This is a genomic window from Amycolatopsis ponsaeliensis (assembly GCF_030182635.1).
Lineage (GTDB): Bacteria > Actinomycetota > Actinomycetes > Mycobacteriales > Pseudonocardiaceae > Amycolatopsis > Amycolatopsis ponsaeliensis.
In genome coordinates this window covers 54,181-108,702 of the sequence record NZ_JAPZLD010000006.1, presented here as the reverse complement: position 1 = coordinate 108,702, position 54,522 = coordinate 54,181, and the positions used below count along the sequence as shown (strand labels likewise).

The 54,522-nt window shown below is 71.0% G+C and carries 60 protein-coding genes and 2 pseudogenes (2 of these 62 cut by a window edge); 32 read left to right on the top strand and 30 right to left on the bottom strand.

Annotation, left to right across the window (positions count from 1 at the left end):
• Both QQ657_RS11330 and QQ657_RS11325 read right to left on the bottom strand, forming a co-directional pair.
• Positions 1-450 carry the 5' portion of a PH domain-containing protein gene (locus QQ657_RS11330; RefSeq protein WP_284742030.1) on the bottom strand. The gene continues 126 nt to the left of window position 1, outside the view, so only the first 450 of its 576 coding nucleotides appear in the window; its start codon is at positions 448-450; the stop codon falls past the left edge of the window.
• A 26-nt stretch (positions 451-476) separates the two neighbouring features.
• Positions 477-923: a pyridoxamine 5'-phosphate oxidase family protein gene (locus QQ657_RS11325; RefSeq protein WP_284742029.1), complete on the bottom strand. Its 447-nt coding sequence runs from the start codon at positions 921-923 to the stop codon at positions 477-479.
• A gap of 127 nt (positions 924-1,050) precedes the next feature.
• Here QQ657_RS11325 and QQ657_RS11320 point away from each other — a divergent pair, with 127 nt between their 5' ends.
• Positions 1,051-1,821 carry a maleylpyruvate isomerase family mycothiol-dependent enzyme gene (locus QQ657_RS11320; RefSeq protein ID WP_284742028.1) on the top strand — a complete coding sequence of 257 codons (771 nt, stop codon included), beginning with the start codon at positions 1,051-1,053 and terminating at the stop codon, positions 1,819-1,821.
• A gap of 1 nt (position 1,822) precedes the next feature.
• On the opposite strand, the gene QQ657_RS11315 is transcribed toward QQ657_RS11320, so the two are convergent.
• The gene (locus QQ657_RS11315) at positions 1,823-3,595 is read right to left on the bottom strand and encodes a beta-N-acetylhexosaminidase (protein WP_284742027.1); all 1,773 of its coding nucleotides are present in this window, start codon (positions 3,593-3,595) and stop codon (positions 1,823-1,825) included.
• A gap of 107 nt (positions 3,596-3,702) precedes the next feature.
• Here QQ657_RS11315 and QQ657_RS11310 point away from each other — a divergent pair, with 107 nt between their 5' ends.
• From QQ657_RS11310 to QQ657_RS11300, 3 genes are all read left to right on the top strand, one after another.
• Positions 3,703-4,212, top strand: a complete 510-nt coding sequence (locus QQ657_RS11310; protein ID WP_284742026.1) for a MarR family winged helix-turn-helix transcriptional regulator — start codon at positions 3,703-3,705, stop codon at positions 4,210-4,212.
• Between the two features lie 62 nt (positions 4,213-4,274).
• A complete protein-coding gene (locus QQ657_RS11305) occupies positions 4,275-4,631 on the top strand; it encodes a nuclear transport factor 2 family protein (RefSeq protein ID WP_284742025.1) in 357 nt (118 codons plus the stop codon).
• Between the two features lie 19 nt (positions 4,632-4,650).
• Positions 4,651-5,700, top strand: a complete 1,050-nt coding sequence (locus QQ657_RS11300) for an NAD(P)H-dependent flavin oxidoreductase (protein ID WP_284742024.1) — start codon at positions 4,651-4,653, stop codon at positions 5,698-5,700.
• Here the strand turns inward: QQ657_RS11300 and QQ657_RS11295 are convergent.
• From QQ657_RS11295 to QQ657_RS11285, 3 genes are all read right to left on the bottom strand, one after another.
• On the bottom strand, positions 5,697-7,163 hold the full coding sequence (locus QQ657_RS11295) for an amino acid permease (RefSeq protein ID WP_284742023.1): 1,467 nt from the start codon (positions 7,161-7,163) through the stop codon (positions 5,697-5,699). The genes QQ657_RS11300 and QQ657_RS11295 overlap by 4 nt on opposite strands.
• 92 nt (positions 7,164-7,255) lie before the next feature.
• Entirely contained in the window at positions 7,256-8,299 is a 1,044-nt protein-coding gene (locus QQ657_RS11290) for an alpha/beta fold hydrolase (RefSeq protein WP_284742022.1), read from the bottom strand.
• A 137-nt stretch (positions 8,300-8,436) separates the two neighbouring features.
• A complete protein-coding gene (locus QQ657_RS11285; protein ID WP_284742021.1) occupies positions 8,437-9,402 on the bottom strand; it encodes a quinone oxidoreductase family protein in 966 nt (321 codons plus the stop codon).
• Between the two features lie 59 nt (positions 9,403-9,461).
• Between QQ657_RS11285 and QQ657_RS11280 the strand changes: the two genes are divergently transcribed.
• Genes QQ657_RS11280 through QQ657_RS11270 form a run of 3 tightly spaced genes read left to right on the top strand, consistent with a single transcriptional unit; the run spans position 9,462 to position 10,500 of the window.
• Entirely contained in the window at positions 9,462-9,665 is a 204-nt protein-coding gene (locus QQ657_RS11280; RefSeq protein WP_284742020.1) for a hypothetical protein, read from the top strand.
• 11 nt (positions 9,666-9,676) lie between these two features.
• Positions 9,677-10,135: a guanyl-specific ribonuclease gene (locus tag QQ657_RS11275; RefSeq protein ID WP_284742019.1), complete on the top strand. Its 459-nt coding sequence runs from the start codon at positions 9,677-9,679 to the stop codon at positions 10,133-10,135.
• Entirely contained in the window at positions 10,132-10,500 is a 369-nt protein-coding gene (locus QQ657_RS11270) for a barstar family protein (protein ID WP_284742018.1), read from the top strand. Before QQ657_RS11275 ends, QQ657_RS11270 begins: the two co-directional genes overlap by 4 nt.
• Positions 10,501-10,523: 23 nt before the next feature.
• Here QQ657_RS11270 and QQ657_RS11265 read toward each other — a convergent pair whose 3' ends face one another.
• The 11 genes from QQ657_RS11265 to QQ657_RS11220 form a co-directional block, all read right to left on the bottom strand.
• On the bottom strand, positions 10,524-11,297 hold the full coding sequence (locus QQ657_RS11265) for an enoyl-CoA hydratase family protein (protein ID WP_284742017.1): 774 nt from the start codon (positions 11,295-11,297) through the stop codon (positions 10,524-10,526).
• A 38-nt stretch (positions 11,298-11,335) separates the two neighbouring features.
• A complete protein-coding gene (locus QQ657_RS11260; protein WP_284742016.1) occupies positions 11,336-11,848 on the bottom strand; it encodes a DUF3291 domain-containing protein in 513 nt (170 codons plus the stop codon).
• Positions 11,849-11,893: 45 nt separating this feature from the next.
• Positions 11,894-12,523, bottom strand: a complete 630-nt coding sequence (locus tag QQ657_RS11255) for a cyclase (RefSeq protein WP_284742015.1) — start codon at positions 12,521-12,523, stop codon at positions 11,894-11,896.
• A 559-nt stretch (positions 12,524-13,082) separates the two neighbouring features.
• Positions 13,083-13,820, bottom strand: coding sequence for a sirohydrochlorin chelatase (locus tag QQ657_RS11250; RefSeq protein WP_284742014.1), 738 nt, complete (start codon positions 13,818-13,820; stop codon positions 13,083-13,085).
• Positions 13,817-15,079, bottom strand: a complete 1,263-nt coding sequence (locus QQ657_RS11245) for a sulfate adenylyltransferase subunit 1 (RefSeq protein WP_284742013.1) — start codon at positions 15,077-15,079, stop codon at positions 13,817-13,819. Before QQ657_RS11245 ends, QQ657_RS11250 begins: the two co-directional genes overlap by 4 nt.
• Entirely contained in the window at positions 15,079-15,999 is a 921-nt protein-coding gene (cysD, locus tag QQ657_RS11240; RefSeq protein WP_284742012.1) for a sulfate adenylyltransferase subunit CysD, read from the bottom strand. Before cysD ends, QQ657_RS11245 begins: the two co-directional genes overlap by 1 nt.
• An 11-nt stretch (positions 16,000-16,010) precedes the next feature.
• Positions 16,011-16,706, bottom strand: a complete 696-nt coding sequence (locus QQ657_RS11235) for a phosphoadenylyl-sulfate reductase (RefSeq protein WP_284742011.1) — start codon at positions 16,704-16,706, stop codon at positions 16,011-16,013.
• Positions 16,703-16,915, bottom strand: coding sequence for an Insertion element protein (locus tag QQ657_RS11230; protein ID WP_284742010.1), 213 nt, complete (start codon positions 16,913-16,915; stop codon positions 16,703-16,705). Before QQ657_RS11230 ends, QQ657_RS11235 begins: the two co-directional genes overlap by 4 nt.
• A complete protein-coding gene (locus QQ657_RS11225; protein ID WP_284742009.1) occupies positions 16,912-18,600 on the bottom strand; it encodes a nitrite/sulfite reductase in 1,689 nt (562 codons plus the stop codon). Before QQ657_RS11225 ends, QQ657_RS11230 begins: the two co-directional genes overlap by 4 nt.
• Before the next feature lie 108 nt (positions 18,601-18,708).
• On the bottom strand, positions 18,709-18,795 hold the full coding sequence (locus tag QQ657_RS56670) for a putative leader peptide (RefSeq protein WP_350310667.1): 87 nt from the start codon (positions 18,793-18,795) through the stop codon (positions 18,709-18,711).
• A 61-nt stretch (positions 18,796-18,856) separates the two neighbouring features.
• Positions 18,857-19,432, bottom strand: a complete 576-nt coding sequence (locus QQ657_RS11220) for a TetR/AcrR family transcriptional regulator (protein WP_284742008.1) — start codon at positions 19,430-19,432, stop codon at positions 18,857-18,859.
• 76 nt (positions 19,433-19,508) lie between these two features.
• On the opposite strand from QQ657_RS11220, the gene QQ657_RS11215 reads away from it, so the two are divergent.
• The 3 genes from QQ657_RS11215 to QQ657_RS11205 all read left to right on the top strand — a co-directional run bounded on the left by QQ657_RS11215 (position 19,509) and on the right by QQ657_RS11205 (position 22,154).
• A complete protein-coding gene (locus QQ657_RS11215) occupies positions 19,509-19,925 on the top strand; it encodes a VOC family protein (protein ID WP_284742007.1) in 417 nt (138 codons plus the stop codon).
• A gap of 14 nt (positions 19,926-19,939) precedes the next feature.
• On the top strand, positions 19,940-21,157 hold the full coding sequence (gene hemW / locus QQ657_RS11210; protein ID WP_284742006.1) for a radical SAM family heme chaperone HemW: 1,218 nt from the start codon (positions 19,940-19,942) through the stop codon (positions 21,155-21,157).
• 76 nt (positions 21,158-21,233) lie between these two features.
• Positions 21,234-22,154 carry an NADP-dependent oxidoreductase gene (locus tag QQ657_RS11205; protein ID WP_284742005.1) on the top strand — a complete coding sequence of 307 codons (921 nt, stop codon included), beginning with the start codon at positions 21,234-21,236 and terminating at the stop codon, positions 22,152-22,154.
• Here QQ657_RS11205 and QQ657_RS11200 read toward each other — a convergent pair.
• On the bottom strand, positions 22,151-22,855 hold the full coding sequence (locus tag QQ657_RS11200) for a TetR/AcrR family transcriptional regulator (RefSeq protein ID WP_284742004.1): 705 nt from the start codon (positions 22,853-22,855) through the stop codon (positions 22,151-22,153). The two genes, QQ657_RS11205 and QQ657_RS11200, sit on opposite strands and share 4 nt — an antisense overlap.
• Positions 22,856-22,935: 80 nt before the next feature.
• On the opposite strand from QQ657_RS11200, the gene QQ657_RS11195 reads away from it, so the two are divergent.
• From QQ657_RS11195 to QQ657_RS11180, 4 genes are all read left to right on the top strand, one after another.
• Positions 22,936-23,352: an SgcJ/EcaC family oxidoreductase gene (locus tag QQ657_RS11195; protein ID WP_284742003.1), complete on the top strand. Its 417-nt coding sequence runs from the start codon at positions 22,936-22,938 to the stop codon at positions 23,350-23,352.
• Positions 23,349-23,684: a hypothetical protein gene (locus QQ657_RS11190; RefSeq protein WP_284742002.1), complete on the top strand. Its 336-nt coding sequence runs from the start codon at positions 23,349-23,351 to the stop codon at positions 23,682-23,684. The genes QQ657_RS11195 and QQ657_RS11190 overlap by 4 nt, the downstream gene beginning before the upstream one ends.
• Before the next feature lie 72 nt (positions 23,685-23,756).
• On the top strand, positions 23,757-24,569 hold the full coding sequence (locus QQ657_RS11185) for a siderophore-interacting protein (RefSeq protein ID WP_284742001.1): 813 nt from the start codon (positions 23,757-23,759) through the stop codon (positions 24,567-24,569).
• A gap of 109 nt (positions 24,570-24,678) precedes the next feature.
• Positions 24,679-25,908, top strand: a complete 1,230-nt coding sequence (locus QQ657_RS11180) for a serine hydrolase domain-containing protein (protein ID WP_284742000.1) — start codon at positions 24,679-24,681, stop codon at positions 25,906-25,908.
• 5 nt (positions 25,909-25,913) lie between these two features.
• Here QQ657_RS11180 and QQ657_RS11175 read toward each other — a convergent pair whose 3' ends face one another.
• Positions 25,914-26,507 (bottom strand): GNAT family N-acetyltransferase, encoded by a 594-nt coding sequence (locus tag QQ657_RS11175; protein ID WP_284741999.1) that lies wholly within the window; start codon positions 26,505-26,507, stop codon positions 25,914-25,916.
• A 93-nt stretch (positions 26,508-26,600) separates the two neighbouring features.
• Between QQ657_RS11175 and QQ657_RS11170 the strand changes: the two genes are divergently transcribed.
• Positions 26,601-27,800, top strand: coding sequence for a styrene monooxygenase/indole monooxygenase family protein (locus QQ657_RS11170; protein ID WP_284741998.1), 1,200 nt, complete (start codon positions 26,601-26,603; stop codon positions 27,798-27,800).
• A gap of 94 nt (positions 27,801-27,894) precedes the next feature.
• Entirely contained in the window at positions 27,895-28,200 is a 306-nt protein-coding gene (locus tag QQ657_RS11165; protein ID WP_284741997.1) for a DUF4342 domain-containing protein, read from the top strand.
• A 41-nt stretch (positions 28,201-28,241) separates the two neighbouring features.
• Here the strand turns inward: QQ657_RS11165 and QQ657_RS11160 are convergent, their stop codons facing one another.
• The 5 genes from QQ657_RS11160 to QQ657_RS11140 all read right to left on the bottom strand — a co-directional run bounded on the left by QQ657_RS11160 (position 28,242) and on the right by QQ657_RS11140 (position 34,509).
• Positions 28,242-29,687, bottom strand: a complete 1,446-nt coding sequence (locus tag QQ657_RS11160) for an alpha/beta fold hydrolase (RefSeq protein WP_284741996.1) — start codon at positions 29,685-29,687, stop codon at positions 28,242-28,244.
• A 72-nt stretch (positions 29,688-29,759) separates the two neighbouring features.
• Positions 29,760-30,758 carry a TIGR03842 family LLM class F420-dependent oxidoreductase gene (locus QQ657_RS11155; protein WP_284741995.1) on the bottom strand — a complete coding sequence of 333 codons (999 nt, stop codon included), beginning with the start codon at positions 30,756-30,758 and terminating at the stop codon, positions 29,760-29,762.
• Between the two features lie 10 nt (positions 30,759-30,768).
• Positions 30,769-32,151 (bottom strand): dihydropyrimidinase, encoded by a 1,383-nt coding sequence (gene hydA / locus QQ657_RS11150; protein ID WP_284741994.1) that lies wholly within the window; start codon positions 32,149-32,151, stop codon positions 30,769-30,771.
• Complete coding sequence (locus QQ657_RS11145; protein WP_284742203.1) at positions 32,151-32,933, bottom strand: nitrilase-related carbon-nitrogen hydrolase; 783 nt, start codon at positions 32,931-32,933, stop codon at positions 32,151-32,153. Before QQ657_RS11145 ends, hydA begins: the two co-directional genes overlap by 1 nt.
• Before the next feature lie 10 nt (positions 32,934-32,943).
• Positions 32,944-34,509, bottom strand: a complete 1,566-nt coding sequence (locus tag QQ657_RS11140) for an NCS1 family nucleobase:cation symporter-1 (RefSeq protein WP_284741993.1) — start codon at positions 34,507-34,509, stop codon at positions 32,944-32,946.
• Between the two features lie 219 nt (positions 34,510-34,728).
• Here QQ657_RS11140 and QQ657_RS11135 point away from each other — a divergent pair, with 219 nt between their 5' ends.
• The 3 genes from QQ657_RS11135 to QQ657_RS11125 all read left to right on the top strand — a co-directional run bounded on the left by QQ657_RS11135 (position 34,729) and on the right by QQ657_RS11125 (position 38,420).
• On the top strand, positions 34,729-35,424 hold the full coding sequence (locus QQ657_RS11135; protein ID WP_284741992.1) for a response regulator transcription factor: 696 nt from the start codon (positions 34,729-34,731) through the stop codon (positions 35,422-35,424).
• A complete protein-coding gene (locus tag QQ657_RS11130; protein WP_284741991.1) occupies positions 35,421-36,437 on the top strand; it encodes a HAMP domain-containing sensor histidine kinase in 1,017 nt (338 codons plus the stop codon). Before QQ657_RS11135 ends, QQ657_RS11130 begins: the two co-directional genes overlap by 4 nt.
• Before the next feature lie 534 nt (positions 36,438-36,971).
• Positions 36,972-38,420, top strand: a complete 1,449-nt coding sequence (locus QQ657_RS11125) for a DUF4153 domain-containing protein (protein WP_284741990.1) — start codon at positions 36,972-36,974, stop codon at positions 38,418-38,420.
• Between the two features lie 93 nt (positions 38,421-38,513).
• On the opposite strand, the gene QQ657_RS11120 is transcribed toward QQ657_RS11125, so the two are convergent.
• Together QQ657_RS11120 and QQ657_RS11115 are read right to left on the bottom strand one after the other, a co-directional pair.
• On the bottom strand, positions 38,514-38,876 hold the full coding sequence (locus QQ657_RS11120; RefSeq protein ID WP_284741989.1) for an SSI family serine proteinase inhibitor: 363 nt from the start codon (positions 38,874-38,876) through the stop codon (positions 38,514-38,516).
• A 28-nt stretch (positions 38,877-38,904) separates the two neighbouring features.
• The gene (locus tag QQ657_RS11115) at positions 38,905-40,539 is read right to left on the bottom strand and encodes a PucR family transcriptional regulator (RefSeq protein ID WP_284741988.1); all 1,635 of its coding nucleotides are present in this window, start codon (positions 40,537-40,539) and stop codon (positions 38,905-38,907) included.
• 134 nt (positions 40,540-40,673) lie between these two features.
• Between QQ657_RS11115 and QQ657_RS11110 the strand changes: the two genes are divergently transcribed.
• Positions 40,674-42,170 carry a CoA-acylating methylmalonate-semialdehyde dehydrogenase gene (locus QQ657_RS11110; protein ID WP_284741987.1) on the top strand — a complete coding sequence of 499 codons (1,497 nt, stop codon included), beginning with the start codon at positions 40,674-40,676 and terminating at the stop codon, positions 42,168-42,170.
• 69 nt (positions 42,171-42,239) lie between these two features.
• The gene (locus tag QQ657_RS11105; protein WP_284741986.1) at positions 42,240-43,100 is read left to right on the top strand and encodes an aldo/keto reductase; all 861 of its coding nucleotides are present in this window, start codon (positions 42,240-42,242) and stop codon (positions 43,098-43,100) included.
• On the opposite strand, the gene QQ657_RS11100 is transcribed toward QQ657_RS11105, so the two are convergent.
• The 4 genes from QQ657_RS11100 to QQ657_RS11085 are packed head-to-tail and all read right to left on the bottom strand — an operon-like array spanning position 43,081 to position 45,492.
• Positions 43,081-43,572: a hypothetical protein gene (locus QQ657_RS11100; RefSeq protein ID WP_284741985.1), complete on the bottom strand. Its 492-nt coding sequence runs from the start codon at positions 43,570-43,572 to the stop codon at positions 43,081-43,083. The two genes, QQ657_RS11105 and QQ657_RS11100, sit on opposite strands and share 20 nt — an antisense overlap.
• A complete protein-coding gene (locus QQ657_RS11095; RefSeq protein WP_284741984.1) occupies positions 43,569-44,765 on the bottom strand; it encodes a hypothetical protein in 1,197 nt (398 codons plus the stop codon). The genes QQ657_RS11100 and QQ657_RS11095 overlap by 4 nt, the downstream gene beginning before the upstream one ends.
• On the bottom strand, positions 44,762-45,088 hold the full coding sequence (locus QQ657_RS11090; RefSeq protein ID WP_284741983.1) for a type VII secretion target: 327 nt from the start codon (positions 45,086-45,088) through the stop codon (positions 44,762-44,764). The genes QQ657_RS11095 and QQ657_RS11090 overlap by 4 nt, the downstream gene beginning before the upstream one ends.
• Positions 45,088-45,492: a YbaB/EbfC family nucleoid-associated protein gene (locus QQ657_RS11085; protein ID WP_284741982.1), complete on the bottom strand. Its 405-nt coding sequence runs from the start codon at positions 45,490-45,492 to the stop codon at positions 45,088-45,090. Before QQ657_RS11085 ends, QQ657_RS11090 begins: the two co-directional genes overlap by 1 nt.
• A gap of 445 nt (positions 45,493-45,937) precedes the next feature.
• Here QQ657_RS11085 and hrcA point away from each other — a divergent pair, with 445 nt between their 5' ends.
• The 11 genes and pseudogenes from hrcA to era form a co-directional block, all read left to right on the top strand.
• Entirely contained in the window at positions 45,938-46,960 is a 1,023-nt protein-coding gene (gene hrcA, locus QQ657_RS11080; RefSeq protein ID WP_284741981.1) for a heat-inducible transcriptional repressor HrcA, read from the top strand.
• A 31-nt stretch (positions 46,961-46,991) separates the two neighbouring features.
• Positions 46,992-48,161 (top strand): molecular chaperone DnaJ, encoded by a 1,170-nt coding sequence (dnaJ, locus tag QQ657_RS11075; RefSeq protein ID WP_284741980.1) that lies wholly within the window; start codon positions 46,992-46,994, stop codon positions 48,159-48,161.
• 3 nt (positions 48,162-48,164) lie between these two features.
• Positions 48,165-48,917, top strand: a complete 753-nt coding sequence (locus QQ657_RS11070) for a 16S rRNA (uracil(1498)-N(3))-methyltransferase (RefSeq protein WP_284741979.1) — start codon at positions 48,165-48,167, stop codon at positions 48,915-48,917.
• Positions 48,918-49,290: 373 nt separating this feature from the next.
• A complete protein-coding gene (locus tag QQ657_RS11065) occupies positions 49,291-49,653 on the top strand; it encodes a histidine triad nucleotide-binding protein (protein ID WP_284741978.1) in 363 nt (120 codons plus the stop codon).
• 87 nt (positions 49,654-49,740) lie between these two features.
• Positions 49,741-50,481: pseudogene (locus QQ657_RS56665) on the top strand (PhoH family protein); the annotation flags it as partial.
• Positions 50,470-51,294, top strand: a pseudogene (locus tag QQ657_RS11060) (LAGLIDADG family homing endonuclease); the annotation flags it as partial. The pseudogenes QQ657_RS56665 and QQ657_RS11060, both read left to right, overlap by 12 nt.
• Positions 51,295-51,450: 156 nt before the next feature.
• A complete protein-coding gene (locus QQ657_RS11055; protein ID WP_350310665.1) occupies positions 51,451-51,897 on the top strand; it encodes a PhoH family protein in 447 nt (148 codons plus the stop codon).
• Complete coding sequence (gene ybeY / locus QQ657_RS11050; RefSeq protein ID WP_284741977.1) at positions 51,894-52,466, top strand: rRNA maturation RNase YbeY; 573 nt, start codon at positions 51,894-51,896, stop codon at positions 52,464-52,466. The genes QQ657_RS11055 and ybeY overlap by 4 nt, the downstream gene beginning before the upstream one ends.
• Before the next feature lie 9 nt (positions 52,467-52,475).
• Positions 52,476-53,822, top strand: a complete 1,347-nt coding sequence (locus QQ657_RS11045) for a hemolysin family protein (RefSeq protein WP_284741976.1) — start codon at positions 52,476-52,478, stop codon at positions 53,820-53,822.
• Positions 53,815-54,153, top strand: coding sequence for a cytidine deaminase (locus tag QQ657_RS11040; RefSeq protein ID WP_284741975.1), 339 nt, complete (start codon positions 53,815-53,817; stop codon positions 54,151-54,153). The genes QQ657_RS11045 and QQ657_RS11040 overlap by 8 nt, the downstream gene beginning before the upstream one ends.
• Positions 54,150-54,522, top strand: the 5' portion of a protein-coding gene (gene era / locus QQ657_RS11035; protein ID WP_284741974.1) for a GTPase Era. Its footprint extends 524 nt past the window's final position; the window shows 373 of its 897 coding nt (coding positions 1-373); it begins with the start codon at positions 54,150-54,152; its stop codon lies off the right edge, out of view. Before QQ657_RS11040 ends, era begins: the two co-directional genes overlap by 4 nt.

Below are 54,522 nucleotides of genomic sequence, written 5' to 3'. Positions count from 1 at the left end.
TCGCTGCGGTGGTGCCGGTGCGAGACGGCCGCGGGGTGCATAGCGCTGCACGGAGCTCTCGACGCCTTCGCCGGTGACCAGGTCGACCCAGAGGGCGTCGCGCAGGTAGCCGTCTCCGAACCGGGCCGAACGGCGCGTCGAGACGTCGGCGATCTGCGACCACGGGATCACTCGCGTGCTGAGCGTGCCCGCCGGCACGCGGAGGCCCTCGTCGCCGAAGGTGAGGTCGCGCAGGCCCGCCAAGCCGCGCTTGAGCATGCGGGCGCGCGAGAGGCGGAAGGCCACGACAGCAATGAGCACGGTCGCCGCGTAGGCGCCGCCGATCAGCCACGGCGAGAGGCCGCGCACCAGACCGGCGACGAGCGCCGCGCCGAAACCGGCGTCGGCGACGAGGAGCACGCCGATCAGCATCTTGACCGGCGTGGTGACGCGGGAAGGGGACTCGGACAACGGGTCGACTCCTGGGGCCGGGTGGGTCAGGGGTTGCCGATGATCCGGTCGGCGGTCACGAACACCGCGACCCGCCGCTCTTCGGCCATCACGCGGTCGTACTCGTCCCAGTTGTCGTGGGTGCCGGTGGCGGCGACGAAGACGTCGCGCAGGAGCTTCGGCAGGCCCGCGGGGTCGAAGGCGGGATCGGGGTCGTCCGGCCCGACGAGGTGGGTGGCGCCGGTGACGGAGACCCAGTTCCAGCCGCGCCGGAAGGTCACGGTGGCGTGCCCGGCCCGCCGCAGCAGCGCGAGCTTGTGCGCCCGCCCGACGGCGACGTACGCGACACCGGGCGCACCGGTCACCGGGTCATCGAAGACACCGGCGTTGACGATGGAGGAGTGAACGGTGCCATCGGCGCGCGTGGTGGACACGGTGGCCAGGCCGTTCTCCCGCAGCGACAGGGTGCGAACCTGCTCGAGATCAACGCTCATGCCCCAACCTAACCCGCCGGGCGAACCCCGTGTTCCGGTTTCACCGGGTGAAGTGCGGTGCTGACCGTCCGCACCCGACCGGGAAAATCGCTGTCCGATCGCCGGAGCACAGTGCTAGACAGCCGGAGTGCACGACACCCTGGACTTCCCCGACCTGCTGCGGCTGATCGACCGGCGCGGCGCCGCCTTCCGCGCCGCGGTCGCCGCCGCGCCCAGCCTCGACGTGCCGGTGCCGACCTGCCCCGAGTGGACGCTGGCCGACCTCGTCCGGCACCTGGGCGAGGGGCGCCGGGCCTGGGCGGCCACCATCGCCGCCGGGCCGGACGCCACGGCCAAGGCCGCACCACCGAAGACCGCGCCTCAGGAGCGCGAAGCCCTGCTGGACTGGTTGGCCGCGGCGACGCGGGAGCTGCTGGACGCGTTGCGGGAGGCGGGCCCGGATCGCCGGTGCTGGGCGTGGTGGGGCAAGTCGCAGACGCCGCTGACCTGCGCTGGTGTCGCCCGGCGTCAGCTCCACGAGATGGCGGTGCACACCTATGACGCCCAGGTCGCCGCGGGCGTGCCCGAGCCGGTGCCGGCCGAGGTGGCCCTCGACGGCGTCGAGGAGTTCCTGCTCACCTTCTGCACGACGACGGTCGCGTGGCCGCACGAGCCCGCGGCCGCCGACTACCACGCCACCGAGGGCCGCTCCTGGCGCAACTGGCTTTCCGCCGACGGCTCCCGGGCCGCCCGCGTGATCGCGCCCCCTGCCGAGGGGGACGCGGCCACCGCGTCCGCCCGGGGGACGGCCAACGAGCTGGTTCTCGCCTTGTACGGCCGTATCCCGCTGGACTCCCTCGAGCTCGGCGGCAGCCGGCGGCTCTTCGACCAGCTCATCGACTGGGACCCGGAGCAGTAGGTCAGCAGGCGCCGTTGTCGGTCCACACTCCCCACTGGCCCGTCGTGCCCGGCTCCTCGCCCTGCGTCCACCACTTCGCCGTCCACTTGTGGGCGTTGTGCGACACGACGTTCCCGCCCGTGTACACCTGCGAAGCGCTCCACGCCGGGTCCGCGCACGTGCCCGGGTTCGTGGTCCCTCCCGTGTCCCACGAAACCTGCGACGACCGGTAGAAGTTGATCGACTGCGCCACCCAGCGCGGGGCCTGCGCGCCCAGCCGGGTCCGGAACGCCGTCCAGTCGTGCGTCGACCACGGCGACCAGCCCAGCTCGGCGTGCGCCGCCAACCGCGGGAACGCCAGGTAGTCGATGTCCGAAGGCGTCACCACCGTTTCCGCCCACAGCGGCGACTCCACCCCGCGGACAGCGGCCTCGCCCACGCCCGACAGGTACGCGCCCGGGTTCCAGCCGTACGCGTCCTGGACCTCGATGTAGCCCGCCCACGACAGGCCGATCGGCGTCGAGCTGTTGTACTTCATGTCCAGGTACGCCTTGTTCGCCGGCGACATGATCACCTTGCTGCCGCGGGAGACCGCCGCCGACACGCCCGCGTCCGATGTGGACGTTCCCCAGAACTGCGGCGACGCCGAAGCCGGCAGCGTGGCCTTCGCGATGTCGTGCCAGCCCACCACCGACTTGCCCGTCGCCGCCACCAGGGGGAGCACCTTGTTCACGAACGTCACGTAGTCCGCCGCCGACGTCGATTGGGCTTCGTCGCCGCCGATGTGGAGGTACGGGCCCGGCGTCAACGCCGCCAGTTCGCGCAGGACGTCGGCGATGAACGTGTATGTGATGTCCTTCGAGATGCACAGCGAGCTGTAGCCGACCGCGGTGTCGGTGCGCAAAGCAGGCGCCACCCCGTTGCAGTTCAGCTCCGCGTACGACGCCAGCGCCGCGTTCACGTGCCCCGGCATGTCGATCTCCGGGATCACCGTGATGTGCCGCGAGGCCGCGTAGGTCACGATGTCCGTGTACTGCGCCTTCGTGTAGTAGCCGCCCGCGCCGCCGCCGACCTGCGTGCTGCCGCCGTACGTCGCCAGTCGGGGCCAGCTGTCGATCTGGATGCGCCAGCCCTGGTCGTCGGCCAGGTGCAGGTGCAGGTTGTTGATCTTGTACTGGGCGAGCTGGTCGATGTACCGCTTGACCGTCGCCACCGGGTGGAAGTGCCGGGCGACGTCGAGCATCGCGCCGCGGTAGCCGAACCGCGGGTAGTCGACGATCGTCGCGCCCGGGACGCTCCACGGGCCCGTCTGGAGAGAGGGGCTTTCGACGCGGCCCGGCAGCATCTGCCGCAGCGTCTGGACGCCCGCGAAGAGCCCGTCGGCCGTCTGGGCGCGCAGGGTGACCGAGGACGCCGTCGACACGAGCTGGTAGCCCTGCGTGCCGACGGACGCGGGCGCGCCGCTCAGCAGCAGCGCGATGCTGTCGGACGGCACGGACGCCGGCGCGTCGGACACCGGCAGCGCGAAGCCGGTCGACGGCCGCAGCACGCCGGCCAGGTAGTCGCCGACCTGCTTCGCGGGCGCCGAGCCGGCTTCGGTGACGATCTTCGTCGTCGAGACGAGCGGGAAGGTGACCCCGGCCGCCGGGGTCACCGAGGCCGGCACGGGCACGATCGACTGCAGTGCCGGCGTGGCCGCCGCGGCCGGTGCCAGCTGGGCGGCGGTCGTACTGGCGCCGACCAGCGCCAGTACGGCGAGCGCGCGGGCGAGACGCCGCGCGAAGGGAGTCTTCACCGGGGACCTCCTGGCGGGAAGGGCGCGACATCGCCGTCGCACCTGCCCGGATCGTCGCATTTCTACCGACGATGGTCTAGACCAGATAGGGTGGTTAGGCTCGCGTGGTGCAGCGGGACTTCGAGCCGGGATCGCCGTTCGCGCTGCTTTCCGGCGGCGAGACGGCCGTCTGGTACGCGTACATGAAGGTGCACCTGCGCCTGGAGTACGAGCTGAACCGGCAGCTGCGGGCGGACAGCGGCATCTCGCTGGCCGACTACCACGTGCTGGTCGCCCTGACGAGCGAGCCCGGTGGTCGGATGCGGGTCACCGACCTCGCGATCCGCATCGGCTGGGAGCGCAGCCGGCTCTCGCACCACCTGAAGCGGATGCGCGAGCGCGGTCTGGTGGAAACCGGCGCCCATCCCGAGGACCGCCGGGCCGTCGACGTGGAGCTGTCCGAGGTCGGCTGGGAGACGCTGCGCCAGGCCACGCCGGAGCACGTCGAGTTCGTGCGCAAGGCTTTCCTGGACGCGCTCGAGCCCGATGAGCGGGCGCGGCTGGCGACCTCGCTCGAGCAGGTCTACGACGCGCTCGTCGAGCACGGCAGCCTGCCCCGGCCGGCGGACCACCCCTGATCCCAGTTGCGTGATGTTTCACGTAATGTGGCGTTCGGTCCGCTCGAGAAAAGGGGTGCGCGATGGCGACGGTGGCCGAGCTGATGGAAGCCAACCTGCTCCAGGTCTTCAACGAACGTGACGACGAGCGGCGCGCGAAGGCGATCGCCGCGACGTACGCCGCCGACGTCACGTTCGCCGATCCCGAAGGGGTGGCGACCGGGCACGGCGAACTGGCCGCCAAGGCCAAGGGCCTGCTGGACCAGTCGCCGGGGTTCGTGTTCGCCGCGGCCGGTCCGGTGCTGGTCAACCACGACCTGGGGCACCTGGCCTGGGCTTTCGGCCCGGAAGGCGCGCCGCCGGTCGTGCGGGGGATCGATGTCGCCCTCGTCGAAGACGGGCGCATCAAGAAGCTCTACACCATGCTGCTGCCGGACTGAGCCGATTAGGGTCGGGGGCATGTTCGACGAGCTGACGTTCCCGGTCATCGCCGCCCCGATGGCGGGCGGGCCGACCACGCCCGAGCTGGTCGCGGCGGTCACCGAAGCCGGCGGCTTCGGCTTCCTCTCGGCGGGCATGCTCACCCCCGCGGCGCTCGCCGCGCAGATCGGCCGCACGCGGGAGCTGACCGGCGGCGAGTTCGGGGTCAACCTCTTCGTCCCGCAGCTCGACACCGGCGCCGACGTCTCCGCGCACCGCGAGCGGCTTCAGGCTTTCGCCCGCGAGTACGACGTCGAGCTCGGCGAACCGAAGTGGGACGACGACGCGTACCCCGCGAAGCTGGACGTCGTGCTCGAGAAGCGGATCCCCGTCGTCTCGTTCACGTTCGGGCCGCCGTCGCCTTCGGACATCGTCAGGCTCAAGGAGGCCGGCTGCGCGGTGGTCGTCACCGTGACCACCCCGGAAGCTGCACAGCGGGCCGCGGACCTCGGCGCCGACGCGCTCGTCCTGCAGGGTTTCGAAGCGGGCGGGCACCGGTCCCTGTTCACCGACGACGCGAGCCGGCCCGGCGGCGGCGCCGAATACGGGGTCCTTGCCCTGCTGCGGCTCGTCGCCGCCCACGTCGACCTGCCGCTGGTTGCGGCCGGAGGCCTGGTGCACGGCGCGGACGTCGCCGCCGTGCTCGCCGCGGGAGCCGTCGCCGCCCAGCTGGGCACGGTCTTCCTGCGCGCCGACGAAGCCGGGACGTCCGAGGCCCACCGCAAGGCCCTGGCGCTGGCCGAGCGCGAGACGGCCTTCACGCGTGCCTTCAGCGGCCGCCCGGCGCGCGGGCTGGTCAACAAGTTCATGGACGCGCTGTCCGAGGGCGCACCGGCGGCCTACCCGCAGCTGAACAGCCTCGCCGGGCCGGTGCGCAAGGCGGCGGCGAAGGCCGGCGACCCTGAAGCGATCTCGCTCTGGGCCGGCCAGACCTACCCGCTCGCCTACAACGCGTCGGCCGCCGTCATCCTCGAACGGCTGAAGGTCGAGGCGCGCGACGCCGCCGCCCGCCTCGACCGGATCCGCTAGCTGCTCTTTTCGGCAGGACCGTCAGTGCGGTTCAGCAGCGAGTGCCGCCGGCTGTAGAGGAAGTAGATGACCATGCCGATGGCGAACCAGATCGCGAACCGGATCCAGGTCGCCGGCTGCAGGAACGTGATCAGCCAGATCGAGAACACGATGCCGATCGCCGGGACCACCGGCATGCCCGGTGTCTTGAACGTCCGCGGCAGGTCCGGCTGCTTGTAGCGCAGCACGATCACCGCGACGCAGACGACGACGAACGCGAGCAGGATGCCGATGTTCGTCAGCTCCGCGGCTTCGCCGATCGGCAGCACCCCGGCGATGATCGCGGACGCGCCCCCGAGGATCCACGTCATCCGGCTCGGCACCTGGCGCTTCGCGTTCGTCTTCCCGAACCACGCCGGGAGCAGGCCGTCGCGGCTCATCGAGTAGCCGACGCGGGTGGCGCCCATCAGGAACGTGAACAGCACGGTGAGGATGCCGATGATGGCGCCGATCGCGATCACCGTGGCCAGCCCAGAGAGGCCGACCGACTTGAACGCCGTCGAGAAGCCGCTCTTCGGGTCGATCTCGGTGTACTTCTGCATGCCGGTCAGCACCAGGCAGGCCAGCACGTACAGCACCATCGAGATGGCCAGCGAGTAGATGATCGCCTTCGGCATGTGCCGCGTCGCGTCCTTGGACTCCTCCGCGGCGGTGCTCATGGCGTCGTAGCCGAAGACGGCGAAGAAGACCGTCGCCGCGCCGGTCACCGCGCCACCGAAGCCGGCCGGGGCGAACGGCGTGTAGTTGCCGGTCTTGACGTAGAAGAAGCCGACCAGGATGACCACCAGCACGATCAGGACCTTGATCCCGACCATCACGGTCTCGAACCGGGCGGCGCTGCGGATGCCGCGGTTGAGCAGGTAGGCGATCAGCAGGCACAGCAGCATGGCGAACAGGTCGACCTTGTGGCCGGGTCCGGTGCCGGGCGCGCCGAGCATCCAGGCGGGCAGGTCGAGCCCGAGCTGGCCGAGCAGGAAACTGAAGTAGCCGGAGATGCCGATCGCCACCACCGCCACGATCGCGGTGTACTCCAGCAGCAGGTCCCAGCCGATGAACCAGCCGACGACTTCGCCGAGCACCGCGTAGCCGTAGGTGTAGGCCGAACCGGCCTTCGGGATCAGGCCCGCGAACTCGGCGTAGGAGAACGCGGCCGCGGCGCTCGCGATGCCGGCGATGAGGAACGAGATCAGCACGGCCGGGCCGACACCGGGGATGCCCGCCGAGTCGTCGCCGTGCGCGACGCTGCCGGCGAGGGCGAAGATCCCGGCGCCGATGATGCCGCCGATGCCGATGGCGGTCAGCTGCCACAGGCCCAGGGTGCGTTTCAGGCCACCGGCTTCGCTGGTGTCCTGGATCTGGTCGATCGGCTTGCGCCGGAAGATGCCGGAGCCGGAACTGGAACCCAAGCCTCCTGGAGCGGACATCATCGTCTCCCGAACGTCGCGGTGGAGGGCCCGGATCACGGACCCAACGCCGGAACCTACCGCCAACTCCGCGTGAAGACAGTGTGAGCCGTTCAGCCCGCCGCGGTGTCTTCGCTCACGGCCTCCGCCGCCGTCGCCACGGCGCGCTTGGCCTGAGTGGTCCGGACCGCGCCCGCCGCGAAGTAGGAGAGCAGCTCCGCGATCTCGACCGGGTCGTCCAGCTGCGGGCAGTGCCCCCAGTCCTCCCGGACGAGCAGGCGGCTGTGCGGCACCAGCGTGTGCAGCTGCCGCCCGGACGCCGCGGTGACGAGCTTGTCCTTGCCGCACGCGACGACCAGCAGCGGCACCTTCACCGAGTCGAGGCGGTAGGCGTCGGCGAGCTCCGCGACGAGCTGCCGGGCCTGCTCGAGCCGGCTCTTGGTCGCGCGGTAGTCCGGGAAGAGCGCCGTGAAGCGCTGTACCTGGGTCGCGTCGGCCGCGCCCGAGTTCGCGTAGAGCAGCCGCGGGACGACCTGCTCGGCGACCTTGCGCACGAGGAAGCCCGGCACCGGGACCGGCAGGGACGAGTACAGCCGCAGCGGCAGCGGGTAGCGCGCCACGGTCCGGATCAGCCACGAGTCGACGAACCCGGGCGCGGCGATCGACACGACGCCGGAGATCGGCAGGCGGCTGTTCTGGGCCGCGCGCAGGCTCATCGTGCCGCCGAGGGAGTTGCCGGCCAGCACGACCGAGCCGAGCACGGCCTGCTCGCGGACGACGGCGGTGGTGAACGCGTCGAGCTGCGGCAGCATCGGGCCGGGCCGCAGCGGCTGCGCGTCCCCGAACCCGGGCAGATCGACCGCGATCGCCGGGATCCCGGCGGCGGCGAGCTGTTCCAGGGCGGGACGCCACGTGTCGGCGCTGTCGCAGTAGCCGTGCAGCAGCACCAGGCGCGGTGCGCTCGGCCGGACGTGCGGGGTGGCCGCCCTGCGCCGCAGCGAGCGGCGGGGGAGCTCGGGGTCCGGGGCGGCTTCGCCGACCTCCAGGACACGGGTGCGGACACCGGCGTAGCGCCGGAAGGAGACCCGGATCGGGTCCGGGTCGCTGCTGGGCCGGCCGCCCGGTCCAGCCGAGTCGGGCCGCTTCGTCGCGGTCATGACTACAGAATACCTTGCGACTATTGGGTTTTGGTCGAACTTAGGTGCTAACGACCAGATCTCGAACTGAGTACGTTAGAGATTCACCGAATGCCGAGCCGGGCGGAACGAGAAGATCCGCCCAGCTCAGCGGCGGTCTAGCGGGTGAAGACGATCTTGCCGGCGGTGTCGCCGTCGAGCATCGCCCGGAACCCCTTAGGGGCCTCGGCGAAGGGCAGTTCGGCGCCGATCTGGGGCCGTACCCCGGTCAGGTCGAGGTAGGCGAGCAGGTCCGCGAGCTCGTCGCGGGTGCCCATGGTCGACCCGGCGACCCGCAGCTGGAGGAAGAAGACGCGCTGCAGCTCCGCGTTCGCGTCCGGGCCGCTGGTCGAGCCGGAGACCACGATGATCCCGCCCGGCTTGAGCGATTTGACCGAATGCGACCAGGTCGCCTTGCCGACGGTCTCGAACACGGCGTCGACGCGCTCGGGCAGCCGCGCGCCCGACTCGAACGTCTGGTGCGCGCCGAGGCTCGACGCGAGCGCACGCTTCTCCTCGGTGCGGCCGGTCACCCAGACCCGGAACCCGGCCGCGCGGCCGAGCTGGACCAGCGCCGTCGAGACACCGCCGGAGGCGCCCTGCACGAGCATCGTCTGGCCGGGCCGCAGCCCCGACTTCACGAAGAGCATCCGGTAGGCGGTCAGCCAGGCCGTGCCCATGGTGGCGGCCTCGGCGAAGCTGAGCGCGGCGGGCTTCGGGACGACGTTGCGGGCCGGCACGACCACCTGGTCGGCGAAGGTGCCCTGGTGCTTCTCGGTGAGCAGCGTCCGCTTCGGGTCGAGGGTGTCGTCACCCTGCCAGCCCGGCGCGTTGATCACGGAGTGGAGCACGACCTCGGAGCCGTCGTCGAGGGTCCCGGCGCCGTCGCAGCCGAGGATCATCGGGAACTGCTCGGGCTTGATCCCGACCCCGCGCAGCGTCCAGAGGTCGTGCATGTTGAGGCTGGCCGCCTTGACGTGCACCCGGACCCAGCCGTCCGGCACGTCGGGTTCGGGACGCTCGCCGACGACGAGCGAGTCCAAGGGGCTTTCGGCGTTGGGTTCCTGCGCGTACACGGCGAACATGCTTGGCAACGTACCGCCCCTGACACGCGGGGGCAGCAGGGCGCGCGTAGGCTCACACCGTGTTCAACGGGCTTGCCGACTGGTGGGACGGGGTTGAGCTCTGGCTCGCCCAGGCCTGGTTCCCGGTCCAGTTCGTGCTGGTCATGGTGGTCGTCGTGCCGCTGTGCCTGGCCGCCGCGTGGGTGCTCGACAAGCTCGTCGGGCTGTTCGCCCGCAAGCTCGCTCCGGGGCGTGACGACGACCGCTCCGACACCCCGTCCTAGGCTGGCGCACCATGTTCAACCGAAGGCGGATCACCGCCGCCCTGATCGGGCTCCTCGTACTGGTTCTCGGGGGCTGGCTGGTCAAGGACGCCGTCGGCGGCGACTCGCCCGTGTCCCCCACGCCGGGCAGTTCGGCGAGCGCGCCCCCGAAGGGCTCCGCGGCCGTCCCGGGCACGGACTCCGGGCTGCCGGTCAAGGCGCTGTCGACCTTGCCGTCGCAGGCCGGCGACACGTGGAAGCTGATCGAAAAGGGCGGGCCGTACCCGTACCCGCGCAACGACGACGTCGTGTTCGAAAACCGCGAGAAGCGGTTGCCGGGCAAGAAGTCCGGCTACTACCACGAGTACACCGTGAAGACCCCGGGCAGCGCCGACCGCGGCGCGCGGCGGCTGATCACGGGGCAGGCGCACGAGCTGTACTACACCGGCGACCACTACGGGTCGTTCGTCGTCGTGGACCCGGCCCGATGAGCGCCTCGGAGCAGGCGAAGGCCGCCGCGGAAGAGGCTTTCGCGCGGGGCGCGTACCCGCACCTGGTCAACTCGCGGCCCACTGTGGACAAGGCCAGCACGCTGAGCGCGTTCGCCGACGCACTGTCCTTTCCGGACTACTTCGGCCACAACCTCGACGCGCTGTACGACTGCCTGACCGACCTGTCCTGGCTGCCGCCGGGGGAGCACGTGCTGATCTGGCCCGGCTCGGAGGCGCTGCGCAAGACCGAACCCAAGACGTACCTGGCGATCCGCAGCGTGCTTTCGGACGCGCAGCGAGCACTCGGGCCGAGCGGCCGCAGCGCCGGTTCGTGGCGGCTCACGGTCGTGCTGCCGGACGCCTGAGCGGCGTCCGGCACCCGTCCCGCTCAGTCCTGCGGGACCCAGTTCGGCTTGCGCTTCTGGGCGAAGGCCAGGATGCCTTCCTGGCCTTCCTCGCTCGCGAAGAACTTCGCCGACAGCCCGAGCATCTCCTCGAACCCCTCCGACGGCGTCGCCGGGCGGGGGCGGCTCAGCAGCGCCTTCGTCTCGGCCAGTGCCGTCGGCCCGCCCGCCGCCAGTGCCTTCACGAAGCGGGCCACCTCCGTGTCCAGCTCGGCCGCCGGGACCGCCGAGTTCAGCAGGCCGATCTCCACCGCCCGGCGCGTGTCGAACGTGTCGCCCGTCAGGAACAGCTCGTGCGCCGCGCGGGGGTTCAGCCGCGGCAGGACCGTCAGGGAGATCACCGCCGGGACCACGCCGATGCGGACCTCCGAGAAGGCGAACGTGGCTTCCGGCACCGCGACCGCGATGTCGCACGCCGCCACCATGCCGATGCCGCCGGCGCGGGCGGGGCCGGCCAGGCGGGCGACCACCGGCTTCGGGCTGGTCCACAGCTGCTCGAGGATCTTCGGGAACTCGTTCACGCCCTGGTCGCCCGCGCCGGCGCCGCGGGCCTCCTTGAGGTCCATCCCCGCGCAGAACACCGGGCCCGTGTGGGTCAGCACGATCACGCGGACGGCGTCGTCGGCCGTCGCGGTGGTCAGCGCGGCCGACAGTTCGCGGCGCAGCTGCGCCGACAGCGCGTTGCGGTTGTGCGGGGAGTCCAGGGTGATCGTGGCGGTGCCGCCCACCACGTCGTAGTGCACCAGTTCGTCAGCCATGACCGACACCTTTACACACTTGCCCCGCCGGCCCGGTGTTACGCCGGGCACAGCCAATCGGGGTCACCCTCGCGGGCTTCGACGACGGCCGCGTCCGGGGCCGGGAAGTGCTGCTTCAGCGTGAACGCCTCGGGCGTCGGCCCGTGGACGCGCAGGTGCTTGATCTTCTCTTCGGCGTCGGCGGGCGTGGGCCGGTACCCGGCGGGCACCCACCAGAGCGCGGTCATCACGTCCTTCACGCGGTGGAACCACTCGCGGCGGCGCTTGAGGATCGCGAGGTGCTCACCGGAGAACGTGAAGGCGGCGAGGGTGTCCACCGACGTCCAGACGGACATGTTGATCAGGAGGCCGGACGTGCCGCGCACGTCCCATGCGAAGGCACGGATCGAGAGCGCGTTGTCGTCCTCGGTCTGCAGGCGCCAGACGAAGCCGGGCGCGGCGTCGGCGAGGGCGTTGACGGGCTCGAGCGCGTCGACGAAACCCTTGAAGGACGGGTCGTCGATCGGTGCTTTCATCCGGGCGATGTTGACTTCCGCGAGTTCGTACCCCATGCGGCCACCCTACGGGCGGAACCCCGCCCGCAGGGTGGCTCGCGGTCAGCCGATGGTCGTCGTGGTGAAGACCGGGCTGGGGTTGGGGAAGCAGGCGGTCGGGGCGGTGATGTCCCCGATGATGGTGCCCGCCACGGCCTTGAAGGTCAGGCCGGGATCGCTGTAGCTGGTGCCGGACAGCTTCGTCTCGATGGTGCCCGACTGGCCGGCGGTCAGGTGGGCGGTGATGGTCGGCAGCTCGAAGGTGGCGCCCCCGGCGATCGGGCCGGGGAAGCTCAGGGTCGCGACGCCGTTCGCGACCGCGATGGTCGGCGCAGTCGAGCCGAGGCCGGAGCCGCCGGCCAGGTCCGCGCTCACGTAGGTGGAGTTGGCCGGGATCGGGAACTTCAGCGCGAACGTGTTGATGTTCTTGACGGTGTTCCCGCTGACCTCGCCCGGCACCTCGTTGGGTGCCGGGTCGATGACGACGTCGAAGGCGCCGCCGGGCGCGACGGTGGCGGGCGCGGTGACGTCGGCGTCCTGGTTGAGCGACACCTGCTGCGGCCCGATGATCGGAGCGTCGGCCTGACAGTCGAAGGCGATGGTGGTGGCCGCCGAAGCCGGGGCGGCGAGGGCGATCGGAAGGGCCGCGGCCGCGGTCAGGGCAGCCAGCCGGGAAAAGTGAAGCGCTTTCATCTGTATCCACCTACCTGCGGTTTTGGAGGGGAGGAGAGCTGCGCAGCGCTTAGATAGTTACCGGCAAGTTAAGTAGAGCGTCAAGGATTTACCGTTCCCAGGCACGGTGTGTTACCAGAAATGTGAATAAGACTCGCCTTTTGGCGGTGGTGATTCTCGCGCGATCGCCCCGCGCTACCGAGAGTGGTTCAGCCCACGGGGACGCTGCACTGGCTCAGGAGGCCGAACGTCAGGGACGAACCGGTGGGCGCGCAGCAGTTCGGGCGCTGTTGTCGCGGCCGGAGGGTCGCTCCACCGAAGTCTCGCGCAGGTAGCCGGGCGAGCTGCACCCCGTGGTCCCGGCGGCGGGCGGCGCGACGGTGTAGGTGATGGCGGGCACCAACTCGGCACACTTCACGAACGCGGGCCTCGGTCCACTGGCCGCCGGGGAGCTCGTGGCCCAGCCGCGCGAGCGGGGTCGCGGCCCACCGGTCGTCGATCTCGCGGTTCGCCCGCGCGGCCGCGGACTGCGCGGCGGCCTCGTACTCGGCCCGTGTGTGCGACGGCCCGCATCCGCCGGTCAGGCGTACTGGCGGAGCAGCCCGCTCACCGCGGTGGCATACCGGCTGATGACGACGTCGGCGACGCGCGGGTCGTCGGCGAGCGGCGCCGCGACGAACGCTCGCGGGTCGGCCTCGCGGGCCAGCCGCTCGATGCGGTCCGGCAGCAGGCCCGGTGCGAGGAACCACGACGCCACCACCAGGTGCCGGACGCCGCGGGCCCGCAACCGGGCGGCGGCCGCGGGGATGTCCGGCTGGGCAGCGGAAGCGAATGCCTCGCTCACCGGGACACCCAGCCGCTCTTCCCACCGCGCCGCCAGCGAGGCGACGACGGCGTTCGCCGACGCGTTGGACGAGCCGACCGCGCTGAGCAGCACGCCCGTCCCGCGCCGGTTGGGCGCGGACGCCAGCCGGTCCAGGGCCACCGCCTCCAGGGCCCGGTCCGCGCCCAGGACGTCCGACACCTCCACGCGGAAGCCCGGGCACTCGGAAACGACCTGGTCGACCAGCGCCGGCAGGTCGACGCGCGCGTGGAACGCGCTGCCGAGCAGCAGCGGCACCACGACGGCCGTCCGGTGGCCGGCCGCGTACAACGAGCGCAGCACGTCCGTCACGTTCGGCGTGGAAAGGTCCAGGAAGGACTCGTGCACCGAAAGACCCGGCGCCTGCGCGCGCACGACGTCGACGAGTGCCCGCACGGTCGCGGCCGAGCGGGGATCACGACTGCCGTGCGCGACGGCGACCAGGGGTGGCGTCACGAGAAGCGCTCACCCACCAGGCCCGCGGCGAGGGTGTCGCCGTCCTTCGGGTCGATCACCAGGAACGCGCCGGTGCGCGGGCTGACGCCGTAGTCGTCGACGCCCAGCTCCTCGGCCAGCGTCAAGGTGACCAGCCCGATGTCGTTGAGCTCCAACGAGGCTGGTGCGTCCACACTGGACAGCTTCTGCTCGTCGAACCGCGCGTGCAGCTCGCCGGCCAGTGCTTGCACCGTGCGGGCGCCGTGCTTGACGAGCACGCGCGCGCCCGGCTTGAGCGGTTTCGACGACAGCCAGCACAGCGTGCCGGTGATCTCGTCGGTGATCCGCGGCGGCGCGTCCGCCGCGGCGATCAGGTCGCCGCGGGAGATGTCGATGTCGTCGGTGAGCAGCAGCGTCACCGACGTCCCGGCGCCGGCTTCGGCCAGCGGGCCGTCGGCGGTGTCGATGCGCTCGATGCGGCTGCGGATGCCTTGCGGCAGCACGACGATCTCGTCGCCCGGGCGGACCGTGCCCGCGGCGATCTGGCCCGCGTAGCCGCGGTAGTCCGGGTATTCCGGCGTGCGCGGCCGGATCACGTACTGCACCGGGAAGCGCAGTGCCGAGTCGTGCGGGTCGGGCGCGACCGGCACGTCCTCGAGGTGCTCCAGCAGGCTGGGACCGCTGTACCACGGCGTGCGCGAAGAGCGTGACGCGACGTTGTCGCCCTCCAGCGCCGAGACCGGGATCGCGAGCACCGAACCCCGCGCGTAGCCGAGGGATTCGGCGTGCGCGGCGAACTCTTCGGCGATCACCGTGAACGTTGCCTCGTCGTAGGCGACCAGGTCGATCTTGTTCACCGCGAGCACCAGCTGTGGCACGCCGAGCAGGGCCAGCACGGCCGCGTGCCGCCGGGTCTGCTCGATGACGCCCTTGCGCGCGTCGACCAGCAGCACGGCCAGCTGCGCGGTGGACGCGCCGGTCACCGTGTTGCGCGTGTACTGCACGTGCCCGGGGGTGTCGGCCAGCACGAACGACCGCTTGGGCGTGGCGAAGTAGCGGTAGGCGACGTCGATGGTGATGCCCTGCTCGCGCTCCGAGCGCAGGCCGTCGACGAGCAGGGACAGGTCCGGAGTGGACAGTCCCTTGTCGACGGACGCGCGCGTGACGGCGTCGAGCTGGTCGGCGAGCACCGACTTGGTGTCGTAGAGCAGCCGGCCGACCAAAGTGGACTTGCCGTCGTCGACGCTCCCGGCCGTGGCCAGGCGAAGAAGCGAGCTCATCAGAAGTACCCCTCACGCTTGCGGTCTTCCATGGCCGCCTCGGACATCCGGTCGTCGGCGCGGGTGGCGCCGCGTTCGGTGAGCCGGGACGCCGACACCTCGGCGATGACGTCTTCGACGGTGGTCGCGGTGGACTCGATCGCCCCGGTGCACGAGCCGTCGCCGACGGTCCGGTAGCGGACGGTCCGCTCGCGGACCTCTTCACCGGGCCGCGGGCCGCCCCACGGGCCTTCGGCGAGCCACATGCCGTCGCGCAGGTACACCTCGCGCTGGTGCGCGTAGTAGATCGACGGCAGCTCGACCTTCTCGCGGGCGATGTAGTTCCAGACGTCGGCCTCGGTCCAGTTGGACAGCGGGAAGACGCGGACCTGCTCGCCCGGGCGGTGCCTGCCGTTGTAGAGGTTCCACAGCTCGGGCCGCTGCCGGCGCGGCTCCCACTGGCCGAAGGCGTTGCGGAGGCTGAAGATCCGCTCCTTCGCCCGGGCGCGCTCCTCGTCACGGCGGCCGCCGCCGAACACGGCGTCGAACTTGTTCTCCGAGATGGTGTCGAGCAACGGCGTGGTCTGCAACGGGTTGCGCATGCCGTCGGCGCGTTCTTCCAGGCGCCCGTCGTCGATCCAGTCCTGGACCTTCGCGACGACCAGCCGCAGGCCGTGCCGCTCGACGACGCGGTCGCGGAACTCGATGACCTCGTCGAAGTTGTGCCCGGTGTCCACGTGCAGCAACGGGAACGGGACCGGCGCCGGCCAGAACGCCTTGATCGCCAGGTGCAGCAGCAGCGTCGAGTCCTTGCCGCCGGAGAAGAGGATCACCGGCCGGTCGAACTCGCCCGCCACCTCCCGGAAGATGTGGATGGCCTCGGATTCGAGCGCGGCCAAGTTGTCCTGTGCCGCATCGGTCGCGGGCTCCAAGGTCGTCATGCGTCCCTTCCTCAGCCGTGCAGTCCGCACTCGGTCTTCGACTGGCCCGCCCACCGGCCGCTGCGGGGGTCCTGGCCCGGCTCCACGCGAGCGGTGCACGGCGCGCAGCCGATCGAGAGGTAGCCGATCGACACCAGCGGGTTCTCCAGGATCCCGTGCTCGCGGATGTAGCCGGCGAACTCGTCGTCGGTCCACGCCGCGATCGGGTTGATCTTCACCAGGCCGTTGCGGTCGTCCCAGGTGACGATCGGGGTGTTCGCGCGGGTCGGCGCGTCGACCCGGCGGACGCCGGTGATCCACGCCGAGTAGTTCGCCAGGGTCTTGCGCAGCGGCACGACTTTGCGCAGGTTGCAGCACAGCGTCGGGTCGCGGTCGTGCAGCTTTTCGCCGTATTCCGCGTCCTGTTCGGCGACGCTCTGCTCGGCCTGCGCGTTGACGATCTTGACGTTCGGGTAGACGGCCTGCACCGCGTCCCGGGTGCCGATCGTCTCGGGGAAGTGGTAGCCGGTCTCCAGGAAGAGGATGTCCACATCGGACTTCACCTTCGCGGTGAGGTCGACGAGGACGGCGTCCTGCATGTTGGACGCGACGATGAAGTCGTCGCCGAACGTCTCGACGGTCCAGCGGATCGCTTCGTCGGCGGTGGCTTCGGCGAGCTCCTTCGAAGCGCGCTCGGCGAGGGTCTTGTAGTCGGCGGTGGCGGTCATCGGGAAACCTCCGGAAGGGACAGGCCGAGGAACTTGACCGAGAAAACCCGGCGACAACCGGAACACAGCCAGCCTGCCAGCCCCTCGCCCACCACCGCCCTCAGCGGAGGCGCTTCGCGCCGCGGTGTTGTTTGAGGGTCTTCCGGCCGGAGGTCCTCGTCGCCGCAATACGGGCAGTAGTACGGCACGGCGCGTTCGGTCGAGGTCACTGGAGGGCGCTTTCCTCGGCGCGCCCGGCCCACTGCGCGAACCGCTCGCCGGCTTCGCGTCCGGTGACGTAGTTGCGCACGACGCGCTCGACGTACCCGGTCAGCTCCGACGCGGTCACCTTGTGGCCGCGCAGCTTCCGGCCGAACCCGGCGTCGAGGCCGAGCCCGCCGCCGAGGTGCACCTGGAAGCCTTCGACCTGGTTGCCGTCGGCGTCGGTGACGATCTGGCCCTTGAGCCCGATGTCCGCGGTCTGGATCCGCGCGCAGGAGTTGGGGCAGCCGTTGAGGTGCACGCTGACCGGCGTGTCGAGGCCGTCCTGGATGTCCGCGAGGGACTTCTCCAGGTCCGCGACGAGCTGCTGCGCGCGGGCCTTCGTCTCGACGATGGCGAGCTTGCAGAACTCCAACCCGGTGCAGGCCATCACGCTGCGCCGCCACGGCGACGGCTTCGTCTCCAGCCCCAGCTCGGCCAGCTCCGCCTGGAGCGGGGCGACCTGCGCTTCCGGGACGTCCAGCACGACGAGCTTCTGCTGCGGGGTGAGCCGGACCCGGCCGGAGCCGGCCCGCTCGGCGGCCTTGGCCACCGCGACCAGCGTGCCGCCGGAGACGCGGCCGGCGATCGGTGCCGCGCCGACGTAGAACTTGCCGTCGATCTGCGGGTGCACGCCGATGTGGTCGATCGGCACAGCCGGGTCGACCGGCGGCGGGCCGTCGATCAGCTCCCGCTTGAGGTATTCGTCCTGCAGCACCTGGCGGAACTTCTCCGCGCCCCAGTCCTTGACCAGGAACTTGATCCGGGCCCGCGAGCGCAGCCGGCGGTAGCCGTAGTCGCGGAAGATCGAGATGACGCCTTCCCAGACGTCCGGCACCTCGTCACGCGGCACCCAGGCGCCGAGGCGCTGCCCGAGCATCGGGTTGGTGGACAGGCCGCCGCCGACCCAGAGGTCGAAGCCGGGCCCGTGCTCCGGGTGGTTCACGCCGACGAAGGCGATGTCGTGGATCTCGTGGGCGACGTCGGGCTGGCCCGAGATCGCGGTCTTGAACTTGCGCGGCAGGTTCGCGTACTCCGGCTTGCCGATGTAGCGGCGCTTGATCTCCTCGATGGCCGGGGTGCCGTCGATGACCTCGTCCGCCGCGATGCCCGCGACCGGCGAGCCGAGGATGACGCGCGGGCTGTCGCCGCAGGCCTCCATCGTGGTCATGCCGGCGTTCTCGAGCTGCGCCCAGATCTTCGGGACATCCTCGATCCGGATCCAGTGGTACTGGATGTTCTGCCGGTCCGTGATGTCGGCGGTGTCGCGTGCGTACGCCTGCGAGATCTCGCCGAGCACGGTGAGCTGGCCGGTGCTCAGCACGCCGCCGTCGAGCCGGACCCGCAGCATGAAGTAGCGGTCGTCGAGCTCTTCGGGCTCCAGCGTCGCGGTGCGGCCGCCGTCGATGCCCGGCTTGCGCTGGGTGTAGAGGCCGAACCAGCGGAAGCGGCCGCGCAGGTCGCCCGGGTCGATCGCGTCGAACCCGCGGTGGGCGTAGATGTTCTCGATCCGGGCCCGCACGTTGAGCGGGTGGTCGTCCTTCTTCGACCGCTCGTTCGGGTTCAGCGGCTCCCGGTAACCGAGCGCCCACTGCCCTTCGCCGCGCTTCTGCTTGACGCGCGCGGGGCGGGCGGGGGTCTGGGGCGTGGCCATGGCGGCGTCCTCCGAGAGGCTTTTCGTGGCGGCGGAGGAACGACCGGCTCGCGGGTGTCCTCCGGCGCCGGCTGTCCAGAATTCGTGGCAGGTGGTGGCGACGGGCAGTCAGCGAACGGGTACGCAGAGGGCGCTGGCGACTCGCAGGAGGTCGACGTGGCGGCGGGCCACGAGGAGAACACCGGCATGAGTCACGGCGTCAGCGTGCCACGCGTCCACAATGTGGTCCAGCGGTGCCCGGATGGTGGGAGAAGGGTCACTCGCCTGGGAGAATGCGGTCGACCAGCAGGCCCACGACCTGCGCGTCCGAGTACCCGGCGAACGCCTCGGGCAATGTCAACCGCTCGACGGTCAGGCCGGTCAGGGCCAGATAGAGCAGCAGGACCTCGTCCCGCCCGCCGGGCAGGCCGGCAGCTTCGTGGAAGCCCACGCTCAGCTCGAAGCTCTCGCGCACAGTCGCGGTCAGCGCCGCCGCCAGCTCCGGACGGCGGTTCGCCTCCAGGCGGAGTTCGAGCAGGGCGAGGTAGGAGCTGCGGCGGGTGGTCAGCCGCGTCATCAGGTCGCCGAGCAGCGCGGCGACCCGCCCGGTCGAGGGCTCTTCGGCGCGCGGATCGGCCATCACCTCGTCCGGTGCGGACAGCCGGACGTGCACGCGTTCCCCGGCCTCGGCCAGCAGCCGGTCGCGGTCGCGGAAGTAGTTCGACGTCGTCCCCGGCGGAACGCCGGCCTCGGTGTCCACGGCGCGGTAGGTGAGCCCGCGCGCGCCGTCGCGGGCGAGGACCTCGATGGCCGCGTCCGTCAGGGCCGTCCGCCGTTCGGTGTTCTGCCGCACGAATCCTCCTTGCCCGATTCAAACCACTGTGATTAGAGTACTACAGACATAGTGGTTTGAACGAGAGGAACCGGGAATGCAGGTCAAGGGGTTCGGGGCGGGGTACCTGGTCGACGACGTCGCCGCGACCACCCGCTTCTACCGGGACGTGGTCGGGCTGCCGGTCACGGTCGAGCTGGACTGGTTCGCCAGCGTCAACGCCGGCGCACCCGGCTACGAAATCAGCTTCGTGCAGCGCGGGCACGAGTCGGTCCCGCCGGCCTACCGGGCACAGGAGACGTCCGGGCTGATGTTCGGGCTCGTCGTCGAGGACGCCGCGGCCGAGGCGAAACGGCTGGTGGACGCCGGTGTGGAGCTCGTCACGCCGGTCGTCGACGAGCTCTACGGGCAGCGGCACTTCTACGTCGCGGATCCGGACGGCGTGCTGCTCGACGTCATCGAGATGATCGCGCCCGACCCGGACTGGGCGGCGGCGAACCTCCCGGCGTCGTAAGGGACAATCAGGGGGTGCCCGTGCTGCGTCCCGACCCCGCCACCCCCATCGACCCGGCGTTGCCCGACAGCGCGCTGAAGGGGCTCGGCAGCAGAACGTTCGGGGTCTACGTGCACGTCCCGTTCTGTGCGACGCGTTGCGGCTACTGCGACTTCAACACCTACACCGCGGGTGAGCTCGACTCGGGCTCGTCGCCGCAGTCCTGGCTCGAAGGACTGCGGCGCGAGCTGGAGCTCGCCGCGAAGGTCCTGGTCGTGCCGCCCGCCGCCGACACGGTGTTCGTCGGTGGCGGCACGCCGTCGCTGCTCGGCGCCGACGGTCTCGCCTCGGTGCTCGACGCCGTCCGCGACGTCTTCGGGCTCGCTCCCGGCGCCGAGGTCACGACGGAGTCGAACCCGGAGTCGACGTCGCCGGAGTTCTTCGCGGGGATCCGCGAAGCCGGCTACACGCGGGTCTCGCTCGGCATGCAGTCGGCCGCGCGGCACGTGCTGAAGATCCTCGACCGCGTGCACACCCCGGGCCGGCCGGGCCAGGCCGCCGCCGAAGCCCGCGCGGCCGGGTTCGAGCACGTGAACCTCGACGTGATCTACGGCACGCCCGGCGAGCGCCCGGACGACCTCCTCGCGACGCTCGACGCCGTGCTTTCCGCGGGCGTCGACCACGTGTCGGCGTACGCGCTGATCGTCGAGGAGGGCACGGCGCTGGCCCGCCGCGTGCGCCGCGGTGAGCTGCCCGCGCCGGACGACGACGTGCTGGCCGCGGACTACGAAATGATCGACGCGACGCTGTCGGCGGCGGGACTGCGCTGGTACGAGGTGTCGAACTGGGCGGCTTCCGACGCCGCCCGCTGCCGCCACAACCTCGGCTACTGGCGCGGCGACGACTGGTGGGGCGCCGGGCCCGGCGCGCACAGCCACGTCGGCGGCGTGCGCTGGTGGAACGTCAAGCACCCGGCGCGCTACACGGCGCTGCTCGCCGCCGGCGACTCGCCCGCGGGCGGGCGCGAAGTGCTCACCGACGACGACCAGCACCTCGAGCGGATCATGCTCGAACTGCGCGTCGCCGAAGGACTTCCGCTCGACGTGCTGGACGAACCGGGGCTCGCGGAGGCCCGGGCGGCGGCGGCCGAGGGCCTGCTCGACGCGTCCGCTTTGGACTCCCGGGGCCGCGCGGTGCTCACCGACCGCGGGAGGCTGCTGGCCGACGGCGTGGTCCGGCGCCTCGCGGGCTGACGGGAATTAGCTCGCGGGATTAAAACTGGGGACCCGGTCGTTGCTTGTATCGAGCAACGACTTCTTTGGAGGCCCCATGGCGCGCGCGATCAGGTTCGACGAGTACGGCGACGTGGACGTCCTCCGGGTCGAGGACGTCGAGCGGCCGGCACCGGGACGGGGGCAGGTGCTCGTCGAGGTCCGGGCCGCCGGGATCAACCCGGGTGAGGCTGCCATCCGGCGCGGGTTCCTGCACGGACGCTGGCCGGCGACGTTCCCGTCCGGGCAGGGCAGCGACTTCGCCGGCGTCGTCGCGGAACTCGGCGACGGCGTCGAGGAGATCGCGGTCGGCGACGAGGTGATCGGCTTCGTGCACACGCGCTCCAGCCATGCGGACTACGTCGTGGCGGAGGCTGCGGACCTCACGCCGCGGCCGGACGGCGTTTCGTGGGAGGCCGCGGGCGCGCTGTTCGTCGCCGGCACCACCGCCTACGCCGCGACGGCCGCGGTGTGCCCGCGTGAGGGCGACACGGTCGTCGTCTCGGGTGCCGCCGGAGGTGTCGGGTCGCTGGCCGTCCAGCTCGCGAAGCTGGCCGGCGCCACGGTGATCGGCCTGGCCGGGGAAGCGAACCACGCGTGGCTGCGCGAGCTGGACGTCATCCCGGTGTCCTACGGCGACGGCGTCCTCGAGCGCATCAAGGAAGCCGCGCCCGACGGCGTGCACGCGTTCGTCGACACCTTCGGCTCCGGTTACGTGGAACTGGCCCTGCACCTGGGCATACACCCCGGGCGGATCGACACGATCATCGATTACGAGGCGGCCGCGAAGTACAACGTGAAGACCGAAGGCAACATGGCGGGAGCGTCGGCCGAGGTGCTGCGCGAGCTGAGCCTGCTGGTGGGCAAGGGGCTCCTCGACGTGCCGGTCGCGCGCGTCTACCCGCTGGACGAGGTGCGCGACGCCTACCGCGAACTCGAGCAGCGGCACACACGCGGCAAGATCGTCCTGCGGCCCTAGTTCTTCGCCGCCACGACCTTCAGGCCGGCCAGGTAGACGTCGAGAGCGAACTCCAGACGTTCGGTAGCGGTCTCGGCCGAGAAGAACTCGCCGATGTGCAGCATGTTCGGGAACGCCTCGGGGGGCAGTGACCGCATGTACGCCACCATCTGCTCGCCGCGTTTCGCCGTCTCGGCTTCGTCGATGTCGCCCCAGGTCCAGCCGCTCGCTTCGTAGGCGTACGCCTTGGCGTAGAGCGCCAGGGCGTCGCCCGCGAACGTCGCCTGCTTGAGCGTCAGGCCGCCCGCGCGCAGCAGGGCGAGCATCGCCTCGCCTTGGCGCAGCGAGCTCGGCGTGACCGGCACGGCGATGTCCCACGCCACCCGCGCGATGCCGGGGTGGGCGACCATCACCCGGATCTGGCCGCGGACCAGGTCCTTAACCTGTTCGTCCCAGCGCGCCGGGTCCGGGTCGGGGATCGGCGCTTCGGCGAGCACCGCGTCGAGCATCAGCTCCGCCAGCTCGTCCTTGTTGGCCACGTGCGCGTAGAGCGACGCGGGTCCCGTTTCCAGCTCCTGCGCGACGCGCCGCATGGTCACCGCGTCGAGGCCCTCCTTGGCCAGGATCTCCAGCGCCGTCTTCACGATCAGCTCCTGGGAGAGCGCGGGTTTCGTGGCGCGGCGGCGCGGGGCGCTGCGCCACGGCGGTGGGGGAACGGTCACGCGAACACTGTACTTGACGCGAACGCTGTTCGTAAGTAGAACTGTGTTCGTCAAACGAACAACGTTCGTAAGGGGATCTCATGACCACCACCACCGCCGAAGCCGACGTCCGCGCCGTGCTCGGCCGCCTCACCGAGGCCTGGAACTCCGCCGATGCCGCCGCGTACGGCCGGCTCTTCACCGAGGACGCGGACTACGTGACGTTCTTCGGGCTCAACTTCCCCGGCCGGGAGGCGATCGAGAGTTCGCACCGCGCGCTCTTCGAGGGACCGCTGAAGGGCTCCAAGCTGACCGGGCAGCTCGGCGCGTCGGCGAAGGTGCGGTTCGTCCGTCCGGACGTCGCTGTGGTCGTCGTGGGCGGCGGTTCCTCGGTCAGTGGTGCCGACACCGCCGACGAAGGCCGCGAGTCGACTGTCAGCTTTGTGCTCGTCCAAGAGGACGGCGAGTGGCTGATCACGGCGTTCCAGAACACGCGCGTCTCGGATCCGCGCGGGTGAAAGCGCTTGCGGAGGCGTCGGGGGTCGTCGCGCGGCCGCCGGCCGAGGTGTTCGAGGAGGTGCGGCGCCGGGTGACCGGGGGTGGTTACGCGATGCGGACGGAAGTCGACGCCGAACGGGGGTTCCTCGCGGTGCAGGGTGGCTGGTGGTACCGCGGGGAGTACCGCGTCACGGCCGATCCGGCGGGTGCGCGCGTCGAGCACCGGGTGGTCAACGCGGCCACCTGGGGACGGTGGGGAGTCCCGTTGGCCAACCGGTTCTTCGTCGGGTTCCGCGCGAAGACGGCTGCCGGTTTTGCCCGGATGCTCGAGGAAGTGGCCCTATCCGGGTAGGCGGCAGGCAGTTCCGGCGCGTAGGGTGAGTTAGGTAACCCTTAGTACTTGAACTCTGGTGGGAGTTGTCGAATGGCTGAAACACCCCGGCGGTCCGGGCGTCCCGCGGTGCGGCTACGGGTGCTGCGCACCGAGCGGCTGACCCCGCACATGATCCGGATCGTCGCGGGCGGCGACGGGATCGCCGATTTCACGCCCAACGAGTTCACCGACGCCTACGTGAAGGTGCTGTTCAAGGTTCCGGGCGTCGAGTACCCGGAGCCGTTCGACGTCCAGGAGTGCCGGGCCACGCTGCCGCGGGAACACTGGCCGCGCATGCGCTCCTACACCGTCCGGGCGTTCGACCCGCAGGCCGGCGAGCTGACCTTCGACTTCGTCCACCACGGCGACGAGGGCATCGCCGGCCCGTGGGCGGCCGCGGCCCAGCCGGGCGACGAGCTGCTGCTGTCCGGCCCCGGCGGTGCGTACGCGCCGGGATCCGAAGCGGACTGGCACCTGCTGGCCGGCGACGAAAGCGCGCTGCCTGCCATCGCGGCGTCGCTCGAAGCGCTCCCGGCCGGCGTCGCGGCGCAGGTCGTGATCCTGGTCGAGAACGCCGAGGAGCAGCAGCCGCTGGCCACGAAGGCCGACGCGCAGATCACGTGGCTGCACTGCGAGTCCGGGGGCGACGTCGCCGCGGCGGTGCGGGAGCTGCCGTGGCGCGAGGGCGTCGTCCAGGCGTTCGTGCACGGCGAGGCGGGGTTCGTCCGCGAGCTGCGGCGCTACCTGCTCGACGAGCGCGGCGTGCGGCGCGAGCTGCTGTCGATCTCGGGGTACTGGCGCGTCGGCAAGGACGACGAAGCCTGGCGCGAGGAGAAAGCGGCCGAACGGGCCCGCGAGAGGTAGCAATCCGGCCAAAAGCAGGCCGACCCCGCACGGCTGGTAACCGTTGCCGCGAAGTCTTTCGGCCGTGGCTGTGGCCGGATTGATGCCAACGGCGCAGTAACCTCGCGGGATGGCGAACCTCAAGGTGGACGTCGAGCCGGCCGAAGCCGGGTTCGACGCGGGCAGGCTTTCCCGGCTGGACACCCATTTCGACCGGTATGTCGAGGATGGACGGTTGCCGGGCTGGCTCGCGGTGGTGAGCAGGCACGGCCGGATCGTGCACGTCGGCAGCGGCGGGTGCAGCGACGTCGAAGCGGGCACGCCGGTGGAGACCGACACGCTGTGGCGGATCTTCTCGATGACCAAGCCGATCACGTCGGTCGCGGCGATGATGCTCGTCGAGGACGGCCTGCTGGAGCTGGACGACCCGATCTCGCGGTGGCTGCCGGAGTTCGCGTCGCCGCGGGTGTTCGTCAAGGGATCGGCTTTGAAGCCGTTGACCGAGCCGGCTCGCTCGCCGATCCGCGTGTGGCACCTGCTGACCCACACGGCGGGCCTGACGTACGGCTTCCACCACGGCCACCCGGTGGACGCGATCTACCGGGCGGCGGGGTTCGAGTGGGGGACGCCGCCGGGCCTGGACCTGGCGGCGTGTTCGGAGCAGTGGGCGTCGCTGCCGCTGCTGTTCCAGCCGGGTGCGGAGTGGAACTACTCGATCGCGACGGACGTCCTGGGGCGGCTCGTCGAGGTGGTTTCGGGGCTTTCGCTGGACGAGTTCTTCTCGTCGCGGATCTTCACGCCGCTGGGCATGACGGACACGGGGTTCGTGGCGTCTTCTCCTGCTCGCTTGGCTGCGCTTTACGTACCTGACCCTGCTACCGGCCGCGCGACGCGCAACGACGCGTTCGGTGCGCTCGGGAAGTCCCGCCCGGACTGCCTGTCCGGCGGCGGCGGTCTGGTGTCGTCGGCATCGGACTATTGGCGTTTCACGGAGATGCTGCTGGGCGGCGGAGCGTTCGACGGCGTCCGGTTGCTGTCGCCGCGAACGGTGTCCCTGATGGCGAGCAACCACCTGCCGGGCCACGTGGACCTGGAGGAGTACGGACGCCCGCTGTTCGCGGAGATGCCGTTCGACGGGCACGGGTTCGGGCTGGGGTTCTCGGTACTGGAGGACCCGGTCAAGGCGCGGACTTTGTCGTCGGCGGGGGAGTTCGCGTGGGGCGGGGCGGCTTCGACGGCTTTCTGGGTGGATCCGGATGAGGACTTGACGGTCGGGTTTTATACGCAGCTGTTGCCGTCGAGTACCTATCGGCTGCGGTCCCAGCTGCGGCAGCTGGTTTACCAGGCGCTGCTGGACTGAACGGGCTACGAACTCCGCTCGAAGAACGAGAAACCCGCACGCCGCCCCGGTCTTGAAACCGGGGCGGCATCGGGCGGAGCTTCGGGATGGTCACGAAGCCGAACCTCAGCCTCGGCAACCCCCTCAGCGATCACCCGACGCCCCCGCGCATAGTCCAACAGCTCCGCCACCGGACGGTTGTCCGCCGAATACACCGCAGTGAACCGCTCGAACCCGCGCTCCAACGCCGCCAACCCCAGCATGTGCAGCAGCGCCGATGCCAGCCCCACCCGACGCCATCCCGGGGCCACCGCTATCGCCACCTCCGCCATCCGCCTGCCCGTCGCCTCGTAGCGGGCCACCGCCACCCCCGGGCCCTCCGAACACCGCGCCACCAGGGCGAACCGGCGCTCGTAGTCCAGGACCGTCAGCCGCTCCAGCAACTGGGGCGTCACCCGGGGCGCCGAACCGCAAAAGCGTCTGCGCAGCGTCTCCGGGTCCGCGTTGCGGATGGCTTCGCCCAGCTCCGGCGCGTCCTGCGGGGTCAGCGGCCGGACCCATACCCGGCGGCCGTCGCGGAGGAGGAGCGTGCGGTCGAATCCCGGGGGCGGCTGCGTCACCGGGCCACCCTAGCGGCCGCCCGATCGGGCGGGGAGAAGTTCACGAAAAACGAGTACGTTGCCAGTAAAGGGTTTCCGGGGGAAAGGGCGGCCATGCGGCGGATCGGGATCGTCGGAGCGGGGCAAGCGGGACTCGTCCTCGCCCTCGGGCTGCGGCACCAGGGTTACGACGTCACGGTGTTCGCCGAACGCGCCGCCGAAGACGTGCGCGCCGGGCGGCTCGTCTCCAACCAGTGCCTCTTCCACCCCGCCCTCGAACGGGAACGCGCGCTCGGCATCGACTTCTGGGAAGCCCCGCCCATCCGCGAAGTCGCCTTCGCCGCCGCCGGTCCAGGCGCCGAGCCCGCCATCTCCTGGCGCGCCGGGCTCGACCGGCCGGCGCAGTCGGTCGATCAGCGCGTCAAGGTGGCCGGCTGGATGACCGAGTTCGCCCGCCTCGGCGGCGACCTCCGCCTGCGCCGCGTCACCCCGGCCGACCTCGACGACTGCGCCCGCGAGTTCGACCTGCTCATCGTCGCCGCCGGGCGCGGGCCGCAGTTCGACGCGCTCTTCCCGCGCGACGACGCACGCTCGCCCTACCGCGAGCCCCAGCGCGCGATCGGCATCAGCTACGTCGCCGGCACGCTCGACGCCGTACCCGGGCTCACCTTCGGCATGGCGCCGGTCGGCGAGTTCTTCCTGCTCCCCGTGCTTTCGGTCCACGGCCCCGTGCACGGCATCGGCTTCTTCGGCCTGCCCGGCGGCCCGATGGACGTCTGGGACGGCGTCGCCGACGTCGACCAGCACTACGAGACCGCGCGGAACCTGCTGCGCACGCACTACCCCTGGCAGGCGAAGCTTCTCGACGACGCGCGTCCCGTGGCGCCGACCGAGATGCTGCACGGCCGGATCACGCCGATCGTGCGGCACCCGGTCGGCACCCTGCCGTCCGGGGCGAAGGTCCTCGCGATGGGCGACACCGCGGTGACCAACGACCCGGTCGGCGGGCAGGGCGCCAACATGGCCGCCCGCGCAGCGCGGGCGTACCAGGAAGCGATCGTCGAACGCGCCGACCGGCCGTTCGACGAGGAGTTCATGCACGACGCCTTCGCCCGCTACTGGCAGCACGCGCGGCACGCGACGCGCTTCAACAACGACCTCCTGGCCCCGCCGCCGCCGCACGTTCTGGCCACTTTGGACACCGCGCAACGCGTTCCCGAAGTGGCGCACCGGTTCGCGCACCTCTTCGAGAACCCGGCCGACTACGAAGGCTGGCTGGGTGATCCCGAAGCGGCGATGGCGTACCTCCGGTGACTTTAGGCCCGCGAGCGAGGACGATCAGCTCTTCACCCGCCACTGCCGGCCCAGGCAGAGTCGGGGTGCAAGCCCATCCCGAGGAGGAACGAACATGACGGTCGACAGCCCGACGACGAAGCGGGCCGAGCGGTTCCGTGGCCAGGCGCTGGTCGCGCGGGTCAAGGAGCTCATCCACCAGGGCAACGTACGGCGGATCCGGGTCAAGAACGACGAAGGCCACACGGTGCTGGAGATCCCGGTCACGGCGGGTGTGGTGGCCGCGATCGCCGCCCCGGTGGTCACCGCGGTCGGCGCGATCGCCGCGCTGGCCAAGGAATGGACCATCGAGGTCGACCATCTGGCGACCGCCGAGGAGGCGCCGGCGGAGAAGAAGCCCGAAGAGGCCACGGGCGACTGACCGGAGGGTGGCCGGGTCTCCCCGGCCACCACGGTCTGCCCTCAGCCGAAGGGGCCCCGGTCCGGAGTGCAGACCGCGCCCCGGCCGGGCACCGAAGCGGCGACGAAGTAGCGGTCGAGGGAGGCGTCGACACAAGCGCTCTTGCCGCGCGAACCGTGGCCGTACGTGTCGAGGCTCAGCAGATGGGCGTTGGCCAGCAGCCTTTCGGTCCGCTGGGCCCCGGCGTACGGCGTCTCCAGGTCGCCCTGGCGGTTGGCGAGGAGCAGGATCGGCGCCGTCGGCCGGTTCCACGGACCGGCGTAGCGGCCGGTGTCCGAGACGTCCCACGTGGCGCACGGCAGCGTCTTGTAGACGTCGTAGGGCCCGAAGCCGCGTCCCACCAGGTCGGCCTTCCGCGCGTAGTCCCACCACACGGCGGGATCACGGGGGTTGGCCGCGTCCGAGCAGAGCGTCGCGCCGCCGCCGAGCATCGAGTCGACGTCCGGCGGGCCGCCCGCCGAGGCCGGAGCGCGGGACGCCGGGTCCGCCAGCGCCTGGAGGAACGCCGCCAGCTGCGGTGCCGCCTGGGCGTCGGTCAGGTAGTTGTGGATCGTGGCGATCGCGCTCTGGTAGGTGACGGCGATCTGCTTCCCGGCCGTGTCCGTCACGGTGATCGGGCCGGCCGCGAGGCGGTCGAGAATGGCTGAGTAGTCGAAGGCGCAGCGCGACGCGCAAGCGTCCAAAAAGGACTGAAGAGCGCGAGGCCCGTCTTCGTAGCCTTGCAGCCGGTAGCTCATCGGGCCGGCACCGGTCGCCCAGCGCATCGGGTCGTCGACGGCGTCGAGCGCGAGCGAGCCGACGCGGCCGGGGAACAGGTTCGCGTACGTCTCGCCGAGGTAAGTGCCGTACGACTTCCCGTAGTACCGCAGCTTCGGCTCGCCGAACGCCGCCCGCAGCCGGTCGAGGTCACGGGCGACCGTGCCGGTCGAGAGGTGGTTCGCCAGCGGGCCGGCGTTCTGTTCGCAGAGGTCGGTGACGGTCTTCGTGTCGGCGATCTGCCGCTGTTCGGCTTCGCGGGTCAGCGGGAACGTGCCGAGCGCCCGCTGGAGCACTTCGAGCTGCGACGGATCGGTGAAGCAGTGGATCTTCGAGCTCGCGCCGACGCCGCGCGGGTCGAACCCGACGATGTCGAAGCGCCGGTGCAGCTCCGGCGTCAACGCGGGGGCGAAGCGGCCGGACGAGCCGGGGCCGCCGGGGTTGTAGAAGATGGTGCCCAGCTTGTGGGCCTGATCGGTGGCGGGCAACCGGCCGACGGCGATGGACACGGTGCCGGCGGCGGGATCCTGGTAGGACATCGGGACGTCGAGGTGGCCGCACTGGTAGCCGGCCTGACAGGTGTCTTCCCAGACGATTCCGGCGGGGCTCGCCGCGGCCGCGGGCGCACTCAAGGCGACTGCGCTCGCGACGGCCCCCAGAGCCAGCGCAGCACGGAGTTTCGGAGAATTCATGGCCCTGATCGTCCCGTCACCGGGACCGGGGGCGCGCTGGTGCGCACCCCCGGAACCGGGGTAGGGCGGGCCCTACGCGGTGAGCTTCGGGATGATCTGCGACCCGTAGGACGCCAGCGTCGCCTCGCGGTCGTCGTGCATCAGGTACAGCGAGAACTGGTCCACGCCCAGCTCGGCCAGCTCCTGCAACCGTTCGACGTGGGCCGACGCCGGGCCCAGCAGGCAGAAGCGGTCGACGATCTCGTCCGGGACGAACTCCGTCGACGGGTTGCCCGCCTTGCCGTGGTGGCTGTAGTCGTAGCCCTCGCGCTCGCGGATGTAGTCCGTCAGCTCCTTCGGCACCGCACCGGAAGATCCGTAGCGCGCCACCAGGTCCGCGACGTGGTTGCCGACCATCCCGCCGAACCAGCGCAGCTGCTCGCGCTGGTGCGCCAGGTCGTCCCCGACGTATGCCGGGGCCGCGACGCAGATCGTGATGCCGCCCGGGTCGCGGCCGGCCGCCCGCGCGGCGTCGCGCACCGCGCCGATCGTCCAGCGGGCGATCGCCGGGTCCGCGCACTGGAGGATGAAGCCGTCGGCGTGCTCGCCGACCGTCTTCAGCGCCTTCGGCCCGTACCCGGCCATCCACATCTCGAGCCGGCCGTTGCGGATCCAGGGGATCTGCACGGTCGTCTCGTTCATCGTCACCGCTCGGCCTTCGGCGAGGTCCTTCACCACGCGCATGCAGTCGCGGACGGTGGCCAAAGTGGACGGTGGTTTCCCGACGACGCGGTGCGCCGAGTCGCCGCGGCCGATGCCGCAGACCGTCCGGTTGCCGTACATGTCGTTCAGCGTGGCGAAGGTCGACGCCATCACCGACCAGTCGCGCGTGCCGGGGCTGGTCACCATCGGCCCCACGACCATCGAAGACGTCGCCGCGAGGATCGCCGAGTAGATGACGAACGGTTCCTGCCACAGCACGCAGGAGTCGAACGTCCAGCCGTACCGGAACCCGGCGTCCTCGGCGTTCTTCATCAGCCGCACGACGTCCCGCGCGGGCGGGTCCGTCTGCAGCACGATCCCGAAGTCCATCGGCCGCTCCTCAGTTCAGGTACTGGTTCAGCGAGCGGGACAGGAACTTGCCGTGCGACGTCGATCCCGTGAACCCGTCCGGCGACACGACCACACGCCCTCGGGACAGGACCGTGTGCACGCGACCGGTCAGCTCGAACCCTTCGTACGCCGAGTAGTCCACGTTCATGTGGTGCGTCTCGGCGGACAGCGTCTGCTTCGCGGTGGGGTCGTAGACGACGATGTCGGCGTCCGAACCCGCCGCGATGACGCCCTTGCGCGGGTACAGCCCGAACATCCGCGCCGGCGTCGCCGAGCACGTCTCGACCCACCGCCCGAGCGTCAGCCGGCCCGCGACGACGCCCTGGTGCAGCAGGTCCATCCGGTGCTCGACACCCGGCATGCCGTTCGGGATCGCCCGGAAGTCGCCGCGGCCCAGTTCCTTCTGGTCCTTGAAGCAGAACGGGCAGTGATCGGTCGACACCACGGACAGGTCGTTGGTGCGCAGCCCGCGCCACAGGTCGGCCTGGTGCGACTTCTCCCGCAGCGGCGGCGACGCGACGTACTTCGCGCCCTCGAAGTCCGGCTTCGCCAAGTCCTCAATGGACAGGTAGAGGTACTGCGGGCACGTCTCGGCGAACACGTTCTGACCGTCGTTGCGTGCTTCCGCCACCGCCGCAAGGGCTTGCGACGCCGACAGGTGCACGATGTAGAGCGGCGAGCCGGTGACCTTCGCGAGCTGGATCGCCCGTGACGTCGCCTCGCCCTCCAGCTCCGGCGGCCGGGTCAGGCCGTGCTGCACCGGGTCGGTGTTCCCGGCGGCCACGGCCTGCGCGGCCAGCTGGTCGATCGCGATGCCGTTCTCCGCGTGCATCATGATCGTGGCGCCGATCTCGCGCGCCTTCTGCATGGCCAGCAGGATTTCGCCGTCGGTCGAGTAGAACACGCCCGGGTAGGCCATGAACATCTTGAAGCTGCCGACCCCGGCGTCGACGCAGGCTTCCATCTCCTTCAGCGACTGGTCGTTGACGTCGCTGACGATCATGTGGAAGCCGTAGTCGATCGCGCAGTTGCCGTCGGCTTTCGCGTGCCACTTGTCCATCGTGGACAGCAGCGACGTGCCCTTGGCCTGCACGGCGAAGTCGATGATCGTCGTCGTGCCGCCCCACGCGGCCGCGGTGGTGCCGGTCGAGAACGTGTCGACCGAATGCGTGCCGCCGAACGGCATCTCCATGTGCGTGTGCGCGTCGATCCCGCCGGGCAGCACGTACTTGCCGGTGGCGTCGATCGTCTCGTCGCCGGAAAGCGTCCCGGGTGCCCCGACGGCGGCGATGGTCTCGCCGTCGACGAGGACGTCCGCCAGGAGGGCGCCCGACGGCGAGACGACCTGGCCGCCCTTGATGAGCGTGGTCATCAGGCCTCCGTGAGGGGGCCGTAGGTGTCCGGGCGGCGGTCGCGGTAGAACGCCCACAGGTCCCGGACCTCGTCGAGCAGCGTCATGTCCAGATCGCGGATGACGACCTCGTCGTCGGTGTCGGACGCGGCGTCGCCGATCAGCTGGCCGCGCGGGTCGGCGAAGTACGTCTGGCCGTAGAAGTCGTTCTCGCCCAGCGGTTCCACGCCGACGCGGTTGATCGCGCCGACGAAGTACTCGTTCGCCACCGCGGCCGCCGGCTGCTCCAGCTTCCACAGGTACTGCGACAGGCCGCGGCTGGTCGCCGACGGGTTGAACACGATCTTCGCCCCGGCCAGCCCCAGCGCGCGCCAGCCCTCCGGGAAGTGCCGCTCGTAGCAGATGTAGACGCCGATGCGGCCCACGGCGGTGTCGAACACCGGGTAGCCCAGGTTCCCGGGCCGGAAGTAGAACTTCTCCCAGAACCCCTTGACCTGCGGGATGTGGTTCTTGCGGTGCTTGCCGAGGTACGTGCCGTCCGCGTCGATCACCGCGGCGGTGTTGTAGTACACGCCGGGCTGCTCGACCTCGTACATCGGCACGATCAGCACGACGCCGTGGCGCTCGGCCACCTCCTGCATGAGCTTGGTCGTCGGCCCGTCCGGGATGCCCTCGGTGTAGGAGTAGAACTCGGTGTCCTGCACCTGGCAGAAGTAGGGGCCGTAGAACAGTTCCTGCAGGCAGACGACCTGGGCGCCCTGCGAGGCGGCGGTGGCGATGTGGTCGACCGCCGCCTTGATCATGGACTCCTTGTCACCCGTCCACCGCTGCTGGATCAATCCGGCTCGGACGACGCTCACTTGCTTCCTCCTTGGTTGACGAACGGGACAGGGCGGCGAAGACGACGAACGCGCCGACGAAGCCGATCACCCAGTTGTAGTCGTAAAGCGGCTTGAGGAACGGGATGAGCCCGTCGGCGGGGAACGGCCCAGTATTGGCGGCACTGTACGCGCCTCCTACTGCTAATACGGCTCCCACCAGCGTCGCGACCAGCGCGCGCCAGTTCCAGCCGCCGCTGAACCAATACACCCCATCGGGTGTGTAGAGGTCCTTCAGCTTGAGCTTGGTGCGGGCGATCACCCAGTAGCCCGCGACGAGCACGCCCGCGACCGCGCCGAGCAGGCCGCCGTAGAAGCCGAGCCAGGCGAAGATGTAGATGTTCGGGTCGGAGTAGAGCCGCCACGGCTGGATGAGGATGCCGATGACGCCGGTGATGCCGCCACCGACCGCGAACGTGATCTTCTTCGGGAAGGCGTTCGAGAAGTCGTAGGACGGGCTGACGACGTTGGCCGCGAGGTTCGCCGAGATCGTGGCCAGCACCAGCGCGACCAGCGCGACGACGACCACGACCGGGCTGGTGAACTTGTCGGCCAGCTGCGCCGGGTCCCAGATGTCCTCGCCGTAGAGCACGTGCCCGCCCGACGTGGTCAGGATGGCCACGATCGCGATGAACGTCATCGTCGTCGGCAGGCCGAGGATCTGGCCGCGGACCTGCTTGCGCTGGCTGCCGCCGAAGCGCGTGAAGTCCGGCATGTTCAGCGACAGCGTCGACCAGAACGCGATCATCGCCATCAGCGACGGCGCGAACACCTTCCAGAAGTCCGGTCCCCAGCCGAGCTTGCCGCCGTCGGACAGGATCGGGCCGAGCCCGCCCGCCTTGACCAGCACGTACCCGAGCATGATCAGGAAGCCGACCGACACCAGCGGCGCCGTCCAGTTCTCGAACCGGCGGACCGCGTCCATGCCGCGCCAGATGATCAGCATCTGGCCGATCCAGAAGACCACGAAGGACAGCCACAGCGTCCAGTGCTGCCCGGCGATCTCCGGCGCGTCCCGCCACCACGAGCCGAGCAGCCGCCCGAGGATGACGTAGATGGCCTCGCCGCCGACCCACGTCTGGATGCCGAACCAGCCGCAGGCGATGAACGCGCGCAGCAACGCGGCCAGGTTGGCGCCGCGCAGGCCGTAGAACGCGCGGGCGAACACCGGGAACGGGATGCCGTACTTCGTGCCGGCGTGGCTGTTGAGCAGCATCGGCGCGAGCACGACGAGGTTGCCGATCGTGATCGTGATCAGCGCCTGCACCCAGTTCATGCCGAGCGCGATCAGCGACGCGGCCAGGGCGTAGCTGGGGATGTTGTGGGCCATCCCCATCCAGAGCGCGAAGTAGTTGTAGGTGGTCCAGGTCCGCTTTTCGACGGGGACGGGGGCCAGCTCTTCGTTGAAGAACCGGCTGCCTTCGAGAGACCCGACGTCGGCGGGGTCCAGTTCGACCCGGCCGTCGTCGTGCACGCGCTGGTCTGCGGGTGTCGGCGCCATTGCGGAATCCTGCGCGCCGGGTCGCGGCCGGGGCAACGGCAGACTGTTCACTCTTCCCTGATCAGGAGTGCAGACTGTCGATTGCGCGATCGGTGCCGGGGTGCATGACCTGCGTCACACATCTCGCCGTCACGAACCGGCAAAGCGGGTGAAACGTCTCCACAGGATCTCCACACTTCGCGCGGACCCTCTCCACCGCCGATCCCTAAGGTCGTTTTCATGGAACCAGGAGTGCGGCGGGTGCTCGTCGTCGAGGACGACGTCACGATCGCCGCGTCGATCGCGGCCCGGCTGCGGGCCGAAGGGTTCAGCGTGGACGTCGCCCACGACGGGCCGGCCGCGGTCGAAGCGGACACCTCGTCGGAGCCGGACCTGGTCGTGCTGGACGTGATGCTCCCGGGGTTCGACGGCCTGGAGGTCTGCCGCCGGATCCAGGGCCGCCGTCCGGTGCCGGTGCTCATGCTGACCGCGCGCGCCGACGAGACGGACATGCTGGTCGGGCTGGGCGTCGGCGCCGACGACTACCTCACGAAGCCGTTCTCGATGCGGGTGCTCACGGCCCGCGTGCACGCGCTGCTGCGGCGGGTCGAGCGCTCGTCCCGGGCGGACTCGCACGCGCGGATCGTGCTCGGCGACCTCGAGATCGACGTCGACGAGCGGCGCGTCGCGCGGGCCGGCGTCGCGGCGCAGCTGACGCCGATCGAGTTCGACCTGCTGGTGCACTTCGCGCGGCGGCCGCGGGTGGTGCAGCCGCGGGAACGGCTGCTGTCGGAGGTGTGGGACTGGGATGTCCACGGCACGTCCGCGGGCACCCGGGCGGTGGACAGCCACATCAAGGCGCTGCGGCGCAAGCTCGGCGCCGACCTCATCCGGACGGTGCACGGCGTCGGGTACGCGCTGGAGGCGGGATCGTGAAGGCGCTGCTGGTGCGGGTGGTCGAGCTGCTGCCGCGGCCGCTGGACGGGGTCCGCTCGATCAAGCTGAAGCTGGCGATCCTGATGGTCGCGTCCGGCGGGGTCGCGTTCGCGTTCTTCAACTGGCAGATCGGCTGGCTGCCGCCCAAGACGACGATCACGGCGATGGTGCTGGCACTGCTGCTGTCGCAGGTGCTGGCGCACGGGATGACGCGGCCGCTGCGTGAGATGACGGGCGCGGTGCGGGCGATGGCGAAGGGCGATTACACGCGCCGCGTCCGCGCCACCACGCGGGACGAAGTGGGCGAGCTGGCGCAGGCGTTCAACCTGATGGCGGGAGATCTCGGCGACGCGGACAAGCAGCGCCGTGAGCTGATCGCCAACGTGTCCCACGAGCTGCGGACGCCGATCACGGCGTTGGGCGGGGTGCTCGAGAACCTGGTCGACGGCGTCGAGGACCCCGACCCGGCGACGCTGAAGACGGCGTTGCAGCAGACCGAGCGCCTGGCGACGCTGGTGGACGAGCTGCTGGACCTGTCACGCCTCGACGCGGGGGCGATTCCGCTGCACAAGACGTCGTTCTCGCTGTCCTCTTTGTTGTCGGAGGCGGTTTCCGAGGCGGCGTTGGTGCGCGGGGTGACGTTCTCGGTGTCGGTGGCGCCGTCGGACGCGGTGGTGGTGGCCGACCGCGGCCGGCTGTTCCAGGTGGTGGCGAACCTGCTGGAGAACGCGGCCCGCCACGGCCCGGCGGGCGGGTCGGTGCAGGTGCTGGCCGAGGTCCGCCCGGGCGAGATCCGCATCGACGTGTGCGACGAGGGGCCGGGGATCGCCCGGGCCGACCGCGAGCGGGTATTCGAGCGGTTCACGCGGGGGGAGCGGCCCTCCGGCGGGGGGACGGGGCTGGGTTTGGCGATCGCGCGGTGGGCGGTGGAGCTGCACGGCGGGACGATCGGGGTGGTGGAGCCTTCCGCGGGGGTCGGGAGCCGGATCCGGGTGACGCTGCCGACGGGCTGAGTTCTCGGCAGCCATGAGGGGCACCCTCATGGCTCTTACGTCCATGAGGGTGCCCCTCACGGCCTTCGGCGGTGGGACCGGGCAAGGGGATTCGCAAAAGCGAACGTGAAAGCAGGCGAGATGCCGAAGAACAGAATGGGTGAGCCCGGGAACCCGGGCACGGAGAAGCGCGCGCCGCGGGGGAAGCGGCAGGCGGGCCCGGGGCCGGCGGAGGGCGCGGTGGCCGGCGGGACCGCGGGGGAGGTGGACCAGGGGACTGCGGGTGGTTCGGCCGCGACGGGGTCCGCGGGTCCGGCCGGCGGGGTCGGGTGGGGTGACCCGGTCGGGTCCGCGAAGGCGGCGGGCGGCGGCCTTGCAGGGGTCAGGACGACCGGGGCCGCGGGGCCGGTCGGCGATGGGGCGGGTACCGGCGAGGTTGGGCGGGTCGGCTTGGTCGAGCCCGCCGGGGCCCCGGGGTCGGCGGGCGGCGGAGCGCGCGCCGGCGCGGCGTCGCTTGGAGCCGCATCCGGTGGATCCTGGGCCGGCGGGGTCGCCGTGGCCGCTCCTTCTGTCCTCCTGCGGCCGATCCCGCCACCGAAATCGGCCGTCGTCCCGCTGCCGCCCGCTGTTCTGCCCGCCGCCGGGCTGGCCGGAGTGGCCGCTGCCCTCGTCCTGCCCGTCGACCGGCCCGGGGTCGGGTGGCTGCTGGCCGGGCTGGCCGTCACCCTCGCCGTCTTCCTCGCCGATCGGCGGTCGGCGGACGGCGCCGGGTCCTTCACCTGGGGCAGCGCCGCGTGGGCCTTCCTCACCCTCGCCCTGCTCGGGATGGGCGCCGTGCGGGCGTCCGGGTGGCTGTTCGTCCTCTGCGTGCTCGGTGCCGTCGTCACCGGTTCGCTCGCCGTCGTGGGGAAGCGGACCGTCAACTCCGTCCTCTACGACATGCTCGCCGTCCCCCTGGAAGCCCTTCGCGCCATTCCCTGGGCCGGCCGCGGGGTGGGCCGCTTCGCCGCCCGCCGCGACGGTGTCGCCCGGCGGATCGGCCTCGCCGTGCTGGCCACCGCCGCGCTCGTCGCCGTCTTCGTGCCGCTGCTCGCCAGTGCCGATGCCGCCTTCGCCGCCGTCGTCAACGCCGTCATCCCCGACCTCAGCGTCGACGTCCTCGTGCGCTGGTGCTGCGTGTTCGTCGTCGCGGCACTGCTCGTCGCCGGAGCGTGCTACTTCCTCGCCGCCCCAGCGCATCGTGCTACCACGGAACGTCCATACCGGACCAAGTATGGTCTGGAATGGACGGTCCCGCTGACCGTCCTCGTCCTGCTGTTCAGCGTGTTCGTCGTCGTCCGGCTGGTCGTGCTCTTCGGTGGCACCGAGTACGTCCTGCGCACCAGCAACCTCACCTCGGCCGAGTACGCACGCGGCGGCTTCTGGCAACTGTGCGCGGTCACCGTGCTGACGCTGGCCATCGTCGCCGCGGCGCTGCGCTGGGCCCCGAACGTCACGAAGGCCGACCGGCTGCGCCAGCGCGTGCTGCTGGGCGCCTTGAGCGCGTTGAGCCTGGTGCTCGTCGGGTCGGCGTTGAGTCGCATGTGGACGTACCAGGAGGCCTACGGCTTCACCGTGCTGCGGCTGCTGGTCGAGGTCTGCGAACTGTGGTTCGGCGCGGTGTTCGTGCTGGTGCTGGCGTCGCTGGTCAAGCTCCGCTCGGCGTGGCTGCCCCGCGCGGCGATCGGCACCGCGGCCGCGGCGCTGCTGGTGCTCGCCGTCCTCGACCCGGAACGTCTCATCGCCGGCGCCAACCTCGACCGCGCGGCCGCCGGGAAACCCCTGGACCACCGCTACCTGGCGGGATTCTCCACCGACGTCGTCCCCGTGGTGTCGGCCCGGCTGCCGGAACCGCTCCGGACGTGCGTGCTGCGCGAGGTCCTCGCCGGCGACACCCCCGACGGCTGGCCCGCTTGGAACCTCAGCCGTTCGAGCGCCCGCGACGTGACTCTCGGCAGTTGTTGAACCACGAGCGCCGGCTGTGCGTGGTTAAAAGCGTTGCGCGGAAGCCACCGGGCCGTCGTGGGGGCGGCCCGGCGGCTTCCGCGCGCCAAAGCGTCAGAACGCGAAAACGTCGTCCGAGTCGCGGTCCGCCGCGCACCGGTTCGGGTACGAAGTCCGGTACGACACCGGCTTTCCCGCCCAGGTACCGACCACCGTCACGTCCACCGGGGCGTAGATCAGCGTGCACGCCTGGTGCCGCGCGTTGATCTTCGTGAAGTCGCCGCCGACGCTCGAAAGCACCGCGCACGCCTTGTCGCGCCGGGGGTGCGTGCCGCCCGTCGGGTCGCAGGTCAGCACCACCGAGCCGATGCGGTTGGCGGTGTCGTGGCTGGTCAGCTGCAACGTCGACGCCGGCGGCTGCGCCGGGGCGAGACAGCTCAAGCTCATCAGGCAGGCTGCGAGGGGGAGTAGGGCCATATCGGTTCCATCGGCAGCCGGAGGTCGATCACTGTGCTCCCCGTCCGGGTGGGTCTTCTTCGCTCGAACGAGTGAGGTCCCACGCCAGCAAAGCCACGTAGAGCGAAAGCATCGACTCCGGGTCCTCCAGCCGGACGCCGAGGACCTGCTCGATCCGGGCGAGCTGCTGGTAGTACGCCGTCCGCGAGGTGTGCGCCGCCGCCGCGGCCGCCGACTTGTTGCCGCCCTGCTCGCAGTAGTGCCGCAACGCCTGGACCAGCCGGCTGCCGGACGCCGCGTCGCGCTGGAGCAGCGGCCCGAGCTCCCGCACCGCGAACGCCGTCACGCGCTCGTCGCCCGACAACAGGTGCAGCAGGCCGCGCAGGCGGACGTCCGACAGCCGGTGCAGCACGCGCTCGCCGCCCGACCCCAAAGCGGCCGCCGCGACCTGGCCGGCCTCCAGCAGCGTCCGGCCGGCTTCGGCGGGCGTCGACACCGTCGTGCCGACCGCGAGCACACCGGGCGCGCTGCCCCGGGCCTCGTGGACGTCGGTGGCGAGCCGGTGCAGCACGGTGTCGGCGTTCGCCTCCGGCGACAGCGCGATCAGCGCCCGCACGCTGAGGTCGTCCGTCGCCACCAGCGCCGACACCTTCGCGCGGCGCGCGGCCAGCACCGTCGCTTCCGCCAGTTCGCGCAGCACCGGCGGGGTCGACAGAGCAGGCCGGGTGCCGGCCAACCGAGGCCGGACCGCCAGCCCGACCAGCTGCCGCCCGGTCAGCGGCACGGCCAGCGCCGAGGCCCGCGCCAGCAGCTCCGCCGTCGGGGCCGGTGACGCGAGCAGTTCGTGCAGCACGGCTCGGTGGGCCTGCCGCTCCAGGCCGTCGACGTCCTTGGCGACCAGCCGGTGCACGGCCAGCGCGGACGCGGCCCGCTCGGCGACCACCCGGTGGCGGTGCGGCGGCTGGTCGGCGCAGACGACGACCAGGCGTCCCCAGTCGTGCCCGCGCGCGCCGACGACGGTCACCAGCCAGCCCGAGCCGGGGTGGTAGCCGGTCCGCTCGCCGATCTGGACCACGCGCGACCGCGCCGGCCAGCCGGTGAGCAGCTCGGCCGGATCCACCCCGGCCGCGTCGTAGGCGAGCACCTCGTGCGACAGCGTCTCCAGCACCACCGGCTGCTCGGTCAGCCGGGCGACCTCGCCCAGGACGACGCCGGGTTCGGCGCCCGCGACCGTCAGCGCGGTGAACGTCTCGTGCACGCGCTCGGCGGCACGCAGCTCGGCGACCTGGGCGTCGACGATCTGGCCGTTCACCGCCTCGGTGACGCTCACGTACCGGGTCTCGCGCGAGAGCGTCACCAGCGGCAGGCCGTGCTTCTCGGCCGTCTCGACCAGCGCGGCGGGCAGCTTGTCGTTCCAGTGCCGGACCAGCTCGATCACCAGGCCGGCGGCGCCGACCCCGGCCAGGTCGGCGACGTAGCGGGCCAGCGCCGGGCCGTCGTCGGGCAGCGCGACGCCGGTCGTCAGCACCAGCTCGCCACCGCGCAGCAGGTGCGCGATGTCGGCGACCTCGGCGACGTGCGCCCAGCGCACCGGTGCGTCGAGCCCGGCCACGCCGGCGACGACGTGCGGACGGCCCTGGCGCAGCACCGGCAGCGCGAGCACCTCGGCGACGGTCGGGTACATGGCTCCTCGGGTCTGATGGGCAGGGACAGACTGTACGGCCGGGACGGTGACTCCGTACACGTTGTCGATGGCGTTGGCGTGGCGCCCGCCCGGAGACTCGCAGGAGACGTCCCCGAGCGAAGGAGCGCATCGCCGTGACCGACCGCATCAGCCACTGGATCGACGGCAAGCCGTTCACCGGGACCGCCGCGCGTTCGGGTGAGGTGTTCGACCCCGCGACCGGGCAGGTCCGGGCGCACGTCGACTTCGCCGGCGACGCCGAGGTCGAAGCCGCGGTCGCCGCGGCCAAGGCGGCGCTGCCGGGCTGGCGCGGGACGTCGCTGGCCGGCCGGACGCGGGTGCTGTTCGCCTTCCGCGAGCTCCTGTCCGCCCGCAAGCACGAGCTGGCGAAGATCGTCACGAGCGAGCACGGCAAGGTCGAGTCGGACGCGGCAGGCGAGGTCGCGCGCGCGATCGAGAACGTCGAGTACGCGTGCGGCGCCGCGCAGCTGCTCAAGGGCGGGTTCAGCGAGAACGCGTCCACCGGCGTCGACGTCTACTCGATCGCGCAGCCGCTCGGCGTGGTCGGGGTGATCTCGCCGTTCAACTTCCCGGCCATGGTGCCGCTCTGGTTCGTCCCGAACGCGCTGGCCTGCGGCAACACCGTCGTGCTCAAGCCGAGTGAGAAGGACCCGTCGGCGGCGCTGTTCATCGCCGAGCTGTTCGCCGAGGCCGGGCTGCCCGCGGGCGCGCTGAACGTGCTGCACGGCGACAAGGCGGCCGTCGACGGGCTGCTGGAGCACGCCGACGTCAAGGCGATCTCGTTCGTCGGGTCGACGCCGATCGCGCGCTACGTCTACGAAACCGGCACCCGGCACGGCAAGCGCGTGCAGGCCCTCGGCGGGGCGAAGAACCACATGGTGGTGCTGCCGGACGCGGACCTCGACCTGGCCGCCGACGCCGCGGTGTCGGCCGGGTTCGGCTCGGCGGGCGAGCGGTGCATGGCGGTGTCGGTGGTCGTCGCGGTCGACCCGATCGGCGACGACCTCGTCCGCAAGATCACCGAGCGGATGTCCGTGCTGCGCGTCGGCGACGGCCGCGAACCGTCGTCCGAAATGGGACCCCTGGTGACGGCCGCCCACCACGCGCGGGTTTCGTCCTATGTGGACGCCGGGGAGTCGGCCGGTGCGGCACTGGTGGTGGACGGCCGGGGGATCGAGGTGCCCGGTTCCCCGGACGGCTTCTGGCTCGGCCCGACGCTGTTCGACCACGTTCGCCCGGAGATGTCGATCTACACGGACGAGATCTTCGGCCCGGTCCTGTCGGTGGCGCGCACGGCTTCCTACGACGAGGCGCTGGACCTGATCAACGCGAACCCGTACGGCAACGGGGTGGCGATCTTCACCGGCGACGGTTCGTCGGCGCGGCGGTTCCAGAACGAGGTCGAGGTCGGCATGGTCGGGGTGAACGTCCCGATCCCGGTCCCGGTGGGCTACTACTCGTTCGGCGGCTGGAAGGACTCCCTGTTCGGCGACAGCCACGCTTACGGGCCGGAGGGGTTCCACTTCTTCACGCGGACGAAGGTCGTGACGTCGCGGTGGCCGGACCGCTCGCACGCCGGGGTGAACCTGGGCTTCCCGCGCAACTCCTGACGCCGGGAATCGTCCGCGGGTCCGCCGGGTTCAACCCCTGGGGATCCGCGGACGACGTTAGGAAGACGAATGAGCGTCAAGAACTCCGGCACCTTCACCCTCGGTGGCGACCTCCCGGTCACCCGTCTCGGGTACGGCGCCATGCAGCTGACCGGGCCGGGGGTCTGGGGCGACCCGAAGGACCCCGAGGAAGCCGTGCGCGTGCTGCGGCGGGCCGTCGAGCTCGGTGTGACGCTGATCGACACCGCCGACTCGTACGGCCCGTTCGTCGCCGACCTGCTGATCAAGAAGGCGCTGCACCCGTACGCCGACGAGCTCGTCATCGCCACCAAGGCCGGCTTCACCCGGCAGGGGCCGAACCAGTGGATCCCGGTCGGCCGCCCCGAGTACCTGCGCCAGCAGGTGGAGCTGAACCTGCGGCACCTCGGCCTCGACCGGATCGACCTGCTGCAGCTGCACCGGATCGACCCGAAGGTGCCGGTCGCCGAGCAGGTCGGTGAGCTGAAGAAACTCCAGGATGAAGGCAAGATCCGGCACATCGGCCTGTCCGAAATCAGCGTGGACGAGCTGAAGGAAGCGCAGCAGACCGCGGAGATCGTCTCCGTGCAGAACCTGTTCAACCTGGCCAACCGCGACGCCGAGCCGCTGCTGGACCACGCCACCGAACACGGCATCGCCTTCATCCCGTGGTTCCCGCTCGCCACCGGCGCGCTCGCCGGGCCGGACAGCCCGCTCACGACGCTCGCCAAGGAACACGACGCCTCGCCGTCGCAGCTCGCGCTCGCCTGGCTGCTCAAGCGGTCGCCCGTCGTGCTGCCGATCCCGGGGACCTCGTCGGTCGCGCACCTCGAGGACAACATCGCGGCGGCGGACATCGAGCTGACCGACGCCGAGTTCGACGCGATCGGTGCTACGCCGGCAGGACGTTGATCAGCAGCTTGCTGCGCGGCGTGGTGTAGACGGTGTTGGTGCGGTCCGGCTGGATCCGCTCGCGGAGCTTCCGCTCCACCGGCCGGATCCGGCCGCCCGCCTTCAGGTAGTAGTGCTCGTGGTAGCCCTGGCTGAGCCGGGTGGAGAGCGCGATCGGGTAGTCGCCTTCGGGTCGCTGCCTGCCGAAGTCGTGGGTCCAGCCCGTGGTCGCGACCAGCTGCCCGCTCCGCACGTCCGCCAGCCGGCGCCAGCAGACGAACGCGAACCAGGCGGTGATCGCCAGGATCGGGACGAGGGTGCCGAGGACTTCGGCGGCGGTCTCCGCCACGGCGGCGAGCAGCACCGCCACCACGAGACCGGCGACGACCAGGACGGCCGCCACCCAGAAGTTGAGGTCGAGCAGCTTTCCCCGTTGCGAGGGGTGGAGCCGGCCGTGGCGATTGGCCAGCTCCACCTCGGCCTGCTCGATCACTCGGCCTCGCCTTCGGGGTGTTCCTTCTCGTAGGCCTCTTGGCCCTCGTGGTAGCGGTCGATCTGCTCGTTCTCCTGACGGCGGCCCTCGGTCACGACACCGACGGTGTCCGCGGTGCTCCACCCCGGGTAGCCGCCGGCCTTCTGCCACTCCGCCGGCTTGAGCGCGCTGCGGCCGTCCTCCGAGTACTTGTCGCCGAGGCCTTCGACCTTTTCGCGGCCGGGGACGTGCGACTCGGCGGCGTCGCTCCACCCCTTCGCCGTCTCCTCGGCGGATTTGGCCTCTTTGCCGGCTTGCTTCAGCTCGTTGGCCTTCCGCTCGATGCCCGCCGCCGTGTCGACGCTCTTGTCCACGAGCTTGTCGACGCCCTTGCCCACCTTCTTCAGCGCGTTCGCCGCGCCTTCGAGGGCCGCCTTCGACTTGCCCGCGCCCTTCGCCAGGCTCTCCAGCTTCTCGACGATCTTCGCGATGCGCGTGCTGATCTTCTCGGCGAGCACCCCGCCCTCGACGACCGTGTCGGCGATGAACGCCGCGATCGTGCCGCCGAAGGTGCACCAGGACGCGGCGAGCGCGGCCAGTGCCTTGACGATCAGCTCGCCCACGAACGACGAGATCATGTCGCGGATCAGCCCGCGCTCGGTGCCGACCAGTGCCGCGCCGACGTTCATCGCGGTCGAAGCGTCCCCGGCGTGCGACGCCGCGCCGCGCAGGACGCTGACGTAGCTCTCGGCCGTCCGCTGGTAGGCCTCGGCGGAGCCGCAGTCGCTGAAGGACTGCTGGACCTTCTTGGCCTGCCGCTCGTAGCTCTCGGCCGTTTCGGTGAGCTGCTTGGCGATGTTCGTCCAGGTCACGGCCTTGGCGGTGACGGCTTCGGGCTTGCCGGCGAGCTTGTCGAGGCCGTCCTTGAGGAAGCTGATGTGCTCGATCAGCCAGCCGACCCCGGCGCCGGCCAGCGTGCCGAGCGGGTCCATCGCCGCGCCGAGCAGGTCGAGGGCGTCGGTGCCGACGTCCATGGCGAGGTTGCCCCAGTCGCCGTTGCGCGCGTCGGTGAGCGTCGACGCGGCGTCGCTGAAGATGCCCGCGCCGCCGGTCTGGGCGTTGAGGTTGTCCAGCTCGCCCTTCGAGCCGTCGCCCATGCCGCTCCAGAAGCCGCCCGGCGACTCGGCCGTCGCGACCAGTGCGTTCTCGGTCATGCCGGAAGCTCCTTGCCGATGCCCTCGATCAGGCACTTCGTCTGCTGTTCGTGGTCGCGGAACGCCGTGTGCGCGGTCTTCACCCGGTCCGCGACCTCGTGGCCGGCCTCGACGGCGGCGCTCAAGAAGCTGTCGGCGGTGTCCACCCAGCCCTGGATCGGTACCGCGAACACCTGCCCGACCAGCCCGAACGCGTCGAAGTCGAGCGCACCGGCGGTGCCGGCGGCCTCGACCGCCTGCTGCACCCGGTCGGCGATCTCGCGGATCTCGTCCTCGTGGCCGCCGAGGACGTCGAAGTCGACCTTCATCGCCCGGCCGGCCATCAGAGCCCCCGGCGCAGGATCGGGCCGCCGAAGTCCTCGTCGTCACCCGGCCGCGGCGGCGGTTTCCGGGTGAATTCCCGAGGTGATTCCTCTTCGGGCAATTCGGGCTCCGGAATCTGTTCCCGGAGGAATTTCATGGCGTCGCTGTCGGTGCCGATCACCGGCGCCATCACGCTCGTGAGCTGCTGGGCCGCCTGCAGCTGGGCGCGTTTCGCGGTGGCCACGACGGCCGCCGCGAGCCGGGCGCGCGGCAGCTCGTCGGCACGCGGGCCGAAGGTGAGTTCCTGCAGCGCACCGCTGGTGTTGACGGTCACCGTGACGGCGCCGTCGGCGCTCGTCGCGGTCGCCGAGATCCGCTGGAGGCGGGCCTTGGCCTCCGCGGCGCGCCGGGCGATTTCGGGCATACCGGCCGAAGCGGGTTCAACTGTGTTCACGGCGACCTCGGAGGTAAGGGAAGGGCATGCGGATCAGAGGCAGCAAACCCCGTTTCGGTTCCGCCGACAACCCGGAGAATTTTTTGGAGAACAACGCATGGGAATTCATTTGTGCGTTCTTTAACCGGCGCCGGCCCAGGTCTCCGGTGGTGCGCGGGGTCCGGGTGTGCCGTTCGAGGGGGTGGCGGCGACGTCTTGAATGACTCATTCACCTCGTCCGACGACCTGAATGAGTCATTCAAGACGTTCGAGCCGCCGCCTCGGCCCGCGTGACCCTCGTCGAGCCCCCCCCCGCGACGCGGCCGGGGAGCGAGACTCGCCGCCCTGACCCCACCTCGGTGGGCGGGGTTGAGCACGACCGGCTCAGGCTTCCGTAAACTCAAGCTGAGCAGCGAGCGAAGTAGGTGAGGAACCGGTGGCCAACGCGGACGAGCGCCGCTTCGACGTGCTGCGCGCGATCGTGGCCGACTACGTCTCCAACCAGGAACCCGTCGGCTCCAAGGCGATCGTCGAGCGGCACAACCTGGGTGTGTCGAGCGCCACCGTGCGCAACGACATGGCCACCCTCGAGGAAGAGGGCTACATCACCCAGCCGCACACCAGTGCCGGCCGCGTGCCGACGGACAAGGGCTACCGCCTCTTCGTCGACCGGCTCTCCGAGATCAAGCCGCTGAGCGCCGCCGAGCGCCGGGCCATCACCTCCTTCCTCGACAGCGGCACCGACCTCGACGACGTCCTCAAGCGCTCCGTCCGGCTGCTCGCGCAGCTGACCCGGCAGGTCGCCGTCGTCCAGTACCCGATGCTGACCAACGCCAAGGTGCGCCACCTCGAAGTGGTGCCGCTCACCCCGGCGCGGCTGATGCTCGTGCTGATCGCCGACAACGGCCGGGTCGACCAGCGGACGGTCGACCTCGGCGACGTCGTCACCGAAGAAGACGTGGCGCGGCTGCGGTCCGTGCTCAACACGGCCATGTCCGGCCGGCGGCTCAACGACGCCGCGGCGCGCGTCGCCGAACTGCCCGACCAGGCACCCGGCGAGCTGCGGGACGCGCTCATCCGCGTCACCACCGTGCTGGTCGAGTCGCTGGCCGAACACCCCGAAGAACGCCTGGTCCTCGGCGGCACCGCGAACCTCACGCGCAACGTCGCCGACTTCCCGGGTTCGCTGCGCCAGGTCCTCGAAGCCCTCGAGGAGCAGGTGGTCGTGCTCAAGCTCCTGGCCGCCGCGCGCAACCCCGGTGCGATCACGGTCCGCATCGGTGAGGAAAATGAGGACGAGCAGATGCGCAGCACCTCGGTCGTCTCGATCGGATACGGCCAGGACATGGTGCTCGGTGGCATGGGGGTGGTCGGCCCGACCCGGATGGACTACCCCGGCACGATCGCCGCGGTGCGCGCGGTCGCCAACTACGTGGGGCAGATCCTGCACGGCCGCTGAGCCGGGCAGAGCAGAAGGAGAAGCAGAGACGGTGGCGAGGGACTACTACGGCATCCTCGGGGTGGCCAAGAACGCGAGCGATCAGGACATCAAGCGCGCGTACCGGAAGCTGGCCAGGGAGCTGCACCCCGACGTCAACCCGTCGGAAGACGCGCAGCACAAGTTCGGCGAGGTCACCACGGCCTACGAAGTGCTGTCCGACCCGCAGAAGCGCAAGATCGTCGACCTGGGCGGCGACCCGATGGACGGCGGCGCGCGCGGCGGGGGCGGCGGCGACCCGTTCGCCGGGTTCGGCGGCCTCGGCGACATCATGGACGCCTTCTTCGGTGCCGCGGGCGGCGGTGGCGGTGGCCGCGGGCGTGGCCCGCGCAGCCGCGTCCAGCCCGGCTCCGACGCGCTGATCCGGCTCGGCCTCAGCCTCGAGGACTGCGCCACCGGGGTCGACAAGGAGATCGCCGTCGACACCGCGATCGTCTGCGACCTCTGCCGCGGCGCCGGCACCACCGAAGGCACCGGCGTCAAGACCTGTGACACGTGCGGCGGCGCCGGCGAGGTCCAGTCCGTCCAGCGGTCGTTCCTCGGCCAGGTCGTCACGGCCCGCCCGTGCCCGGTCTGCCGCGGCTTCGGCGAGGTCATCCCCGACCCCTGCCGCCAGTGCGGCGGCGACGGCCGCATCCGCGCCCGCCGCAACGTCACGGCCAAGATCCCGCCGGGCGTCGGCGACGGCATGCGCATCCGCCTGTCCGGCCAGGGCGAGGTCGGCCCCGGCGGCGGTCCGGCCGGCGACCTCTACGTCGAGATCGACGAGACCCCGCACGAAGTCTTCGTCCGGCAGGGCCACGACCTGCACTGCAACTTCCGCATCCCGATGACCACCGCCGCCCTCGGCGCCACGGTGCCCATCTCGACGCTGGTCGACGGCGACTACGAACTCGACGTCGAACCCGGCACCCAGCCCAACGCCGAGCTCGTCCTCACCGGCAAGGGCATGCCCCGGCTGCGGTCCTCCGGCCGCGTCGACGGCCGCGGCGACCTCCACGTCCACATCGACGTAGTGGTCCCGACCAAGCTCGACGAAGCCCAGCGCGACCTCCTCGTCGAACTCGCCCAGCAGCGCGGCGAGGAAGTCCCCACGCTGGCGTCCAACGGCGCCAAGCACGGCGGCCTGTTCTCCAAGCTGCGCGCCAAGAACCACCGCTGACCCGTGCCCGACACCACCCTGCCGGTCTTCCTCGCCACCTCCGTGCCCGCTTCGGGACGCACAGTCCTCGACGGCGAGGAAGCCCGGCACGCGGCCACGGTCCGCCGCCTGCGCACGGGGGAGCGGCTCGTCCTCTCCGACGGCGCGGGCACCATGGCGCGCTGCGTCGTCGAAGCCGTCCAGCCCGGCCGCGACGCCGCTCTGACGCTGTCGGTCGAGGAAAGCTGGACCGAGGAACCACCCGCCCTGCGCGTCGTGCTCGCCCAGGCCCTCGCCAAGGGCGACCGCGGCGAACTCGCGGTCGAGCTCGCCACCGAAGCCGGCGTCGACGCGATCGTCCCCTGGCGCGCCGCCCGCAGCGTCGCCAAGTGGGACGACGGCGGCCGCGGCGACAAAGCCCTCGCCCGCTGGCGCGCCGCCGCCCGCGCCGCCGCCAAGCAAGCCCGCCGCGCCCACGTCCCCGACGTCACCGAACCCGCCGGCACCCGCGAGCTCGCCGGCCTCGCCGCCACCATGTCCCTCGCCGTCGTCCTCGAGTCCGACGTCCCCGACCGCCTCACCGACCTCACCCTCCCCGACACCGGAGATCTCCTCCTCGTCGTGGGACCCGAAGGTGGCATCACCGACGAAGAACTCCGCACGCTGCGGGAAGCCGGAGCCCGCGCCGTCCGGCTGGGCACGACGGTGCTGCGCACGTCCACCGCCGCGGCCGTCGCCCTCGGTGCGCTGGGCGCGCTCAGCACCCGCTGGCGGTGAAAAGATCACCGGAAAAAAGACCCCCGATTTTGCGCCCAGTTATGGCGCGATCACACTCCGACCCGTTACTCTCGTTTACTAACGCGCCACACACCGTTTCCGGGTTCGGCGCGCCACTGGGAAAGCACAGACCCCGCCGGGCACCTCCCCCCTCGGTCCGGCGGCCGCCGCGGTGGCGGTAGATCGACCCCCAGGGTCTACCGCTCCGCGGCCCCCTTCCTCTCGCTTCGCTCGACTCGGTGGCCGCTCCGCGTTCGTTGTGTTCTCTGGGGGTCAAACCCCCAGACCCCCAGCCGGGGCAAGCCCCGGACCCCCGCGACCGCCGCTCGGTGCCTGGCTCGTGGGGCGGCTTGCTGTCGATAGGGTGTCTCTCATGAGTGAGGATGAGACTCTCTTCGAGCGGATCATTGCTGGTGAGATCCCTGCTGATGTTGTCTATCAGGATGATCTGACCTTTGCCTTTCGGGATATTCGGCCTCAAGCGAAGGTTCATGTGCTTGTGGTGCCCAAGAAGCGGTACCGGAACCTGGGGGAGCTTGCCTCGGCTGATCCTCAGCTTCTTGCTGCCGTTGCTCTGAGCGCTCGGCGGGTTGCTGAGCTTGAAGGGGTTCTTGAGTCGGGGTATCGGGTTGTGTTCAACACCGATGGGGATGCCGGGCAGACTGTTTTTCATGTTCATGCCCATGTTCTGGGTGGGGAGCCTCTGGGGCTCTTTGGGGCCCCTGAGCAGGACTAGGCGAAACCCGTCTGCGTTCTGTCGGTGGGTGCCAGTAGCATCGGTGGGGTCCGTTCTCCCTCACCGAGAAAGCAGGCCTGAGGCCACGTGGCCGGAACCGTACCGGGTGGAGCCGCCCGACCCGACGTCCCGGGGGACGTCGCCAAGACCGAGGATGCCGCCGTCCAGGCCGCGCAATCCCGGTTCCCCATCCCCGACGCCGCCGCGCTCAGCCTGCTCGGCTCCCGTGACGAGAACCTCCGTGTCGCCGAGGAACTCCTGGCCGCCGACGTGCACGTTCGCGGCAACGAAGTCACCCTGACCGGCACACCCGCCGACGTCGCCTTCGCCGAACGCGTCTTCGCCGACCTCGTCACCCTCGCCACCGGCGGGCAGCAGGTCGGCCCGGACACCGTCCGCCGCACCATCGGCATGCTCTCCACCGGAGACGCCTCGCCCGCCGAGGTCCTCAGCCTCAACATCGTCTCCCGCCGCGGCAAGACCATCCGGCCCAAGACGCTCAACCAGAAGCGCTACGTCGACGCCATCGACAAGCACACCGTCGTCTTCGGCATCGGCCCCGCCGGCACCGGCAAGACCTACCTCGCCATGGCGAAGGCCGTCCAGGCCCTCCAGGCCAAGCAGGTCACCCGCATCGTGCTGACCCGCCCGGCCGTCGAAGCCGGCGAGCGCCTCGGCTACCTGCCCGGCACGCTCAACGAGAAGATCGACCCCTACCTGCGGCCCCTCTACGACGCGCTGCACGACATGGTCGAACCCGAGTCGATCCCGCGGCTCATGCAGGCCGGCACCATCGAGATCGCGCCGCTGGCCTACATGCGTGGCCGCGCGCAGCCCGTCGACACGCCGGTGCTGACCCCGGACGGCTGGCGTCCGATCGGCGAGCTGGCAGTCGGTGACCTGGTCATCGGCTCCAGTGGCGAGCCGACGCTCGTCCTGGGCGTGTATCCGCAGGGCGAGAAGGACATCTACCGCGTCACCGCGAGCGACAGGTCTTCGACGCTCTGCTGCGGCGAGCACCTCTGGACGGTCCGGACCGCAGCCGACAAGCGCCGCAACAAGCCGTGGCGTGTCCTCGAGACCAAGGACATGATCGGCAAGCTCCGAGCCGCTCACGCGCGACGGTACGAGCTGCCCATGCTGCAGGCGCCGGTCTGCCACCCCGAGCGTGCGGTCCCGATGGACCCCTACGCGCTGGGCCTTCTGCTCGGTGACGGCTGCCTGACCGGCTCCACGACCCCGAGCTTCGCGCCCGAGGACCCTGAGCTGGCGATCGCCCTCGAAAATGCGCTACCCGGAGTTCGCCTGCGTCACAAGGGCGGAGTCGACTACCTCCTGAATCGCGTCCGGGAACCAGGTGACGTGATCACCCTGGAGAACCCGGTCACCGGTGCCCTGCGCGAGCTGGGCCTGATCGGGACGCGCTCGCACTCCAAGTTCGTGCCGGAGGTCTACCTCCAGAACTCCGCGGACGTCCGGCTCGCGATCCTGCAGGGGCTCCTGGATTCGGACGGCGGACCGGTGACCCAGCTCGCCCGCACCTGCCGCATCCAGTACACGACGACGTCCCCGCAGCTGAAGGACGACGTCATCCGCCTGGTGCAGTCACTCGGTGGGGTCGCCTACATCCGGCGCCGTGTCGCTCTCGGCCGCAGGCCAGGCCGAGCGAAGGGACGCGACGTCGGTTACCGGTACGACGCCCACGTCCTCGAAATCCGGCTGCCCGCGGAGATCCCGCCGTTCCGCCTGACCCGCAAGCTGCTGAAGTACGGGGCAGCCGGTGGCGGTGGGCGGCCGATGCGGTTCATCGAGAGCATCGAACCGGCCGGGCGCGCCGAAGCGGTGTGCATCCAGGTCGCGGCGGAAGACTCGCTCTACGTCACCGAGGACCACCTGCTGACGCACAACACGCTGAACGACGCCTTCATCATCCTCGACGAGGCGCAGAACACCACGCCCGAGCAGATGAAGATGTTCCTCACCCGCCTCGGCCAAGGCTCCAAGATCGTCGTCACCGGTGACGTCACCCAGGTCGACCTGCCCAACGGGCAGCGCAGCGGCCTCCGCGTCGTCCGCGACATCCTGGGCGGCGTCGACGGGCTCCACTTCTCCGAACTGACCAGCCAGGACGTCGTCCGGCACAAGCTCGTCGGCGACATCGTCGACGCCTACGAGAAGTGGCAGGCCGTGCAGGACGCCCAGGACCAGCAGCAAGGCAACGGCTGGAAGGGCAACCGGCGTTGAGCATCGAAATCGCCAACGAGTCCGGCGTCGACGTCGACGAGACGTCCATCGTCTCGGCCGCCCGCTACGCCCTCGACAAGATGGAGGTCAGCCCGCTCGCCGAGCTGTCCATCCTGCTCGTCACCCTCGAGGTCATGGAAGACCTGCACGAACGCTGGATGGACCTCCCCGGTCCCACCGACGTCATGGCCTTCCCGATGGACGAGCTCGACTCCTCCCGCCGCCCGGACGCGCCCGACGCGTCACCGGCGCTGCTCGGGGACATCGTGCTCTGCCCGGCCTTCGCCAAGGACCAGGCCAAGACCGCGGGCCACGCCCTGATCGACGAGCTGCACCTGCTCACCGTGCACGGCTGCCTCCACCTCCTCGGCTACGACCACGCCGAACCCGCCGAAGAGCGCGAGATGTTCGCCCTCCAGAAGCGGATCCTCGGCGAGTACCAGGACGCCGTCGCCGCCCTGCAGAAGCGCGACGCCCAGCGCAACACCGACGACCGCGTGCTCGGCATCGCCGGGCTCGACGCGGGCGTCGCGCCGGCCGGCGAACCACCCACCGGGGAAACGCCTTAGGCGCCAGCCATGGTCCAGCTCCTCTTCGCGATCGCGCTCGTGCTCCTCGCGGGCGTGTTCGCGGCGGCCGACGCCGCCATCAGCACCGTGTCGCAAGCCCGGGCCGAAGGCCTCGCCCGGCTCGGGCTGCCCGGTGCCCGCCACCTCGCGGCGGTCGTCGTCGAACGACGCCGGCACATCAACCTGCTGCTCCTGCTGCGCCTCGGCTGCGAGCTCACCGCCACGGTGCTGGTCACCGTCTTCATCGGCACCCGGCTCCGGCCGCTCGGCATCGCCGTGCTGGTCACCGCGGTCGTGATGATCGTCGTGAGCTACGTCCTCATCGGCGTCGGCCCCCGCACCCTCGGCCGCCAGCACCCCTACCGCATCGGCCGCTACGTCGCCGGGCCCGTCCGCGTCCTCGGCTCGGTCCTCGGCCCGCTGTCCCGGCTGCTCATCCTCATCGGTAACGCCATCACCCCCGGCCAGGGCTTCCGCGAAGGCCCGTTCACCTCCGAGGTCGAGCTGCGCGAGCTCGTCGACCTCGCGCAGGAACGCGGCGTCGTCGAGGACTCCGAGCGCGAGATGATCCACTCGGTGTTCGAGCTCGGCGACACGATCGCGCGCGAGGTCATGGTGCCGCGCACCGAGATCGTCTGGATCGAGCGCACCAAGACCGTCCGCCAGGCCCTCGCCCTGGCGTTGCGCACCGGCTTCACCCGGCTCCCGGTGATCGACGACTCGGTCGACGACATCGTCGGCGTCGTCAACATCAAGGACCTGATGTCGGCGTACATGGACCCGGACGGCTCGAGCACGGTCGTCGACACCCTGATGAACGAAGCCTCCTTCGTCCCCGACTCGAAACGGCTCGACGAGCTCCTCAAGGAGATGCAGCGCTCGCACCACCACATGGCGATCGCCGTCGACGAGTACGGCGGCACCGCCGGCCTGCTCACCATCGAAGACGTCCTCGAGGAGATCGTCGGCGAGATCACCGACGAGTCCGACGCCGACGAGCGCCCCGAGGTCGAGGAGCTCACCGGCGGCGCCGTCCGCGTGTCGTCCCGGATGAGCGTCGACGACCTGGGCGAGCTCTTCGGCATCGACCTCGAAGACCACGACGTGGAGACCGTGGGCGGGCTGCTCGCGGAACGACTGGGTAGGGTCCCGCTACCGGGGGCCGAAGCCGAGGTCGCCGGCCTTCGGCTGTTCGCCGAAGGGGGCAAGGACCGGCGCGGCCGCATGCGGATCACCTCGGTGGTCGTGCACCCGGCCGACGCCGAGGCGATGACCGACCCAGCCGACCGCACCACCCGGCGCCGCACCCGCCTGCCCCACCCCGACGAACGCGACAGGAGCGTCGAACATGCCTGACCTCGAGGCGGAGGACCAGAAGCTGGTCACCCTCGCCCGGTCCTCGCGCGCCCGGATCCAGGCCGCCGAAGGCGCCGCGATCCGCGACACCGACGGCCGCACCTACGCGGCGGGCACGGTCGACCAGCCGTCGTTCAAGCTCACCGCGCTGCAGGCCGCCGTCGCCGCCGCGCTGTCCAGCGGCGCCGAAGGCATCGAAGCGGCCGCCGTCGTCACCGGCGAAGGCCTGCTCAAGGAAGCTTCCCGGCACGCGATCCGCGACATCGCGAAGTACGCGCCGATCATCCTCGCCGACCCGAGCGGCGCGGTCATCGAGGTGCTGGAGCGATGACCGAACACCGTTCCGGCTTCGCCTGCTTCGTCGGCCGTCCCAACGCCGGCAAGTCGACGCTGACCAACGCCCTCGTCGGCACCAAGGTCGCGATCACCTCCAGCAAGCCGCAGACCACGCGCCACGCGATCCGCGGCATCGTGCACCGCGAGGACGCCCAGCTCGTCCTCATCGACACCCCCGGCCTGCACCGCCCCCGCACCCTGCTCGGCGAGCGGCTCAACGACATCGTGCACACGACGTGGTCCGAAGTGGACGTCGTGGGACTCTGCGTGCCCGCCAACGAAAAGATCGGCCCCGGCGACAAGTTCATCGCCGCCGAACTGCAGAAAATCGCCAAGCGGACGCCGGTCATCGGCATCGTCACCA

Coding starts and splice junctions, on each gene's coding strand:
- QQ657_RS11325 (WP_284742029.1), bottom strand. CDS start 923: ATGAGCGTTGATCTCGAGCAGGTTCGCACCCTGTCGCTGCGGGAGAAC.
- QQ657_RS11305 (WP_284742025.1), top strand. CDS start 4,275: ATGGCGACGGTGGCCGAGCTGATGGAAGCCAACCTGCTCCAGGTCTTC.
- QQ657_RS11300 (WP_284742024.1), top strand. CDS start 4,651: ATGTTCGACGAGCTGACGTTCCCGGTCATCGCCGCCCCGATGGCGGGC.
- QQ657_RS11295 (WP_284742023.1), bottom strand. CDS start 7,163: ATGTCCGCTCCAGGAGGCTTGGGTTCCAGTTCCGGCTCCGGCATCTTC.
- QQ657_RS11290 (WP_284742022.1), bottom strand. CDS start 8,299: ATGACCGCGACGAAGCGGCCCGACTCGGCTGGACCGGGCGGCCGGCCC.
- QQ657_RS11285 (WP_284742021.1), bottom strand. CDS start 9,402: ATGTTCGCCGTGTACGCGCAGGAACCCAACGCCGAAAGCCCCTTGGAC.
- QQ657_RS11275 (WP_284742019.1), top strand. CDS start 9,677: ATGTTCAACCGAAGGCGGATCACCGCCGCCCTGATCGGGCTCCTCGTA.
- QQ657_RS11270 (WP_284742018.1), top strand. CDS start 10,132: ATGAGCGCCTCGGAGCAGGCGAAGGCCGCCGCGGAAGAGGCTTTCGCG.
- QQ657_RS11265 (WP_284742017.1), bottom strand. CDS start 11,297: ATGGCTGACGAACTGGTGCACTACGACGTGGTGGGCGGCACCGCCACG.
- QQ657_RS11260 (WP_284742016.1), bottom strand. CDS start 11,848: ATGGGGTACGAACTCGCGGAAGTCAACATCGCCCGGATGAAAGCACCG.
- QQ657_RS11255 (WP_284742015.1), bottom strand. CDS start 12,523: ATGAAAGCGCTTCACTTTTCCCGGCTGGCTGCCCTGACCGCGGCCGCG.
- QQ657_RS11245 (WP_284742013.1), bottom strand. CDS start 15,079: ATGAGCTCGCTTCTTCGCCTGGCCACGGCCGGGAGCGTCGACGACGGC.
- cysD (WP_284742012.1), bottom strand. CDS start 15,999: ATGACGACCTTGGAGCCCGCGACCGATGCGGCACAGGACAACTTGGCC.
- QQ657_RS11235 (WP_284742011.1), bottom strand. CDS start 16,706: ATGACCGCCACCGCCGACTACAAGACCCTCGCCGAGCGCGCTTCGAAG.
- QQ657_RS11225 (WP_284742009.1), bottom strand. CDS start 18,600: ATGGCCACGCCCCAGACCCCCGCCCGCCCCGCGCGCGTCAAGCAGAAG.
- QQ657_RS11215 (WP_284742007.1), top strand. CDS start 19,509: ATGCAGGTCAAGGGGTTCGGGGCGGGGTACCTGGTCGACGACGTCGCC.
- QQ657_RS11205 (WP_284742005.1), top strand. CDS start 21,234: ATGGCGCGCGCGATCAGGTTCGACGAGTACGGCGACGTGGACGTCCTC.
- QQ657_RS11195 (WP_284742003.1), top strand. CDS start 22,936: ATGACCACCACCACCGCCGAAGCCGACGTCCGCGCCGTGCTCGGCCGC.
- QQ657_RS11185 (WP_284742001.1), top strand. CDS start 23,757: ATGGCTGAAACACCCCGGCGGTCCGGGCGTCCCGCGGTGCGGCTACGG.
- QQ657_RS11180 (WP_284742000.1), top strand. CDS start 24,679: ATGGCGAACCTCAAGGTGGACGTCGAGCCGGCCGAAGCCGGGTTCGAC.
- QQ657_RS11170 (WP_284741998.1), top strand. CDS start 26,601: ATGCGGCGGATCGGGATCGTCGGAGCGGGGCAAGCGGGACTCGTCCTC.
- QQ657_RS11165 (WP_284741997.1), top strand. CDS start 27,895: ATGACGGTCGACAGCCCGACGACGAAGCGGGCCGAGCGGTTCCGTGGC.
- QQ657_RS11160 (WP_284741996.1), bottom strand. CDS start 29,687: ATGAATTCTCCGAAACTCCGTGCTGCGCTGGCTCTGGGGGCCGTCGCG.
- QQ657_RS11155 (WP_284741995.1), bottom strand. CDS start 30,758: ATGGACTTCGGGATCGTGCTGCAGACGGACCCGCCCGCGCGGGACGTC.
- hydA (WP_284741994.1), bottom strand. CDS start 32,151: ATGACCACGCTCATCAAGGGCGGCCAGGTCGTCTCGCCGTCGGGCGCC.
- QQ657_RS11145 (WP_284742203.1), bottom strand. CDS start 32,933: ATGATCAAGGCGGCGGTCGACCACATCGCCACCGCCGCCTCGCAGGGC.
- QQ657_RS11140 (WP_284741993.1), bottom strand. CDS start 34,509: ATGGCGCCGACACCCGCAGACCAGCGCGTGCACGACGACGGCCGGGTC.
- QQ657_RS11135 (WP_284741992.1), top strand. CDS start 34,729: ATGGAACCAGGAGTGCGGCGGGTGCTCGTCGTCGAGGACGACGTCACG.
- QQ657_RS11120 (WP_284741989.1), bottom strand. CDS start 38,876: ATGGCCCTACTCCCCCTCGCAGCCTGCCTGATGAGCTTGAGCTGTCTC.
- QQ657_RS11115 (WP_284741988.1), bottom strand. CDS start 40,539: ATGTACCCGACCGTCGCCGAGGTGCTCGCGCTGCCGGTGCTGCGCCAG.
- QQ657_RS11105 (WP_284741986.1), top strand. CDS start 42,240: ATGAGCGTCAAGAACTCCGGCACCTTCACCCTCGGTGGCGACCTCCCG.
- QQ657_RS11095 (WP_284741984.1), bottom strand. CDS start 44,765: ATGACCGAGAACGCACTGGTCGCGACGGCCGAGTCGCCGGGCGGCTTC.
- QQ657_RS11090 (WP_284741983.1), bottom strand. CDS start 45,088: ATGGCCGGCCGGGCGATGAAGGTCGACTTCGACGTCCTCGGCGGCCAC.
- QQ657_RS11085 (WP_284741982.1), bottom strand. CDS start 45,492: ATGCCCGAAATCGCCCGGCGCGCCGCGGAGGCCAAGGCCCGCCTCCAG.
- QQ657_RS11065 (WP_284741978.1), top strand. CDS start 49,291: ATGAGTGAGGATGAGACTCTCTTCGAGCGGATCATTGCTGGTGAGATC.
- QQ657_RS11055 (WP_350310665.1), top strand. CDS start 51,451: ATGCGGTTCATCGAGAGCATCGAACCGGCCGGGCGCGCCGAAGCGGTG.
- QQ657_RS11045 (WP_284741976.1), top strand. CDS start 52,476: ATGGTCCAGCTCCTCTTCGCGATCGCGCTCGTGCTCCTCGCGGGCGTG.
- QQ657_RS11040 (WP_284741975.1), top strand. CDS start 53,815: ATGCCTGACCTCGAGGCGGAGGACCAGAAGCTGGTCACCCTCGCCCGG.